Genomic DNA, 48,079 nt, shown 5'->3' on the forward strand with positions numbered 1-48,079 from the left:
GTCCAGGGCTGGGCGGCGGTGGCTGGCTTCTCGCGCGCGGCGTCGCCCCGCTCGAACTCCGAGCGCTTCACGGGGGGGGACGGGCGGTTGCCACCATCGACGCGGGACATGACGAAACTCCAGGGCGGGGGGGGCCGACGCGGTGCTCGCGTCAGGATGCGCACCTACATCTGTTATCGCGCGAGCCAGCCCTCATGTTGCGTAGCCCCGGAGTCCACACGCCCCGTCCGGCTGCCCGCCTGCCGCGTCAAAGGGCTGGATCAATCCCGGATCATTTCGTTTTGAGCGCTTTCCAAAAACGCCAACCCCCTGCTTTCACTGGCCTTCCGCTCCGGACGGAAGCCAGCCGGACCGCCGCGCCGCGTCATCCAGAAGTCGAGAACAATTCTTCCAGGCCGGCCGGCAGATCGCATTGCCAGGCTGGATAATTGTGTCCGCCATTGTAGGTCCGGTACGTGACGCGGTGGCCGGCCGCATGGAGGACGGGCAGGAGGCGCTGGTTGCCGTCCACCAGGGTCTCGAAGTGGCCGCAGTCCATCCAGACGTGGAGTGGCGGCTGGGCCTGTCGCCGCGCCAGGTCGAAGACGACCATGTCGGTGCCCTCGATGGAGAAGGCGCCGGACTGGGACAGCACGCGGCCAAAGGTGCGGGGCAGGCGTTGGGCCACGTAGAGCGCCATCAGTCCTCCCAGCGAGGAGCCCAGCACCGCGTGCACGCCCGGCGTGCGCTGCGCGTCCACCAGGGACAGCTTCTCTTGCGCCAGCGGCAGCACGCGGCGCTCCAGGAAGGCGACGGTGGCCTCGCTGCAGGCGTACTCGGCGGTGCGCGCCTCACGGCCGTTGGACACGAAGGCCATCGCCACCGGGCGCATGCGGCCCTGGGCGACGAGGTTGTCCACCAGCGTGGGCAGCTGGACGCGCTCCAGGTAGTCATCGCCGTCCAGCACCACCATCAGCGGCACGGGCCCCGGCACCGGCGGCGCGTAGAGGGCCACCGCGCGCTTCTTCCCCACGACCCACTCGTGCGTGTCCAATTGATGGCGCGTCACGCGGCCCCGGGGCACGCCGCGCACGCGCTGGTTCAGCGTCGTGGCCTGTCCCTTCGGCATCCAGAAGCAGTGGTTGAAGCCGCCGAAGCCGTTGTCGGAGCGGCGCTTGTTGAATGTGTCGCGCACGCGGCGGCCCCGCGCGTCCTGGAGCGCGTACTCCACATAGGCGTCTTCCGGCAGCGCCAGCGAACGCGCCCACAGGTTCTTGCCCACGCGCTCCAGCGGCAGGGGCGTCCCCCGCCAGTCCTGGAAGTCCCCCTGGAGGAAGACGCGGCTTGCGCCCTTCCACACGAAGGTGGCGGTGTCTCCGTCGATGAGCGGCGTGCCCTCGCGGCGCGCGCGTGCTTCCAGCGTCTGGGTGTCGTCCATGCGTGGCGCGCACTGTATGCACCGCGCCGGAGCGCGGGAGGCCGCATGGGGCCCACGGCGGATCCGCGTCCACCCGAGGACATCACACCGGGGCGCCCGCGCTCAGCTCCCCGCGGGCGGCAGCAGGTCGCGCAGGGCCTCGCCCAGGTCGGGGTGTTGGAACTGGAAGCCCGCCTCCAGCGCACGCCGGGGCATCACCCGCTGGCCCTCCAGCGCAACGCGCGCCATCTCCCCGAAGCGCGCCTTGAGGACGAAGCCCGGCACCTGCAACATCGCCGGCCGCTCCAGCACCGTGCCCAGCGTATGCGCGAAGGTCGCGTTGGTGACGGGCTCCGGCGACGTGGCGTTCATCGCGCCCTCCAGCGTGGGGTGCTCCAGCGCGAAGCGCATCAGCGCGAGCAGGTCCGCGCGGTGCACCCAGCTCACGTACTGGTGCCCGTTGCCCACCCGTCCGCCCGCGCCCATGCGGAACACCGGCAGCATCCGGTGCAGCACGCCGCCCGCCGGGTGCAGCACCACGCCGATGCGCAGGCGCACCGTGCGCATCCCGGCCTCCGCCGCGCGGAGCGCCTCCGCCTCCCAGCCCTGGCACACATGGGCGAGGAAGTCGTCGCCGGGTGCGTCCTCCTCCGTCAGCGACTGTGCCTCGCGCGCGCCGCCGTAGTAGCCCACCGCCGAGGCGCAGACGAAGTGCCGCACCGAGCCCGCCTGCTTCATCGCCTCCACCAGCACGCGCGTGCCCTCCACCCGGCTTCGGTGGATGCGCTGCTTGGCCTCGTGGGTCCACCGCTGGTCCACCGGCTCCCCCGCCAGGTGCACCACCGCCTCCGCGTGCGCCAGCGCGTCCGGTGACAGCGGCGTGCTCCCATCGAAGTAGGAGCCCGTCACCCCGGCGGGCAGCCTGCCCAGGGCGTGTTCAACGTTGCGGCTGAGCACGTGCACGGTGTGGCCGGCATCCAACAAACCCTGGACAAGCCCTGGACCGAGGAAGCCACTGGCACCCGTGCACGCCACCTTCACGGCTGGGCCTCCGTCACCGCTTCGGTCGTGAGGTCCTGGCCCACCAGCGCGCTCAGGGCGACGAAGAAGCGCGCCCGGTCCTCCGGCTTCATGCGGCCTGAGTGTCGGAAGACCAACGCCCCTTCCGCGTCCAACAGCATCACATTGGACGTCTTGGTGGGCAGCTTCCAGGGCGCCTGTCCCAGGGTGCCCTCCAGGTCGACCAGGATGGGGACGCCGGCCTTCTTCTCCTCGTCCCGCACGTACGACAGGGCAATGCCCCTCGCAGGGAAGAAGTCGTATTTCTCCAGATTGGCGACCGCGACCACCCAGGCGCTCCGCAGGAGTCCCCGCTCGCGCCCGCGAGCGAACAACTCCTCCTTCAAGGGCGCGTTGAGTGTCGTGGAGTCTTTGTCCTCGTAGAAGAGGATGACGGGTTTTCCACGCCAGCGGGACAGCCGCACGCGCTCGCCCTTGGAGGTGCTTAGGGTCGCATCCACCGGTTCCGGAGTGGGGGGAGCACTGACCGCGCTCCCCGCCGCCAGCGTCACCGTCAACGCACCTGTGATCCACGCCTTCATGGGGAGCCTCCCGTGTACAAGGTTTTCACAAACCTTAGACATAGCCTTGACAATCTCTGGACGCAAACGCTACCTCTAGGTGGAAAGGCTGTTGCCGTGCTCCCGACTTCGGAGATCCGCTGTATGGCCATCACGCTTCCCAACGTGCAGCAGACGCCCGCTGACGCGGCGCCTCCGGAGCAGGCCTGGCTGCAGCTCGTGCAGGCACAGGTGGAAGCGGCGCTCGCCCGGTTGTTCGAGCTGCCGGACGAGGCTTCGCTGGATGCCCGGTGGACGCGGGCGGTGGAGCAGGCGCGCGGCTACGCGCTGCGCCCGGCCAAGCGGCTGCGGCCGGCGCTGGTGCTCGCGGGGCACGGGCTGGCGCGGGGCAGCACCGCGGTGCCGCCGGGGCTGTGGGACTTCGCGGCGGGCCTGGAGCTGCTGCACACGTTCCTGCTCATCCATGACGACGTGGCGGATCAGGCGGAGCTGCGGCGGGGTGGGCCGGTGCTGCACCGGATGCTGGCCCCGGGGCGGCCGGGCGAGGACCTGGCCATCGTCGTGGGCGACCACCTCTTCGCACGCTCGCTGGAGGCGATGCTGGAGTCGGAGCTGCCGGGCGTTTCGCGCGTGGTGCAGTACTACCTGGGCGTGTGCCGGCATACGGCCGCGGGGCAGTACCTGGACCTGGATTTGTCGCGCATGCCGCTGTCGGAGGTGTCGCTCTTCCAGACGCTGCGCGTGGCCCACCTCAAGACGGCGCGCTACGGCTTCAGCGCTCCGCTGGTGTGCGGCGCGATGCTGGGCGGCGCGGACGAAACGCTCAAGAAGGGCCTGGAGCAGGTGGGCCGCTCGGTGGGGCTCGCCTACCAGCTGCGCGACGACCTCATCGGCCTGTTCGGCAACGCGTCGGTGGCGGGCAAGGCGTGCGACGGTGACTTCATGCAGGGCAAGCGCACCTTCCCGTTGATGGCGGCGTACGTGCGCGCCACGCCCGCGGGACGCGAGGAGCTGGAGCGGCTGTGGGCGCTGCCGGTGGAGGAGAAGGACGCGGAGGCGCTGGCCCGGGCCCGGGCGCTGGTGGAGTCGCTCGGAGGCTACGTCGCGTGTGAGCGCGCGGTGGAGCGGGCCTCGCGCTCGGCGCGTCGCGGCCTGCAATGCCTGCCCAATTCCCACGGCATGAGGGACCTGCTGGACGCCCTCATCGCCCGTCTCGCACGTCGCGCTTCCTGAGGACCCGTCCATGAGCGCACAAGGCAAGCGGGTGGTGGTGGTGGGCGCGGGGGTGGGCGGACTGGCCGCCGCGGCGAGGCTCGCGCGGCAGGGCTTCGACGTCCAGGTGTTCGAGAAGACGCGCGGCCCGGGTGGGCGGTGCAACCAGCTCCAGGTGGACGGGTTCACGTGGGACATCGGGCCCACCATCGTGCTGATGCCGGAGGTGTTCGAGGAGACCTTCCGCGCGCTCGGCCGTCGCATCGAGGACTACCTGACGCTGATGCGCTGTGACCCCAACTACCGGGTGCACTTCCGGGACGGGTCCGACGTCACCTTCACGTCCGAGCTGTGCACCATGGGCCGCGAGCTGGAGCGCGTGGAGCCCGGCAGCTTCCAGCGCTACCTGGCCTTCCTGGCCCAGGGCCGCACCCAGTACCGCATCAGCCTGGACCACTTCGTCGGCCGCAACTTCGACGGCATCTCCGACTACTTCTCCCCCAGCGTGCTGGCCAAGATCTTCAAGGCCCGTGCGCACCGCCGCATGTACGCGGACGTCAGCCGCTTCTTCGAGGACGACCGCCTGCGCGCGGCGATGACGTTCCAGACCATGTACCTGGGCGTGTCCCCCTTTGAATCCCCGGCCGTGTACGGCCTGTTGCCCTTCACCGAGCTGGGCGTGGGCATCTGGTTCCCCAAGGGCGGCCTGTACGCCATTCCCCTCGCGCTGGAGCGGCTGGCGCGCGAGGAGGGCGTGCGCCTGCACTACGGCGCGCCGGTGGAGCGCATCCTCACCGAAGGGGGCCGCACCACGGGTGTGCGGCTCGTGGGCGGGGAGGTGGTGCCCGCGGACGCGGTGCTGTGCAACGCGGACCTGCCGTACGCGTACGAGAAGCTGCTCGACCCGAAGGACGCGCCCTTCAAGCGGGACAAGAAGCTGCGCTTCACCTCCAGCGGCTACATGCTCTACCTGGGCATGAAGAAGAAGGTGCCGGAGCTCTTGCACCACAACGTGATGTTCGGCCGGGACTACGCGGGCTCCTTCGATGACATCTTCCAGCGCTTCCGCGTGCCGGAGGACCCCAGCTTCTATGTCAACGTGCCCTCGCACACCGACCCGTCGCTGGCGCCGGAGGGCAAGGACTCGCTCTACGTGCTCGTGCCGGTGCCGCACCAGCACGCGAACCTGGACTGGAAGACGGAGGGCCCCAAGGTGCGCGCGAAGGTGTTCCAGCGCCTGGGCGAGCTGGGCTTCCCCAACCTGGAGGCGGACATCGAGGTGGAGCGCGTGTTCACCCCGGACGACTGGGCGGGCACGTACAACCTGGCCCGGGGCAGCGCGTTCGGGCTGGCGCAGAACTTCTTCCAGGTGGGACCCTTCCGCCCGGCCAACGTGGATCCGAAGGTGAAGAACCTCTTCTTCGTGGGCGCCTCCACCCAGCCGGGCACGGGCCTGCCCACGGTGCTCATCTCCGCGCGGCTCGTCACCGAGCGGCTCGTCACGTGGGCCCGGAAGCAGGGCGTGACGCTGTCGCCGCGCACGGAGACGCCGGTCCCCGTGGAGGTGGCGGCATGAGCGTCACCGAATCCCCGGCCCTCATCGCGCAGGGCTACCGGCGCGCGCGCGTCGTCACGCGCCACCACGCGAAGAGCTTCTTCTTCGCCTCGTACCTGCTCTTCGGGCAGCGCAAGAAGGCGGCCTTCGCGCTGTATGCCTTCTGCCGGCGGCTGGACGACCTGGTGGACGCGGGCGAGAGCGCGCTGGAAGGCTCTCCCCTGGATCTGCCCACGCGGCTGGCCCGGGCGCGCGAGCGCGTGGCCCAGGTGTACCTGTCCCTGCCGGAGCTGGCCTCGAAGGAGCTGGGGCCTCCGTCCTCGCGCCAGCCCGCCGCCGACGCGCCGTCGCCGTGGGAGCCCAGCGAGTTCGCGGCGCTGCGCCACTCCATCCACCTCTACCGGATCCCCGAGCAGCCCTTCCAGGACCTCATCTCCGGCATGGAGATGGACCTGACGAAGCAACGCTACGAAACCTGGGAGGAGCTGGAGCTGTACTGCTACCGGGTTGCAGGTGTGGTCGGGTTGATGCTGACGCCGGTGCTGGGGTGCGAGGACGAGCGCGCGGTGGAGCCGGCGGCGGACCTGGGCCGGGCCATGCAGCTCACCAACATCCTGCGCGACGTGCGCGAGGACCTGGAGCGCGACCGGGTGTACCTGCCCGCCGAGGAGCTGCGCGCCTTCGGGCTCACCGAGGACGACCTGCGCCGGGGCCAGGTGGATGCGCGCTGGCGCGACTTCATGCGCTTTCAAATCCAGCGCGCGCGGGCGTACTACGCGCGGGCGGCGGGCGGCGTGAAGTACCTCACCGGCTTCGGCAGCCAGCGCATGGTGCGGCTGATGGGCGGCATCTACGGCGACATCCTGCGCGACATCGAGGCGCGGGACTACGACGTGTTCAGCGGCCGGGCCCACACGACGAAGGGCCGCAAGCTGGCGCTGGCGGCGGCCGCGTTCGTGCGCCCACGCGCGGTGCTGCGGGAGGCCGACACGGCCCTTCCGCTCCTGGCGCCGTCAGCGCCCCTGCTGTCCACGGGCACGGGAGGTCCGGCATGAAGACCTCGCGCGTGGCGGTGATTGGCGGCGGCATTGGCGGGCTGACCGCGGCGGGGCTCCTGGCGAAGGAGGGCCACGCGGTGACGCTGTTCGAGGGCGGCCCGTCGCTGGGCGGCAAGGCGCAGGCCGTCACGGTGGAGGGGCTCACGCTGGACACCGGGCCCACGCTGCTGACGCTGCCGGCGCTGGTGCGGGGCACCTTCGAGAAGCTGGACGCGCTGGACCTCCTGCCGCCGTTCACGGAGCTGGAGCCGCAGTGCACCTACCGCTTCACGGACGGGTGCGACTTCACCGCGTACAAGGACCTGGAGCGCATGGCGGACAGCGCCGCCGAACTGCGCCCCTCCGAGCGCAAGGGCGTGCACACGTTCTACGCGGAGGCCGCGGCCATCTGGCGCGCGGCGGGCGAGCCCTACCTGGAGGCCCCCTTCGAGGGCATGCCCGGCTTCATGGCGCGCGTGGCCCGCCGGGGCATTGGCGCGATGCTGGCCGGGATGCAGATGGACACGCTGCACGCGCTGGCGGCGAAGCACTTCCAGACGCAGCACCTGCGACAGTACGTGGGCCGCTTTGCCACCTACGCGGGCGGTTCGCCCTATGCGTCCAGCGCGGCCTTCGCGCTCATCCCGCACATCGAACACGCGTACGGCGTGCACCACGTGAAGAGCGGCATCGGCGCGCTGGTGGCGGCCCTGGGCCAGGCGGTGCGGCGGCTGGGCGTCACGGTGCACCTGGACACGCGCGCCCGATTCGAGCGCACCTCCGAGGGCTACCGCGTGGGCCCAGGCTCGGAGTTGTTCGACAGCGTGGTGGTGAACGCGGATCCGCTGGCGTCGCTGCGCCGGGAAGGCGAACCGTTGTCGCTGTCCGGCTTCGTGCTGCTCCTGGAGGTGGAGGGGCGGCCGTCCCTGCCTCACCACACGGTGCTCTTCGGCGGGGACTACCGGCGCGAGTTCGACGAACTCTTCGCGGGCCAGCTCGCAACGGACCCCACGGTGTATTTCTGCAACCCGTCCGCCACCGACCCCAGCATGGCGCCGCTGGGCCGTACGGGCCTGTTCGTGATGGTGAACGCGCCGGCCATGCCGGTGGGCGCCTCCCAGGCCGAACAGGCGGAGCGCGACTGGGAAGCGATGGCGGAGCGCGTGCGCACGCAGATGTTCGACAAGCTCTTCCATCACTACCCGGGCCTGAAGGGGAAGACGCGCGTGGTGGGACAGCGCACGCCGGTGGACCTGGCGGCGCGCGGTGCGCCGGGCGGCTCCATCTATGGCTTCCTGCCGCACGGCCGCTTCGGTCCCTTCCGTCGGCCGCGCATCCGGGGAGGCACGCCGGGCCTGTTCTTCGCGGGCGGTGGCACGCACCCGGGCGGCGGGGTGCCGCTGGTGATGCTGTCGGGCCGGTTCGCGGCGGAGATGGCCTCCGCGCACCTGAGGGGGAGCGCATGACGTCCCTGCTCGCGCAGCCCTTGATGCCGGAAGTGCCCGCGCTGCCCGCGCTGCCCGACGCGGCGGGGGCCTACCGCTGGTTCTACGCGGACGTCACCGCCGGGGAGTACAGCGCGGTGTGCATCTTCATGCTGGGCTCGCTCTTCTCGCCGCGCTACTCGGTGGCGGCGCGGCGCGGGGGCCTGCCCGTGGAGCACAGCGCGGTGAACTTCGCGCTCTACCACCGGGGTGTGCGCCGGCTGTGGGTGCTCAGCGAGTACCGGCGCGCGCAGGTGGAAGGGCCGGGACGGCTGCGCATCGGTCGCTCCACGCTCACCCATGCGCAGGACGGCACGGTGCGCATGGACGTGGACGACGGGACGGCGCCGTGGGGCCGCCCGGTGCGCGCCAGCCTGACGCTCCGGCCGCTGACGCCCCGGGGCCTGGAGATGCAGTTGATGCCCGGGCTGCCGCACTACTGGCAGGCCCTGGCGCCGCGCTCGGAGGCCCGGCTGGAGGTGGCCTCGCTGGACGTGGTGGCCGACGGCATGGGCTACCACGACACCAACCACGGCCACGAACTGCTGGGCGACCGGCTGTCCGGGTGGCACTGGGCGCGCACGCACCACCAGCACCACACGGTGGTGGACTACCACCTGCCGGATGGCGTGGCCCCGCTGCGCCTGATGGCGGGACCGTCCGGCGTGGTGTGCGAGCGCGGGCCGCACCCCGGGATCCGGCCCACGAACATCACCGGCTGGGGCCTGCGCGTCCCCTCGCATCTGCACGCGGGCAACGAGGTGGTGGGCGCGCCGCGCCTGCTGGAGTCGTCGCCCTTCTACGCGCGGCTGGAGTCGCGCCGGGGCGCGCTGGACACGATGGGCGAGGTGGCGGACTTCCGCCGCTTCCACTCGCCCTTCATCCGCTGGATGGCGCACTTCCGCACGCGCGTGGAGCGGGCGGCATGAACGCGCCTGCCCTCATCGCGCTCGGGTGGACAGGGCTGGCCGGAGGCTTCAGCGCGGTGGCGCTCGCGAGGCTGCTGCGCCGTGCGCCCGTCCCCGCGGCGCAGGCCCTGCCGTCCGTGCTGCTGCTGCGCCCGGTGGATGCGCCCACGCCGCAGGAGCTGGAGAACCTGGCGCGCCCCATCGACTACGCGGGGCCGCTGGAGCAGGTGGTGCTGTCGCCCTACCGGCCCCGGCTGGCCGAAGGCGTCCGGTGGCTGCCGAGCGACCCGCTCTCCCCCAACCGCAAGGTGGGGCACCTGCTCTACGCGCTGGACACCCTGGACACGCGCGGGCGGGTGGTGCTCGTGGTGGACGCGGACGTGGCGGTGACAGGCGCGCTGGTGGAGGGGCTGGCGTCCGCCCTGGTGGCGGGCGCCGCGCTGAGCACCGCTGCCCCCACGCCCGTGGGCGCGAGGGATGCCGCGGGACGTGCGATGGCGGGGCTCCTGCGCTACACGCACCACAGCTTTCGCGCGCTGCATGCGATGAGTGCGGGCGCGCAGGCGGTGTGTGGCAAGGCGCTCGGGTTGTCCTCGAGGGCGGTGGAGGAGTTGCGTGGCCTGTCGGACCACATCGGCGAGGACCTGGAGCTGGCAAAGCGCCTGCACGCGCGGGGGCTGGACGTGGCGCTGAGCCCCGCGCCCGCGTGGGTGCCCATGGCGCCCGAGACCTCCTGGCGCATGCCCCTGGAGCGCTTCACGCGGTGGATGCAGGTGCTGGCCAGCCACCGGCCGGGCCTGTACCCCACGGTGCCGCTGCTGTTCACGCCCACGCTTCCCCTGCTGCTGCTGGCCGCGGCCCTGGGCGAGCCTTCGGTGTGGCTGGCGGTAGGGGCCCTGGTCGCCGTGCGCACGCTGCTGTCGCTGCGGCTCTCCGCGCTGAGCCACGTGCCCGGCGAGGAGGCGCGAGGCCATGCGCTGACGGACTGGCTGGTGGGGGAGGTGCTGTTGCTCACGGCCTTCGGGGCTTCGCTGACGCGGCAGGGAACGGTGACGTGGCGCGGACACACGTACGCGCTCCACGCGGGAGGGCGCATGGTGCGGGTGGTGTCGCAGTGGAGTGGAGGACCGGGATGACCTACGCGCGCTTCCTGGGATTGTTCGTGGTGCTGCCCATCCTGTTCCTCCTCGTGCGCTACCGCCGCACGCTGTCGTGGAAGGGCCTGGCGCCCATGGGCGTGCTGCTCGTGGTCGTCTACGCGGCCACGTCGCCGTGGGACAACATGGCGGTGAAGTGGGGCCTGTGGGGCTTCGACCCGGAGCGCATCTGGGGCGTGAAGCTGGGCTACCTGCCGCTGGAGGAGTACCTCTTCTTCGGCCTCCAGACGCTGCTCGTGGGCCTGTGGGCCCGGGCCCGGCTGGAGCGCGTGCTGGCGAAGAAGCCGCAGGCCCCGAAATCCGAAGAGTATCGGTCCGTCCGCGTCGAGCGGTCCCTGGGCCCTCGCGAGGTGTCGCCATGATGGAGACCCGCTGGGCGTATCTCATCCACCTGCTGGCCTGGACGCTGCCCGTGATTGCCATCCAACTGGCGCTGCTGGTGAATCACTACAAGTCGCGCGCTGGCGAGGTGCTGCGCGCGGTGCTGCCGCCGGCGCTGGTGGTGGGCGTGTACCTGTCCATCGCGGACCACCTGGCCATCTCCACCGGCATCTGGAACTTCGGGGCGGGGCGCCACGTGGGTGTATACGTGGGCGCGGTGCCGCTGGAGGAGGTGCTCTTCTTCCTCATCACCAGCGTGCTGGTGTCGCTGGGGCTCGCGCTGTTCACGGCGCTGTTGCGTTTCAATGAGGCGCGGACGTCTTGATTCCCGCGGCCAAGGGTGGGCCCTTCGGGTGGGCGGTGGACCGGTACATCGGGTGGAAGTTCCGCTCGACGTTCCGGGGCCTGTGGGTGCGCGGCGAACTGCCCGCGGACGGCGTGGGCCGGCTCATCTACCTGAACCACTGCAACTGGTGGGACGGCTTCGTGCTGCACCAGCTCTGCCAGGTGGCGGGCTGGGATGGCTATTGCCTGATGGACGAGGAGAACCTGCGCCGCTATCCCTTCCACGCGAAGATGGGCGCGTTCAGCATCCGCAAGCAGGACGCGATGTCGTCCTTGTCCTCGCTCCGGTACGCGAAGGAGCTGCTGCGCCGGCCGAGCGCCGCCGTGTGTGTCTTTCCGGAAGGGGAGCACCGGCCCTTCGGTGCCTTCCCGCTGAAGCTGGAGCGGGGCGTGGAGCTGCTGGCGAAGGCGGCGAAGGCGGAGTGCGTGCCCATCGCCATCCGCTACGCCTTCTTCGAGCACGAGCGCCCGGACGTGTTGTTGGAGGTGGGCACGCCCCACGAGGCCGGTCCGCTGTCGCGCTTCCAGAGCGGGCTGGAGTCGGTGGTGCGCGCGGTGTCCCAGGTGACGGACCTGGAGGGCTTCACGCGCAAGCTGACGGGAGCGCGCGGCGTGGCGGAGCGCTGGGACTCGGCGCGAGGCCTGGGCCGATGAGCCTGCGCATCCGCACCATCGCCCGGCTCACCGGCATCCGTGAGGCCACGCTGCGCGCCTGGGAGCGCCGCTATGGCTTCCCGCGTCCGGAGCGCAGCGAGAACAACTACCGCGTCTATTCACGCGACGAGGTGGAGGCCGTGCGCCGGGTGGCGAAGCTGATGGAGGGGGGCCTGTCGGTGAGCGAGGCCATCGCCCAGGTGCGCGCTTCTCCCGCGCAGCCCGCCCGGCAGGACTCGCGGCTGATGGAGCGTTTCTGGGCAGCGGTGATGGTGCTGGACGCGGACGCGGCGGACGCGGTGCTGGAGGAGGCCGGGGAGGACCTGGACGCCACGGCCTTCTGCGACACGTTCCTCATCCCCGCGCTCCGGGAGATGGCGTCGCGCCTGGACGTGGCGCGCGAGCACCTGGCCTCCGCGCTGGTGCGGCAGCGGCTGCGCCTGTTGCTCGCGGGCATGGTGAGCGCGAGCGATGGACCCCGGGGGCTCCTGGCCTGTCCGGCGGGGGACCACCATGAGGGAGGCCTGCTCGCGCTGGGGGTGCATTTGAAGGCGCGGGGCTGGCGGGTGACGTTGCTGGGGGCGGACACGCCCGCGGAGGCGTTGCACGGGGCCTGCTTGCAGGTGCGGCCGGACGTGGTGGCGTTGTCCTTCGTGCGGCGTCGGGAAGCGCAGGACTTCCTCACGGTGTTGTCGGAGTCGTTGCAGGCGTGCGCTTCAGTGCCGATGGTGGTGGGCGGGCCGGGTGCGCGAGAGCACTTGAAGACCCTCTTCACCCTGGGCGCTCAGTACGCGGAGTCCGCGGAGGAGCTGATCGCCATCTGGCAGCAGGTGAGGAACGCGCAGAACCGACCGTGATTCACACACCATGGCTGAGCGCACCTATCGCATCCACATCGCCGCGGAGCTGTCGGGGGTCCGCGTGGAGCTCATCCGGGCCTGGGAGCGCCGCTACGGGGTGCTCGTTCCGGAGCGCACGCCGGCGGGCTACCGCGTCTACACGGACCGCGACGTCGCGGTGCTCAAGCGGCTCAAGGCGCTGACGGACGAAGGCGTGGCCATCAGCGAGGCGGCGAAGCTGCTGCCCCAGTTGATGGCGGAGCTGGACGTCGCGTCACCGCCGCGCCGTGAGGAGCGAGGCCCCGTCGATGGAGGAACACAGCCGGGGGCGTGGCGCGCGGCGGTGATGGCGGCGGCGGAGGCGTATGACCAGCCTTGTGTCTCCCGCATCCTGGACCAGGTGTTGTCGGCCCTGCCGCCCCTGCGCGCGTTCGAGGAGGTGCTCGTGCCGGTGCAGCGCGAGGTGGGAGAGCGCTGGCACGCGGGGACGCTGTCGGTGGCGCAGGAGCACCTGGTGACGCAGGTGGTGCGCGAGCGGCTGGTGAGCCTGCTGCACGGTGCGCCGGAGGGAGGGCGCAAGCACGCGGTGCTGGCGTGCTTCCCGGAGGAGGAGCACGAGCTGGGCCTCCTGGGGGCGGCGTTGCGGCTGCGGTACGCGGGCGTGCGGGTGACGCTCCTGGGGCAGCGCGTGCCGACGGCGGACCTGGGGGTGCTGGTGGCGAGGGCAAGGCCGGACGTGGTGGGCCTGTCGGCGGTGACCAACCGGGGCGCCATGGTGTTCGAGGACGTCCTGCGATGCCTGCGTGAGGCGTTGCCGAAGGAGCTGCCCGTCTGGGTGGGAGGCCCCGCGGCCCAGGCACACGCGGACGTGTGCGAGCGCCTGGGTGTGAGGCTGTTTCTTCATGAAGACGACTGGACGCGGCTTTCGGGCTGAAGCCCGTTCTGTGAAGATCGCTGCCGGCAGCGCAGAGGCAGTGGACTGGCCATAGCCGTCCCGGCCTAGGATTCCATGCGCCCGGCGCCTCGGGATGCAGGTGTTCTGATCCGGTGCCGACCCCCGGTCAGATGAATCGCGGGTGGCCCTCGTTCACCTGAGCCGAATAGGTTCAGGTGAAATCCGCGACGGTTTCCCTTGAATCAGAATTCAGAGAGGTTTGAAGGACAGCGGTGTCGTCGGTGTGCGTGCAAACCTATGAGCTTGGCTTAGACGGTGAGGTCAATTCCTGCCCGCCGTCAGGAACTCACACTGTCAGGAATATGCCCCAAGTGGATTGAGGGCGGGTGCCCCAGGACAGTGAGTCAACTGACTGCCCATTCGAGCTTGTTGCGATTCGCCTTGAAGCAAGGATAGCAAGATGGCTTGAGGAATGTGGCGTTGTGATCAGTGCCGCATACATGGCAGTACATTTCGGGCTCTGAGTCGTCGCCATCCCAATCGTCATGGCACTCCCGACAGTAGGGGCGGGTTGGCCGAAGGGGGATCTCGTCCTGGCAGCGGATGCAATGTCCAGCAGGTTGGGACGCAATCGCCGGCTCAGCCTTTTTCCGCTGCGGGGCCGGAGTCGGACTCGGCGGAATGGGGATTTGCGGTGGGACCTCTGGCTTGGTCCGTTCAATGGAGATCTGGACTTCATCACTCATCCGCAGCAGTCGTTGCACCTCTTCGCTGAGGTCCTGATAGACAACGGGGTCCTCGGCTTTGCTGATGTAGATGCCCATCTCTGCGTTGTTGACCTGAGAGAATTCGTAGAGATTCATCGAGGTGATGATGGCCTCAGATTCATTCAGGTAGCACTTGGCGTGAAGGTTTTTGCAGAAGCTGAGACGGATCGACTTTACGCTCTGGATCCATTCCGTTTCACTTGGCTGGAGTTCGCTCTTTCCATAGATAATACGAATATCTAATTTGAATGCATCTCGTTCAATCAAAGATTGTTTCACACGCTCGTTGATCTTCAGGTAGGGGCTGACGAGGATGAGCTTCTCCTTCGCCTTATTGATTAGTTGTTGCAGATGGTAGGAAACGCCCGTGGTGTCGAGAAACTTGGCCATGGGCGGTATTGGAAGGGGATGACCGGCGGCTCGTCAACCATGGGGTGCCTTGGACCCGTTACTGGTCTCGTGCCGCCCGGCAGTTTGCGGTTCCTTCCGGGAGGCACTCAGCCCGTCAGCGCTTCGAAGGCCTTCGCCTGGGCGTCGATGAAGCGCCCATAGTCTTCGTCCACCTGATCCGAATAGGTGCAGGCGAACTCCGCGATGGCTTCGTCGAAGTGGTCGCTGCTGCCCAGGTAACCCGCGATGAGGGCGGCATCTCCGGTGCGCGCATGGGCTCGCGCGAGCGTCGAGCCGCACGCGTCCGCGTAGTCCATGAACACGGGCGCATCCATCTTCTCCGCGTCCAGCGAGCCCTTCATGTCGCGCAGCTGGCGCACATAGAAGGCACCCATGCCCTCCACTTCCGTCCATCCCAGGAAGAGGTCGGAGAAGGCCTGCATGCGTCGCTGGCCCACCACCACGCGTTCCCCCGCGCTGCCGAACTCGCTGGGGCCCAGGTAGGGCTCCAGCACGGAGGCCTTCGCCTCCTTCAGCTGCAACACCAGCGGGTCATTGCCGCCGTTTCCTTCGCACAGCACGACGTAGGCCTGCAGGCCCACGCTGCCCACGCCCACGACCTTGAAGCCCCACTCCTTGCGCTGGTAGCGCAGACACAGGTCGCGCACGGCGCCGTCCAGCGACGCCAGGTAGCCCACCGTGAGCTCCTTGATGCGCCGCTCCAGCTCCTCGGAGGACACGTCCATCTTCACCGCCGACAGGGGGAAGAGGAGGGGAGGCTGGTAGGCCAGGTGGCGCTGACCGTTGCGCTCCACGGTGAGCTTCTCCACCGCGTGCGCGCTGGTGCGGCGCTTCGCCTTCTCCACCGCTTCGGAGGCGAGCTTCGCGGTGTCCTCGGACTCGGCGCGCCGCAGCTCCTTCGCGTCCACGTGCAGCGACCACACATCCAGCAGGCTCCGGGTCGTCAGCTCGCGCATCATCAGGCGGTAGGACTCCACCGCCTTGCGCGCGGCCTTCCTGCCGCAGCGGCCGCCCAGGCCGTTCTGTTTCGCCGCCACGACGAAGCTGGCGGCCAGACGCTTCACGTCCCACTCGAAGGGTCCGGGGAGCGTCTCATCGAAGTCGTTGAGGTCGAAGATGAGGTTGCGCTCGGGCGTGCCGAACAGGCCGAAGTTGCTCAGGTGAGCGTCGCCGCAGATCTGACTGCGCAGCCCGCTGTGGGGCGTGTGCGCCAGGTCGCGCGCCATGGCGAACGGTGTGCCGCGCAGGAAGGCGAAGGGGGATTCGGACATGCGCTCGTGCCGCACGGGCACCAGCCAGGGCAGCCGGGTGGCGTCGGATTCCTTCAACTGCGCCAGCGGATCGCGACCCCGGAACGGCTTCCACGCGGCGTGGCTGCTGCGTGGGCAGCGCTTGCGCAGGGCCCGGCCGGAGTCCATGCGTTCGTCCACGCTCCGGAAGTCCACCTCGTGCAGCCGTGAGGGCTTGAGCTTCTTGGGTGGGCGACGAACGCGCTGCTGCTTCTGGGTGGACACGAGGGGAACCTTCGCGGCTCCCAACTCAGATGTACCGTCCGCATCCATGGGGTGTGTGACTCCTCGGCGCGAAGGTGGGGGCGCCGGGGTCGGACGGGAAGCGTCCTGCGCCGGAAAATCATCCCGGCCGGAGGGCGGACGGGCGCGGAGTGTTCACCCCTGGGCGTGCGTCACTGCCTGTGTGGAGCACCAAGGTTCGCGTCGAAGCACAACGGGCGCTTCAAGCTTCTTCGTCAGGCAGGAGCGTGAGCAGAAGTTCGTCGTCGGGACCGAGCGGGCGCCATCCGGGCGGAGGTGGACGGGCGAGGAGGTCCATCATGATCTGCCGTGCTCGGGCCTGATGGGCTTCAGGGGTGTAGGCAATCCAGCCACTGAGTGCCTTGGCGACCGCGAAGCGGTTCGCGTCGTCCAGTACGGCGGGCCATCCAAGGGGGAGGTCCTGGGACAACATGCGCACAAGCACATCGCGCTCGAAGCGCGTGACCTGTTTTCGCTGTTCCGCTTCGGCGAGCAGCCCGCTCAACACCTGGATCCCTGCGATGTCGTCCTTGCCCAGCTCTTCAGCCAGCGCCACCAGGGATGCGGTGGGGCGGGCCTTGGCAAAGGCGGTGAGCGAAGCGAAACCCCGCTCGCGGACCCGTTCATGCAGGCGAACCTTCCAGTTACCCTGCCAGGAACGGCCGTCGGTCATCGTCGTCCTCCCCGAATGAAGTTCAGCGGAATGTCAGCTGCCTGCATATGCGCCGCGACGATGTTCAAGATCTCGTTTCGCGTCAACATCCGGCCGGCTGCGACTTCTGCGTCGCGAAGTTGACCCATGATCATCCGGTTCCACTCGCCGGCCCACGTGCGACCCAGGCGCCAGTTGCCCCCTCCGTGAATCGCCTCGTGGTGCGCCTCCTCCATCCGGACGCAGAACTGATCGATATCCATGGCGCCCTTGAAGCCGCGCCGCTCGAACCACTCCCGGTGTTCCCGCGGCAGGACGTGGTGCTTCGGCGCATCGGACATTCCAGCGCCTGCCCTGCCGGTCTCGTGCATGCCGCGAACCTCGGGGCTGTCGCCCAGCGCATCGCGCACGCCCTGGGGCAGGTCCCGGTTCGACTGGGCCATCATCACCTGACCTGCGTGGACGCGGATGGCGGAGCTGACGGCGGGGACGGAGATGACGCCCGCCTGCACCAGCCTGCGCATCCTCTCCACCCATTCGGCGGAGACGACCACCCGTGTGCCCGTCATCACGCCGCCAGAACCCATCACGAGTCCCACGCCAAGCGTGGCGGGCGCCGAGGGAGGAAGCCTCGGCAGTGACATCTTCAGCGTGGAGACCAGGGTGAGCATCTCCATGAACTGCGCCACCGCGATGACCTTGCCAGCGCGCTCCGTCGCCACGCGCGCTCCCTCCTGGATGGACTGGAACTCACGGGTGAGCTGCGCCATCACGCCGGGAAGCGCGCGGGCGGTGGCCTCCACCTGCCCGGGCTCCATCGAAGCGAGCGCCGTCATGGAGGGCTCAATCCATTTCTGCACGCGGTCCATGTCCACGAACAACTGCTCGGTCGCATAGAACGGACACTGCGCTCGCACCGCCTCCGCGAGCCGGAGGAAGTCGAGCCACGCCGCGAGCAGCATGGCGCCGGACATGGCGGCCTGGAGCCGTGGCCCCGTCATCCGCAGCAGGCCCACCGCCATGTCCGCATCCCTGACGGCTTCAGAGGTGTCCGCCAGCAGCGCGACGCTCCCCTGTGCGCCGCGAAGCCAGGGCAACTGACTGGAGCCGTAGTCGGTGTAACGGGTGAACACGTCCCAGTCGCCGCGCGAATCCAGCTTCGACAACGCGCGGGCGATGCTGTCCGTGGAGCCCTTCACTTCGGCGACGGCCTCAAGGATCGCCTGCCGGGTCGGCGTCGCGTCCTGCCCACCCAGGTCCTCTTCAGGGGGCTGAGCCCGCGACCGTGGCTCCGGTGCCTCCACCGGAGGACCCGAAGCCACGTGCCGCGCATGGTTCAGCCGCATCCTCCGTCCGGGACCCGGCGATGGGGAAGCACATCCCGTGGCCAGCAGCACCACGCTCAACACCAGGGCTCCTGCTCGCATGGCCCAGGATGGCCTGTTCGCCGTGGCAAAGGACAGGGCCCCAGGGAGACACCCCGGGGCCCTTGGACTCACCAGGGCTGGAAGAGCTTCTGGGGGCCGTTCGGGTTGGCGTTGTTGTCCAGGAGCACGCTGGCCCACCGTGCCAGGTCGAAGGCGAGCGCGGTGCCTTCCGCCGCCACGGAGAAGAAGAGGATCTCCTCCTTGGCGGGAGAGGGAACGAAGCCCGCCAGGCCCTCCGACGTCACGCCCGAGTACCGGATGACGTTGGCGACGAACTTCTCCGTGTCCTGGGTGGGGGAGTGGTAGGGCGCCGGCCTGTCGCCGAACAAGAACTCGCCCCACTCCATCGCGTAGCTCACGACCGAAAGGCAGATGCCCACGATGCCCATGATGCCGAGCAGCCCGGCGTCCACCTTCTCCAACATCACCGCCGTGGCCTCCCACGCGGCGTCCTTGATGGGCACCCAGCTCATGAGGGCGCTCATGCTCGTGACCACGGCCTCCACCAGGTCGATCAACCAGACGATGCGGTCCACCGCCTGCTCGGCCCGGATGTCGTCGAAGGGGAAGGTCCCCATCACGGCCACCACCGTCGCGACCGCCTGGGCGGAGGTGACGAGCCGCCGCTTGATGCTGCCCTTCAGCAGCAGGTTCACATACAGGCAGGCCGAGTAGACGATGGAGGCGATCTCCGCGGCCCCGCCACCCACGATGGAATAGTCATAGGCCCTGGCGGGCACCGGCTTGCTGTCGGTCACCGACAGCATCAGCTTCGGCGCGGCCTGCGCGCTGATGGGCGCCTCCCCCGTCAACAACTTGTAGACAACCGTCAGGGGAATGGCCGCCAGCAGGCTGATGGCCCCCAGCATCGTCAGGGTGCCCTCTCCCGTCAGCTTCTTGTAGAGCCAGGTCAGGACCGGGATGTTGAACGGACGCAGCAGCACGTCCTGGAGGATGGCCTGGGTGACATCCGCAATCACCGCGCACAGCCCCAGCAGCAGGTCCCTGACGGACCCCAGCAGCGCCTTCACGGCCTCCTTCGCGAGCACCTGCACCAGTCCATGCAGGGTGAAGGTTCCCTGCTGGAACATCGTCTGGAGGTCCTGGCAGATCTCCTGCACCGAGGCCCCGACATCCGAAAGGATGTTCCCCACCGTCTTGAGGAAGTCGGTGATGGCCTTCTCCACCGGATTGCCGGGCGCGTCCGACGTGCCGTCGGCGAAGCCTCCGTGGGCAATCTGATACGAGGAGAACGTCGCTCCGGGGCTGGTGTTGATGCAGGAGACGGCGGCTTGCTGGTCCGGCGTCGCCGTGCTCTGGGCCTGGGCGATGACTTGATCGGAAGACACATCCGGCATGCCCAGCGCCTTGGTGCAGACGGCGTCCCACTGGTCGATGAGCTTGTCGAAGAACGCGGTGATGCCCGGCTCCATGCCCACCAGCTTGCCTGCGATTCCGATCAGACCCGCCTGCGTCATCGCCTCCAGTGCCTTCTGGGTCGCGAGGATGTCATCCCACGCGAACAGGAAGCCGAGGAAGGCGATGATGTCTTCAACGAGCACCTTCAACTGCGTGAACAGCCAGCTGATGAGCTGGAGCGCTTCCTTCAGGGTCCGGATGACGAACGTCACCACCTGCTCGCCAATCTTCACGAAGAACTGGAGCAGCGTCTTCGCCCCGCTGACGATGGGCTGCAGCACGTATTCGTAGACCACGCCCGCGGCGCTCTTGAGCGCCTGGAGCACGTCGCCCGCGGCCGTCTCGATGGCGTTGCCCACGTTGCCCAGCACGGAGAAGGACGTGGTGTGCGCCACCTTCATCGAAGGTGCGGGGGCGGCGCTCGGCTCCGTGGGCGCGGTGGAGCCGTCCGCGGGCAGGCTGCCCATGTTGTCCATCAACTGCTGGAGGGAGGCCTGCGCCTGCGCGACGAGGTTCGGGTCCACGCCGGCCGGAATCACCGGGGTGCCATCCGGCTTCTTCCACTGGGACATGTCCCCGGATTGGAGCTTCTGGGCCAGGTTCGCCCGCAGCTCCACGCTGGGGTCGGCCGTCAGCACGCCCGACAGGAACGGGGCGCTGAAGCGATACACGGGGGTGCCCACGTCGGACACCTTGTTGATGATGGTCACCGTGCCGCTGAAGTCCGTCTGCACCTGCACCCGCGTGCTGGTGTCCAGGTCCATCCAGTAGCCGTTCACCATCGCGCGGGTCCACTCGGAGGCATTCACGTCCACCGTCTGTCCGACGATGGCGGCGCCCTGCGCGTCGGTGAAGCGCACCACGGTGGTGTAGCAGGGGAACTCCTGCCCGTTCTGCTGCGTGGGCAACACCATGTCGGTGTTCTGCCAGGCGGACGTGCTGGGGTCCTGGAACAGGTAGGTGATGAGGCTGTTGTCCGTGGAGGACACGAACAGCTCATTGGTGGAGCGCTTCTGGTTGCGGCGCGCGGCCAGGTGCGCCACGTGCTCGCGCTGCTGGAGCGGCACGGACCAGCCGTCCGTCGCGCCCACGGCGTTGTTCAGGCTGAACAGCCGCTGGCTTGCATCCACAGCCCAGACGCTGACGCGCGAAGCATCCTGGTGGGCCAGCACCGCCGTGACGCCCGACAGCGCGTCCTGGGACGCGATGGCCAGCGCCGCGCTCTTGGCGTTCTTCAGGCCCGTGGAGGGAAACCACGACAGCCCGTCTCCACCCACGTACAGCGCGCTCAGGCCGCTGTGGGCGCGGTCCGCCAGCGCCCACAGGCAGCGCGCTCCGGCAGGTGCCTGCACCGACAGCGTGTGGCTGGTGGAGTTATGGTCCAGCAGGCTGGTGAAGGTCAGGCACCGCTTGCCGCTGGTGTCGTCGTACAGCGTCCAGGTGCCGCGGTACGTGTCCCCGGTGATGGAGGCCCTGGCCACCACCACGTCATGCAGCGTCTGCACGTCCTTGGGCGGCGCCCAGTTGATCCACGCGCTGGCCATGGCGCTCGTGGACGCGTCCACGAAGTAGCGTCCCGTGGTGCCGGAGCCGTTCTTCACCTCGGTGACCAGCAGCGGTGCTTCGCTGGCGTTCACGAAGTCACCCAGGATGAGCCGCTGGACGGGGGCGCCCGTGGGGCCGCCCTGGCGCTGGACCCAGGCCGCGTTGAGCGTGTTCCAGGGGCTGCCGTCGGTGGTGGGCGTCAGGGCGGGGGAGACGAACACGCGGCTGCCGCCCGCGCCGTCGTCCATCGCCACGGCGATGACAATCTCTCCCGCCACCGCCTGGACGACGGCGTAGCCCTGCACGCTGCGGGTCGCGTCCGGGCTGAGCTCCACCTGGCGCCAGCCGGTGGTCACCGTGGTGTCGCGCAGCATCACCCACAGCGTCTTGCGGCTGGGGTCGGAGGTGGCCGCGCCCACGCTGAAGAGCAGCGGTGAGCCGCCCGCGTCCTCCGCGGCGGCGAGCGGGAACGCCGCGTCCACGGACGTGGCGGCCAGGTAGTTGGTCATCAAGCTGGAAGAGACAGACGCCGAACCGGTCAGGGTGTCCTGAGACATGAAAACTCCAAGAAGGGGTGGGGGATGCGCGGAGGGATGCGGGGCGGTGCTCAGCCCGGGAAGGACACGTCCACCTGGATGGCGCCATCCTTGTTGAAGACGAACTGGCTGTAGTCGTAGGCGCCGCCCATGGGCAGCACCACGCAGTCGGAGACGTCCAACTGGGTGGACGCGTTGTTCTTGAAGGTGTTGGCCAGGTTGGCCGCGAACTTCTGCGCCTTGTCCAGGATGCCGGCCTGCGGCGTGGTGGTGGTCCAGTTGAACAGCGCGTCCATCGCGTTGAACACCCAGCCGTCGATGGTCTTGTCCACCTCCGGCTCCGGCGCCTTGCCCAGCGTGATGTCCACGCTCGTCACCAGCCTGCCGTCATTGCCGGCCTTCACCGTGATGAGCCCCGTCCACGGCTGCTGGTAGCGGGCCGTGCCCAGCCGGTCCTTCGCGCCCAGGGGATACTGGCTGACCTCGATGTCCACCTGGAACATCCCGTTCAGGCTCACGGTGCAGCGGTCGGTCTGGCTGGTGTTGGGCTGGGTGGTGAACACCACGCTCTCCGTGCCCAACGCGTACTGGTCCAGGCCGTTGTTGACCTCGAACCACTCGCCGCGCCCGTTGTTCTTGTTGCCATTGGTGCGCGAGCCGGAGCACTGGTAGGTGAGCGGGGCCACGCGCAGGATGCTCCCCGGAATGCCGCTGGCCTGGAGGATGGCGGGCAGCACCGTGGGCCGCAGGTAGCCCTCGCCAAACGTGTCCTGGCTCAGGAGCATCCGCGCCTTGGCTTCGGCGGGCGTTCCATCCGGATTGGTGGTGGAGGCCAGGGGCGCGTTGAACGCGAAGCGCGAGGCCCAGGTCGGTTCGGCGCGACCCCGGCTCATCATGCACATGTTCACGGAGCTGAAGTCCCCATTGGCGCTGTACTGCGTGGTGCGCTCGCGCACGAGCGTGGGCACGATGCTGGCGGGGTTGCCCGAGGCCTGCACCGGGTACGCCACGTCCATGTGGCCGAACCCGGCCAGCCCGCCCTGGAGGGTGCTCTGCGCTGCCTGGCTGAGGGCCACGGCCGCGCCGCTGGCGGTGTTCACCACGCGCAGCGAGTGGAACAGCGAAGGCTGGGTCAGGTCGATGAACAGCCGGAACACGGAGTAGTGGGCCGACATCAGGGCCTGCACGTGGTCCTTCGCGTCCTGCTTCGCGACCAGCTGGGTCGGGTCGGTCACCTGCGCCTGGGACAGGTCCAGCGTCACGATGACCGTGGTGCCCGACAGGGGCAGCGTCTTCTGGGAGCCGCCTTCCATGTACTGCAACGTCGCGGTGGTCAGCGGCAGGTGCACCTCCAACTGGGTCGTCTGGTTGTTCGGAACCGCCACGGTCGGATCCGCCAGCGCGGACACCGCCAGCTGGGACCAGCCGTCGTTGCCGACCGCCTGGGTGAAGCCGGGCGCGGTGACCTGGTGCTTGTAATAGAGCAGGGCGTGCAGCTGCTTGTTGATGAGGCCCACCGACAGGGCCCACACCAGGTCCCACTCATTGGGCGAGCGCGGGTGGAACTGCACGGTGTAGGTGGCGGCGTGGTTGTCACCGCTCGTATCCGTCGGGTTGGCGTCCACGGTCACGCACGTCGAACCCGATGTGCCGGTGTAGTGCTCCTCATGCGCGGGGCCGCTGGCGAAGTCCCAGTAGAAGGAGAGGGGGACCTTCTCGTTCCCGGTCTCCAGCGAGTAGGTCACGGTGCCCTCGGGCCCTGGGGACAGGGAATTCTTCTGCTCGATCTTGAAGGTCGTGCTGGCGCCGTCCGCGATGCTGGCGGCGGGCGCGGAGCCGGAGAGCTGCCCGTCCTTGTAGTCAGGCGTGCCCCGGTTATCGATGGGGCAGCCGGAGCTGTTCTTGATGGTGAGGGTCGTCGAAAGGGTCACGGGCGGATCCAGGCAGGGGGGAGGGCACGCCGTGAAGCAGACCGCTGCGCTCACGGACGCGACGTCACCAACTGCAAGGCCAGGACCACGCCGTGCTCCACTGCGAACACCCGCGGCTTCCTTCGCTTCCTTCCGGTGTCCTGCGTTCTGCTGGAACGCGCCTGCGTCGAGCCACGCGCGGCCTGCTTGCGCGCTTATTCCCACGAAGCCTGCAAGCAGCTTCCCGTCCTCCACCGCACGCGCGTGGCCCCGGAGGGTTTCCACTCCGGGAGGCACCTCCCTATCGTCAGGAACACCCCACCCACGATGGAGCGGACGCATGGGCAGCTACGAGGACTTCTACCGGCACTCCCTCGACCAGCCGGAAGCGTTCTGGGCCGAGCAGGCCCGCCTCATCGACTGGGAGCGTCCGTTCGACCAGGTGCTGGACGCCTCGCGCCCTCCCTTCGCGCGCTGGTTCGTCGGGGGCCGGACCAACCTGTGTCACAACGCGGTGGACCGGCACCTGGCCACGCGTGCCTGGCAGCCCGCGCTCGTCTTCGTCTCCACCGAAACCGACCAGCGGCGCCAATACACCTACGCGCAGCTCCACGCGGAGGTGAACCGCGTGGCGGCCATGTTGCGCGAGCTGGGCGTGGGACGCGGCGACCGCGTCATCGTCTACATGCCCATGGTGCCCGAAGCGCTCTTCACGCTGCTGGCCTGCACGCGGCTGGGCGCCATCCACTCCGTGGTGTTCGGCGGCTTCGCGGCGCACAGCCTCGCGATGCGCATCGACGACGCAAGGCCCGTGCTGCTGGTGACCGCGGACGCGGGCATGCGCTCCGGCCGGGTCGTGCCCTACAAGCCCCTGGTGGATGAGGCGCTGACGCTCGCCCAGCACCCGCCCGCGCACGTGCTGGTGCTCGACCGGGGCCTCGTCCCGGGCACCGCGCTCACGCCGGGACGCGACGTGGACTTCGCCACGCTCGGACAGAAGCACGAAGGCGCCCAGGTGCCGGTGGAGTGGCTGGAGTCCTCCGAGCCCAGCTACATCCTCTACACGTCCGGCACCACCGGGAAACCCAAGGGCGTGCAGCGCGACACGGGCGGCTACGCGGTGGCCCTGGCGGCCTCCATGCGTCACATCTACACGGGCCAGCCCGGCGAGGCGATTTTCACGGCCAGCGACATCGGCTGGGTGGTGGGCCACTCGTACATCGTCTACGGCCCGCTGCTCAATGGCATGACGACGGTGCTCTACGAAGGTCTGCCCACCCGGCCGGACGCCAGCATCTGGTGGCGGCTGGTGGAGGAGCACCAGGTGAGCGTGATGTTCACGTCGCCCACCGCCATCCGCGTCCTCAAGAAGCAGGACGCCTCCTTCCTGAAGCGCCACGACACCTCCCGCCTGCGCTACCTGTTCCTCGCGGGCGAGCCGCTGGACGCGCCCACGCACGCGTGGATTTCGGACGCGCTGCCCTCCACGCAGGTGCTGGACAACTACTGGCAGACGGAGACGGGCTGGCCCATCTTGGGGCCCGTTCCCGGCGTGCAGTCGCGTCCGCGCAAGCTGGGCTCCCCCGGCGCGGCCATCTACGGCTACCGCGTGAAGCTGCTGGATGGACTGAGCGGCGCGGAGGTGACGGCCCCGAACCAGAAGGGCGTGCTGGTGATTGAGCCGCCGCTGCCGCCCGGGTGTCTGTCCACGGTGTGGGGGGATGACGAGCGCTTCGTCTCCACCTACTTCTCCAGCTTTGAAACACCTGTCTACAACACGTTCGACTGGGCCCTGCGCGACGAGGACGGCGACTACTTCATCCTGGGCCGCACCGACGACGTCATCAACGTGGCCGGCCACCGGTTGGGCACGCGTGAAATCGAGGAGGCCATCAGCGGCCACCCGGCCATCGCGGAGGTGGCGGTGGTGGGCGTGAAGGACGAACTCAAGGGCCAGGTGGTGATGGCCTTCGCCGTGCCCAAGGACCCCACGCGCCTCCAGCGTGACGAGGACCGTGCTGCCCTGGAGCGCGAGGTGATGGACACCGTGGGACGCACGCTGGGCGCCGTGGCCCGTCCGGCCCAGGTGCACCTGGTGGCCAACCTGCCCAAGACGCGCTCCGGCAAGCTGCTCCGCCGCAGCATCCAGGCCGTGGCCGAGGCGCGCGAGCCGGGCGACCTCACCACCATCGAGGATCCCACCTCGTTGGAAGGGATTCAGGCGGCCATGAAGGCACGGGGGCCCAAGGGGTAGCCGGAGGACCGGCGACGTGCCCTCAAGCCTTCCGCTTCGGCTCGCGCTTCACGCCGGGCGCGCTGGGGTCCTTGGGCAGGTGCCGCAATCCCATCCATCCGAGCGCCGCGACGTGGCGGGCCACGTTCTCCGTGGAGAACGCCTTGCCCTCCGCCGCCCACCAGTGCCCCACCTGCGTCACCATGCCCACGAGCGCGTTGGCGTAGATGGGCGCGACCTTGGAGGAGTAGCCCGCGCGCTCGAACTCGCTGCGGAAGACGTCCCCCACGCGCTGCGCCAGGTCGTCGATGACGCGCGTCAGCCCGCGCCGCGCCAACGCCGTGGGGGAGTCGCGCGTCAGCACCGCGAAGCCCGCGGGCTCCTCCTTCACGTAGCCCATGAACGCCAGCACGGCCCCCTCGAAGCGCTCGCGGGGCGTGCCCTGGGAGATGCGCGCAGACACGCGCGCCACCAGGTCCTCCATCTCCCTGTCCACGATGGCCGCGTACAGCCCCTCCTTCGCGCCGAAGTGCTCGTAGACGATGGGCTTGGAGACGCCCGCCTGCTGGGCGACCTCTTCAATCGAAGTGGCCTCGTAGCCCTTCGAGGCGAAGACCGACCGCCCGACCTCCATCAACTGCACGCGGCGCTCCGCGCCCGTCAGCCGTTGCTTCTTCTTCAAGTTGACCTCGAACCTACCCGCACGTAACTTACCTCCTCGAAACCTACCATTCCGTAGGGAAGACGAGGAGTCGTCACCATCATGAAGTGCTTCGTCTTCCAGGATATCGCGCCCTGCTGGGTGTGTTCATGACCACGGCGGTGCTGGCGTTGGAGAAGCCGAAGCTGCGGGGTGTGCTGCACCAGTGGGCGGCGGCGTTCTCGGTGGGCGCGGGGGTGGTGCTGGTGGCGCTGTCGCCCACTCAGCGCACCGCGCTGGCCACGGCGCTGTATTCGTTGAGCCTGGTGGGGCTGTTCACCATCAGCGCGACCTACCACCGCGTGAACTGGGCCCCGAGGGGCCGGGCGTGGATGCGGCGGATGGACCACGCGGCCATCTTCCTGCTCATCGCGGGCACGTACACCCCGGTGGCGATGCTGGGGCTTCCGGAGGAGCTGGGCAACCGGCTGATGCTCTACATCTACGTCGGGGCCCTCATCGGCATCCTGCAATCGCTCTTCTGGGTGGGCGCGCCGAAGTTCATCACGGCGGCGCTGGCGGTCGCGGTGGGGTGGATCATGATGCCGTACTTCGGTGACGTCTTCCGCTCGCTGGGCGCCGGTGGCGGTGGGCTCATCATCGCAGGAGGCATCGCGTACACGACGGGCGCGCTGGCGTATGCCTTCAAGCGCCCCAACCCCATCCCCGGCGTCTTCGGCTACCACGAGGTCTTCCACGCGCTGACCATCGTGGGCGCGGGCTTCCACTTCGTGCTGGTGCTCCAGATGGTGCGCGCGGCCGGGTAGGGCACCGCCATCAACGACGGGAGGGCGGGGCGTCGGAGGGGGCGCCGTGGCCTCCAGCGCATGGTGTAGCAGCGCCGACGGCAGCTCCGCGTGTCCCGAATACCGGGTCTTCTGGCAGGCGCGGACCCAGTATTGCGACCCCGTCTTGTAGCCAATGCCCAGCTCGTTCGCGATGGCCTTCGTCGCGAGCCCGCGTGCGGCGAAGTGCACCACCTGCGTTTCCCTCCGGCTGGGGTCCGTGCGCGCGAAACGCTCCACCGCGCGCGTCACCGCTTCCGGAGGCGGACCGCCTTCCCTGGCGATGGAATCCGACATGGTCCTTCCCCCTTGCCACACCGTCGCCGGACAGGTCCTGTCCTGTCTTTAATGCCAGGGATTCGCGGGTTGCTCAATGATTGTCAGAAAACGACTGACGTCGCCCGGTGGTCGCCCCGTTACCTGAAACACGCCTCAAAGTCGCGGCACGCGAAAAATAGTGCCGTTGCATGTCCAGGCAAGGAGTTATTCACCATGTCGAAACTCACAAACCCTGGCCCTGTCGAGCATCACGCTGGCGCTGCTCGGACCGGGTCCGCTTCTGGCGGCAACCTTCACCGTGACGAACACGGCGGATTCGGGGGCGGGTTCGCTCCGGGCCGCCATCACGTCGGCGAACGCGGCGGCGGGCGCGGACACCATCGCCTTCAACATCCCGGGGGCCGGCGTCCAGACCCTCGTCGTGCTCTCCGCGCTGCCCACGGTCACCGACACGTTCAACATCGACGGGACGACGCAGCCGGGCTCCGTGGGCGTTCCCCTCGTCGAACTGAATGGCGTCGTCTCCGACAGCTCTGCCTTCCGGTTCGTATCGTCGGGCAACACCCTCCAGGGCCTCACCCTCAACCGGTTCTCCGTGAACGTGCTCCTGGTGGGCTCCGGAGGCAACACCGTGCAGGGGTGCTACATCGGCACCGACACCACCGGTGTCCTCACCCAGGGCAATGGGGTAGGGATTATCGTCAGCTCATCCAATAACACCATTGGCGGTGTGACGGCCGGCGCCCGGAATGTCATTTCCGGCAACACGGGGGATGGCATCGCGGTGACTGCCGGAGCGAGCGGCAATCGCATCCTCGGCAACTTCATCGGGACGACCGCGTTGGGTACCACGCCGATGGGCAATGCGGATGCGGGCATCCACCTCGTCGGGAGTCCGCTGACCGTCATCGGCGGCGTCGTGACGGGGGCCGGCAATGTGATTGCTGGCAACGGGTCGCATGGCGTGTACCTGGAAGGCGGAGCGGGCTTCGCGACGGTGTATGGGAACAGCATCGGCACGAATCCGGCGGGGACCCTGCCGCTGGGCAACGCGGGCAGCGGGGTGTTCATCGAGGGCACATCGGACACACGGGTGGCGGCGTGGCCGCCGGGCAGGCCAACCGCATCGCCTACAACGCCGTGCCCGGGGTCGTCGTCGTCGTCGGCGGGGCGACGTCACTGCGCAATACGGTGCGAGGCAACTCCAGCAACCAGAACGTCGGTCGTGGCATCGACCTGGGCAATAACGGCACCACGGCCAACGACCTGATGGATCCGGACACGCGGCCCAACACCCTGCAGAACACGCCGGACATCAACGCCGTCGTCAATCTAGTCACGACCATGCTGATCCAGGGACGATGAGCAGCACGCCCTCGTCCACCTTCACCGTGGACTTCTACCGCAGCCCCAGTTGTCTGCCCGCCATCCTGGGCGAGGACGACAAGACGTACCTGGGACCACGACGGTGAAGACCACCTTCCTGGGGCTGGGCGCCTATTCGTTCACCGTGCCATTCGCCATACGCTCGCCAGTGCTTCAGGCGGGGACAGACCCATGACGCATCTGTCCTTGTGCGGCATGGCTGTACTCTGGGCAAGGAGGAACTTCGACATACACCTGTCGATGCACCAATCTCGCGTCTCCAGCTTTACCTCGGCCACCGAGTCCGCGCGGAGAGACGCCCGTCCAGCCTGGCGGATGCCCAGTCCTTCCGCCTATCCGCACCCGCGCGGTGGACTGTCATTCAGCATCACGACGACGCCATATGGGGCTCGCCGCGAAGGATGGGAGAGGCGCGGGTCCGGTCTTTGCAGCGGGCCTGACCGTCCATCCCGAGGACACGTACCACCCATCGGTTCTTCTGCATGCGGCGAATGGTCGATGGGTCACCCGTCTTGAGTACCTGCGCGGCAGCGGGGCACTTGCCGTGTGTCCCAAGGGGCCTGCGTCCTGGGAAGCCAAATCGGAGAAAGCAAGCGGTATTTGGCAGCGTGGTTTCTTCGGGAAGGTGTCAGGGAATTCGTACATAGGCGTATTGCACTTGCGCAACCGCACGCAGGAAAGCGGCAGTCATTGCCAACATGATGAAATTCTTAATACTTACTGGAAGTGTCCTGGGCCTTCTACTGGCCGTCTCATGCAGCCCCATTGACTCGCGGGAAGAAGCACCCCGCGTGGAGGGGGTGGTCCGGCAGCGTCTCGACGAGGTCTGCAGTCGCGACGAGCCGACGCTGCTGGCCCTGAAGACGACGGGGCCACGCTCTTGTAGCTTTGATGAAGATTGCCCATGGGGCTCCTTCTGCAGCCAGAGCACTCTGAAGTGTGACTGGCAGTGTCTGGAGAATGGGACAGGAGCCAATGCCTGTTCCACGGCTGGGACGAGCTGCGGCTGTGATGGTCGCTGCTCGGTCACGAGTGGGGAGCCGTCCACGAACGATGTCCGACCCACCCTGGCGCTCGAGCCCCTGAGTCTGATCTTCACGCCCCCGGTCGCGCCCGCGACGGTCTGGGGACACCAGGGCATTGATGTCTCCTTGTCGGTGGGGACGACCACCGAGGGCACCGCGGCGTCGAACCTCACGGTGCGTGTGATGGCGGGCCCGGAGATGGGCATTTCCTGCTCGTCCAACGCAGGCCCCTACACCAGCGAGTGCTCGCTGAGTGGGTGGACCTTCCAGGCCAAGGGAACTCGTTTCCAGGCAACGAAGCGGGTCTGGGTACGCCCGCTCTCAGGGAGCACCCAGGCGACCTGGAGCATCCTGTTCGACGGAGAGGGGCTCGCGCCACGCCGCTCGCGTGTCTCCGCCGGGCGCGACACCCTTCCGCCGCTTCCTGTCGGTAACGCCGTCCCCTTCCAGGGAAACGTCACCATCCGCACGCAATTCGCCACCCTGCCGTACTCGGCGCAGGGAGCCCCCGAGACGAAGCTGACGGTTCCCGTGCAGGCGTGGGTGAACAACGACTTCCTGCTGCTCTATGACGAGAGTCGAATCCTGTCTCCCACGGGCAAGCTGCGTGTGGAGCGGAACCAGAACTTCGTCGAGTTCAGCTGGCTGCCGTCCACCACCGCCGCGGGTGACCGGGCGACGGTCGATGCCCTTACGGCGGTGATTGGCAACAAGACCTTCTCGGGGTTGCCAGCGGGAGCGCGAAGCCTCTCGGGGCGTTTCAACATCAACTTTCTCAAGAACGGCTCTGAGTATCTTTCCCTGGAGTACGCGCTGTCGCGGACCCGTGATGCGGTTGTCGCGTGCGGCACTTCGCTGCCCGCATGCTCGGGTGGAACCGTCTGCGAAGCTGGATTGCAGGTCTGTGCTCCTGGGACCGTCTGGACCTCGCTGGGAAACAACGCCTCGCCGCGAAACACGCTCATCCACGAGCAGTTCAAGGCCTGGAATGACTCTGGCGCTCAGCAACTCGCCAGCGCGCCCGGGGACTTTGGCATGCAGGGTGACAAGCTTGCCCAGGGCGTTCTGTGCGATCCGGGCGAAGGCCAGGACCCCGTGGCCACCTTCACGTCGACCGTGCTGAACTATTCGGGCGAACTTGCCTGTTCCACGGGAAGGCCGACCTACTTCGCCAGGCTCAATACCCAGCGGGACCTGCGCGCGGTGATTCCAGGTGCACCTGTCCTGGAGAGCCGGCAGATGCTCCAGGCCTGCGCCAGTGACCTGCAGGTCCTGCCGCAGGGGACGCAGCCTGCGGGAGTTCGTTCCTTCTTCCAACAGCGACTCCAGAATCCCGCTCAGTGCTTCAGTGTGGCACGGACCTTCGACGCGCTTGCTCTGCTGGGGTCCACGAAGCAGACCTCGCGCGACCGCCTGCGCTGGTACCTGATGCAACAGTGGATCGGTGCGCACGCGTTCGTGGCCAGCCAGACGGCCCTGCAGCGAAAATCGTATGACTATCTGGGCGACAACGCCGAAGTGCAACTGCCGACGCTGGCCAACTCACTGGACCAGTTCGAGCGTGGGTGGGAGCTGTTCCTCTCCTCCTTCATGCCCTTCGTCGGAGGTGACTTTGGGATCGATGGGGCCTGCGAGTTCAAGAATCCCGACTATCGACTTCCGTCGAATCCCGTGGATGTCTGGACGCTGACGGGTGGCGACCTCCTCCAGACGCGATACTTCAATTGGTGGCTCATGCCCCAGGGTTCGGATCTGACGTTCATGTGGTACCCGGACCCCTCCAAGCAGGACTCCTGTAGCAGATACACGGCCGAGAACTGCGCGGCGAACCCCGCCTTGTGCCCCCAGCATCCTTCCCGCTGCGGGCTCGGCTATTATCCCATCCTCGGCTTTGGCGAGGGTGTGAACGGGGACCTCGCGCACAAGTTCTATGTGTACAAGTATGCCGCCGAGTACATGTCAGGTCCCGATGAGGCATTGATCGTCGAGCACACATCGGGTGGGCAGCGGCACTTCGCGTCCTACGAGCTGCCCTTCATGTTCGGCCGCCTCAGTGATGCTCCCATCGTCGCCCGGCGGAAGGCGGGGCAGTATCAATTCTTCGATGCGAACCATGCGAATGGTCCCATCGAGTCGTCGTCAAACGGCTACTATCTGCCGACGGATTATTCAGCTCCCTTCATTGAGGACGAGCCGCCACTCGTGGGGGATGTCCCGCAGTCCACGGCGGGCATCGTGTTGTTCGACCATGCTCTGAGCGACGCGGAGCTCCGCGTCGCGGCGGGCAGGAGTTTCTCGTCCTATCTCAACAGGGCGGGTGAACGGCTGCCCCCGTCTGGAAACCTGCCGCATCATGAGCAGGGAATTGGCTTGCCTACCGCCGCGCTGGAAGGCGTCACGGCCCACCTGGAACTGCTCAATGCGGAACTGGAGCGCGTGGCGCGAACCACGTCATGTGGAGTCGTCACGCCGGGATCCCCGCGTGCCCTGGTCGTGGAGCGTTTCGGGCGGACCCTGCGTCAGGCGTTGTCCATCGAATCCACCGCGGGCCTGCAGCAGCGGCAAATGGTGAGCGCGTACTGCGAGGGAAATACCCAGATGGCTTCTGGAGTCGAGGCGCGTTTCAAGCAGGCGCGCGCAGAGCTTGAGGCGACCCGGAATCGCGCCCAGCGCACGCTGCAGGCGATGCTGGCTTGTCAGTCCACGGAGATCCCGGAGAACGAGGCGCCGCTCCTCTTCAGGAGCGTCACGGGCGATTCCGAGCGGTTCTTCGCCAGCTCGGACTACATCAAGACCTACGCGGAGAGCGCACTGCTCAGTGCGGAGGCGAACGTCGCGGCCGCGCGTACGGCCTGGGAGCAGCAGCGGGTCAGTGGCATCCAGCAGACCCTTAGCACCCAGGATGCCGCGCGCCGGGTGGAGCGACTCCAGGCCGAGTACGGGCAACCCCTGGTGCAGGCATGCGGCCTGGACGTCGAGGCAAAGGACGCGCTGGCGCTGTTCGACCCGACCCAGCCGAACGCGCTCACGCCGGAGTCCTGCTACGTCGCGAAGCAGACGCCCGAGTGCGATGTGAGCATCTCGACGCTGGTGCCGGCTGTGACCCAGGAACAGGCCCGTTCGTCGATGTGCCTGTGGTACGAGCTGCAGGCGCAAGGGTTGATCACGCTCCCTTCGCCATTCTCCAATGTGATTGCGTCCTGGACGACCGCGACGGTCTCCAATGGCTTCGTCTCCGCGAACGGAAAGCAATTCGAAACGAAGTATCTCTATCAACCCCCTTTCACTCTGGACCGCGTTCCTACCACGGCGATCGCGAACAGCCAGCAGCTCTGCCGCATGGCATGGGGGGGAGACCATCCGCTGCCTTCTCCCGTGGATCTCGGAAAGGGCTTGAGCAATACCTGCTATCGCGGTGAGTTGGGGACCGCGCGCCTGGGCATCACCGCCGCGGCGCAGAGTCTCCAGGTCGCCAGGGCTGCCTGGGCGGATGCCCAGGACCGCTACGACATCGCATCGGGCAAGTGTACGACCCTCGTCGTCAGCCAGGGGCAGAGGACCGCGCTTCGGGCGGCGCGCGACGCAGAGATGATAAGACTCTCGGGTGCCAAAGAGACGGCGGACCGGATCGGCGCGGGCTTCAACAGCCTCGATCGCTCCCTTGGCCTGGCGGAACAAGGTGCGCAGTTGGGTGCTGCTGCCGGACCCGTTGGCGCCGCGATTGGTGCAGGTGTCGGGTTTGTCGTTGGATTGTTCGGGGCGGATGCGGCGGATGACTCCGTCCAGTTGCAGCAGGAGATCTTCCTCACGGACCTGGAATTCCAGGGGCGGGTGGATGTGCTGAACCTCGGCCTCGCGGTGACTCAGTGTCTGGCTGACGCGCGGTTGAGCATGGAGGGCATCAAGACCGCCGCGCTCCAGGTGGACCGGGCGGTGACGGACGTGGAGCTGTCGCTCTTGAAGCTCCGGAACATGACGGCTCAGGTTCAGCAGAGCGCGGCCACCGGCCTAGCGGTGGTGCAACGCGAGAAGGGACGGACCGTCGCGTCCGTGGCGCATCATTACTGGCTGGATGAGCACATCTCCGAAGCGAACGAGTCCTTCGAATGGGCTCGCAGGCTGACGTACCTGCTGGCCCTTTCCTTGGAGTACGAGATGCAGCGCAGCTTGGTCGAGCGTCAGGCCGCGCTGGATGCGACGAGGCCCGCGCAATTGAGGTCGACGTACAACACCCTCCTGGCGATGAAGTTCGTCGCGAAGGTAGGCAACCGGTCGCCGGGAGAAGACACCGTCTTCATCAGCTTGCGCGATGAAGTCCTGAAGCTGGCGTCTCATGAAAACGCACCTGAAGGCGAGCGGGCCTTTACCCGGGGGGAGCGGTTCGCACGGAGGATCTCCGCCCCGCAGCACGCGGTGTTCGACCGACAAGGGCACTACCTGGGGCAGGGAATCCAGTTCAGCATGCCGGTGCCAAATGGGCTGGCGCACCGCTGCGCCGAACGACTCTGGTCGGTCCGGGCCAACATGGTCGGGAACATCGTGAATTGGCCGCAGGCACAAGGCGCCCAGTTGTTGCTTTACAAGCGGAACACCTTCCAGAGTCGCTGGTGCGGCAGTCTGGGGCTTGGGGATGGTTCGAGGTACCAAGTGCGGGTTCATAGCCCCACCGTGGACCTGTCGGGGCAGCCGCCCCTGGTGACCGCCGCAGGGACGAATGCCTGGTCGGTAGCGAGCATCCAGTCCCGACTCAACGAGCCTGCGGGAAGCTGGACGTCGTTGCCGTGCAACACCCAGAGCGGTTGTTCAGATGAGCTGGCGGGGCGTGGCTTCTTTGGCGACTACATGGTCGTCCTCCCCGAAGCGGGACTGCTGGCGAATGGCTTCCCGGTGTCGGCGGTGGAGGACGTGATGCTCGCCTTCGAGGTGGAGTCCGTTTCGAACGCCCCCGAGCCGGGATCCTTGAAGGCCGGCGAAGAAGTCTCAAGGCAGGAAACCGACGCGTCGAGCTGCGAAGCCGGGCCGACGGGCATCGTGTCCTGCTCGATGTGATGGGTGTGACGGGTCGCTGAGTCACGAAGTCCATGGGGCGCCTGGGAATCATGGCAGGCGCCCCTTTCCATGTCTGAAGCCTGAATGGGTGGCCTGATGAATCGCCTCATGGTGGTTTTGCTTGCATGTGTTCTCGCGCGTCCTGCCTGGGCTGCTTCCGAGCCTGCCCCTGGGGCCGTGTCCGCGCAGACGCTCCGGTTGCCGGATGGGCCGGGCTCCGTCCGTGGCCTTGGCGACGACGTCTCCGTCGATGGCTTCAGTGCCCAGGTCCTGTACAGCGTTCCTTTGGAGTTGCCCCAGGGCATCGGGGGCTTCGCGCCCGCGCTGGCCCTCACCTATTCGGGTGAGCTGGGGAATGGTTCCGTGGGCGTGGGTTGGACGTTGCCGGTCATGTCCATCCGGCGCTCCCTGCGTCCGGGTGTTCCGTCCTACATGGCCGCAGACGAGTTGGAGCTCGTGGGCATCTCCGGAGGCGGACGGCTGGTGCCTTTGGCCGATGGAACCTGGCGGCTGGAGGGGAGCGGCCAGCAGGTGAAGGTCGAGCAGAGCGGTTCGGGATTCCTCGTGACCGAAAATGGCGGCGTCCGCTATCGCCTGGGGACGACGGCGGATGCGCGGATGGAGGTTGCGGGAACGGGGGCCATCGCGGCTTGGTTCGCGGAAGAGGTGCTGCATCCGGCGGGACATCGGATCGCGCTGACCTATCTGAATGACGGTGGGCAGGTCTATCCCATGACGATGCGCTGGGGCCCTGCGGACGCCTTCCAGGTTCAGTTCCTGTATGAAACGCGGCCGGACACCGTCACCAGCTACCGGACGGGTTTCCTGGTCAGCACCGCGAAGCGGCTGAAGGAGGTCCGGGTCCACGCTTTCGCCGAGAATCTTCGAAGCTACCTCCTATCCTACGACAACGCCTTCGCGCTCAGCCGACTGTCTCAAGTCCAGATGACCGGTCGAGGAGGCGTCGGGGCCTTTCCAGCCCTGGGCTTCACCTATGCCCAGCCGCTGGCGGAGCGGGTCGTGAAGCAGACCGGGGTGGATGGCTGGATCCTCAACACCCGGGGCGTCAGCCTCATGGATGTGGATGGGGACGGCATGAGCGACCTGGTTCGCACGGAGTCAGGAAGCCATGCCTACAAGAAGGGGCTGGGAGGTTCCTTCGGGGCCTCCGTCACGATGACGGGACCCGCGGCATCGCTCTCCGCCGTCAGGGTGATGGATGTGGACGGCGACGCGCGGCCCGAACTCGTCCGCTACCTGAGCAGCGCCTGGCGTCCCTACCGGCTGAATGGCAATGCCTGGGTCGACATAGGAAGCGCGTGGCCCGGGAGCAACACCCTTCCAGTGCTGGACTCGAACTACTTCTACGCGGACCTCAACGGAGACGGCCGGACCGATGTCATCCGGAGCGTGACGAATGGCATCTGGGTCAAGCTCAACAGCGCTTCAGGCTTTGGAGCGTGGCTCACGCGTCCCTTCATTGGTGGGGGGACTTCGACGCTGGTTCCCGGGCCCAACGAGCGCTTCCATGATGTGAATGGTGACGGGCTCGCCGACGTGGTGCAGCTCACCGACGCGTTGATACGGGTGTACCTGGGCAAGGGGGATGGGACCTTCGTCCTGGCCGGAAGCTTCAACCACCCCTGGGGAACGGGCGCCTTCCCCCTGGCGGACATCCGGCTGTGCGACCTCAACCGGGACGGCCTCATGGATGTGGTGCGGCTGTCGGCCAGTCATGTGTACTGGTACGTTGGCAAGGCTGGAGGAGGCGTCCAGCCCACGCCGCGCTACGTCCCGAGGCCTGGCAGCGCCAGCTACGACTCGGTGGTCGCCATCTCGGATGTCAATGGCAACGGCAGCGAGGACGTCGTGTGGTCGTCGCAGGAGGGGCTCTGGGTCCTGGACCTGGCGGGCCCGACCTCGGCGGGCATGTTGGTGGGCGTGGACAATGGCCTGGGCAAGACGCTGTCGCTGTCGTACTCGGCGTCGGCGGTCCTGTCGGTCGCGGCGGACGCTGCGGGTCAGCCCTGGACGAGCAAGCTGCCCGTGTCGGTGCCGGTGCCGGTGTCGCTGACGGTGCAGCCGGGGATGGACGAGCCCGCGCGGAGCACCGAGTACCTGGTGCGAGATGGCTTCTGGGATGCGGTGGAGCACCGCTTCGGAGGATTTCTCACGAGCATTCGTCGAAGCCTCGGGGCGACGGCGGCGGAGACGCTCGTCGAGACGACTCGCCACCATGCGGGCCTGGGCAACGACCGGGTCCTGCGCGGGGTGCCCCTGGAGGTGCGCACCGAGAATGGGGTGGGGACGCTCTTCACCCGCGTCGCCTCCGTCCATGAGGCCAGGGCCGTGGAAGGGCTGCCGGACGTTCCCCTGCTGCGGCGTAATGCCACGCTGGCGGTCCGAACGTGGAATCACGAAGGGGTCTCCACGCCCATCGAGACCCTCACGGCGTATACCTACGACACGCGGGTGCGGCCCGTGGAGGAGGTCCACTCCGGGCGGCTTGATCTCCTCGGAGACGAAAAGCGTGTGCAGCGGGCGTACGCGAGCGACGCGATGCTGTGGGTGCAGGATGCAGTGTGCGAAGAGAAGGTTCGGGAGTTGGATGGCACCCTGCTTTCCCATGCGCGCACCTTCTATGGTGATGCCACCCAGGTCTTCTCCTGGACGGACGTGGCGGACTGCCGCGTGGGACGCTTGGTGCGGGAAGCCCAGGGCTGGCTGGAGGATGCGCACTCGCCACGCTGGGTGCTTCAGGAGGCCCGGGAGTACGACGCCTGGGACAATCCGACCCACATTTTCACCAAGGGCGTCTGGCGGACGCTTGGCTACGACGCGAACCACCTGCGGCCGGTATTGGAGTCGCTCTCTCCTTCCACGGGATACACCTTGTCCTGGACGAGTGAGTGGGACGATGTGCTGGGCAAGGCCACGAGCGTGACGGCGCCAGAAGGTGTGAAAACCGAGCTGGGCTACGACAGCCTGGGGCGACTCACGTCGATGGCCGTGGCGGGCGCACCGCCGCATGTCCGCTATGCCTATGACTGGACGCCGCCCCGGCCACGCACGTTCACATATGTCTTTGATGGGGACCTTGAAGCACTCCCTGGGAGCTGGATGGGAGGGTGGGTCGCGGGAGGCGCCTGGCGCGAAACGGTTGCTATAGCGAACGGAGCGGGTGAGGCGCTGTACTCCGCGACCCGCCTTTCGCCGCTGCGCTGGACGGTGTCCGGTTGGCAGGAGCGTGACGCCCGAGGGCAGGTTTCGTTCGTGGGGGATGCCTTCTACGCGGATGGTTCCTTGCCCGGCACGCGTCCGGTGGGCCTCCTGGGACAGATGATGGCCCACGATGCACTGGGACGGCTGGTGAGTCAGCAGATGCCGAATGGGGGCCTCCGGACGCTGGCCTACAAGGCATTCGAAGCGACCCAGAGCGACTCGGAGCTGGCGCCCGTCATCACCCGGATGGACGGCCTGTCGCGCATCCTCCGCACGCAGCGCCAGGTGGGGACGGTGCTGGAGTCGGTCGACGCGGTCCATGATGCTGCGGGACGCCTCCGGACGCTGGGCCTCCAGGGCGGAGCCGTCACGCACTCCTTCACCTATGACACCCTGGGCCGCATGGTGGCGGCCACTGACCCGGACGTGGGCGTGCGCGCCTTGCGTTACGACGACCATGACCGGCCCACGCACCACACGAACGGAGCGAACCAGACGCGTCAGTATTTTTATGACGAAGCGGGACGGCTCACCCGTACGCAGGCGGAGGATGGCACCGCCTTTGTCTATCACTACGACGTGAACCAGGATGGCTCGGCGCTGGGCGGTGTGGCTGGCCGACTGGCCTGGGTGGAGGAGCCTTACGGCGCGGCGCACCTGCGCTACGATGCCTTCGGGCGCACGGTGTTCCAGCAGCGTGTCATCGACGGTGAGACGTCCATGGAGGAGGCGACCTACAGCCCCTCGGGACTCCTGCTGGAGTCGAAGGTGGATGGTATGGTCATCCCCAGGTCTTACGACGCAGCCGGGCGTGCCATGGGGATTGGGACGTATTGGCAGGCGCTCCAGATGGACGCCGCGGGCCGGGTGCTCGAAGAGCAATACGGAAACGGTGTACGCCAGCTCTACGAGCGGGATGTCCTGGGCTTCGCCTCCCGGATGCAGACGGTGAATGCGCTGGGAATCTCGCTGTATGACGTGACGCTGACGCGCAACGCGTATGCCGCACCGCTGACGGTGACGGACACGGATGGGCGGGGACTGAACCACTCGGCGGTCTTCAGCTACGACACGGCGGCGCGTCTGACGGATGCCATCCTGGGGGCGGTGCCCGATCCGGGCGGTACGCTGGGGCAGGGGGCCGGTTCGTACCTGTTCGGGTACGAATACGACGGATTGCAGAACATGGTGGGTCGCAACGCCAGTGGGCCCGCTGCGCTGGGCATCCTCACGGGGACGTTCCACTTCGGGGAACGTGGCTTCGGACCCCGGCAGCTCACCCGCGTCGTCGCGGCCTCGGGCGACACCCTGATGGACTACGACGCTGCGGGCCGGCAGGTACGTCAGGGGGGACGCTTGATGACGTACAACGGCCTGGATCAGCTCGCGACGGTGACGCTCCCCGGGACCGGGGGGGGCGCCTCCCAGGTCGTGGAGCATGCGTATGGGTATACCGGCCTGCGCGTGCGGACGGAGAGCCCGACGGGGGAGACGCAGTACTGGTTCTCACCCCAGGTCACGCAGCGACCCAATGGTATCCGGGAGCGATACCTTTCTTCGGGAGAGCGCACCGTTGTGCGGATCGCCTACGAGGCGACGGCGGGGGGACAGCTCGCGGGGTTGCCTGGCGTGGGATGGCCGAGGGAGGCGGAACTGGATCAGGTCGTGGGACGTGGGCTTGGAGGACTGCTGCTGGGGACGCTGGTGCTGATGGCCTCGGTGGCCCTGTCGCGGTCTTCCTCCCGTTCACGCTGGCAGCGACTGACGGCGGGCGTGCTGGCCGTGGCGGTGTTGGGCCTGGGGTGTGAGTCGGGCGTTCGAGCGTCGAGCCTCGCCATTCGGCGGCAAGCGGTGTGGACCGCGACAGGAACGCTCTACTTCCAGGGAGGCGTGAGTCCGGGGCCGGTGCTCATCACCCGGGCGGATGGCAGCGTGCAGGAAGAGCGACGCTATGAGTCCTTCGGAGCGCCTGTCGATGCGTACCGGGAGTTCGTGGGAGGCGGTAGCGCGGTGGGGACGGTGGACCATGGGGAGGAGCCGCTCAACGCACTCAACAATCTGACGGACCCCCACACGGGCTGGAGTGACCACGGTGCGCGGTGGATGGCCCCGGAGCTGGCGCTCTGGCTGACCCCGGATCCTCCGATGAAGAGTCCGGATCCAAAGTTCCTCGCGCAGCCCTGGGATCTCCACCCTTATCAGTACGTCCGTCAGAATCCGACGATCTACTGGGACCCGGATGGTCGCGAACCGGTCCGGAACCAAGCGGGAACTGCTGCGGGCTTTCGAGCGGAGTTCGAGACAAATAAAGGACGTGAGGTTGGAGAGGCCGCTGAGGCTCGTCTGGTGAATTTGTCGATGATAAGAGTTACATCCATGGGAAATGTCAGCCCCAGGAATACGGGGTTCACCCAGGACTTCGTGAATCGATATGTTTATACGGAGCACGGGGGTTGGATTGATATGAATCATTTCGTTTTTTATGCAGGATTGGCTTATGAGCATAAGGAGGAGAGGAAGAGCGCGCCGAATGCGGTTCCGCGTGCGATTCAGAGAACGATTGACCTAGGAAAGCTGCAGGAGGAGACGGATAATTACAGAAGGAATGGAATTCCGTCTCGGTATTCGTACGAAGATCTTCCCAGTGACCTGTATGGTGCCCAGTTCGGGGCGGCATACTTCGATCCAACGTCGGAGAAGTCGCTGGCGGAGCAGATGGAGATGTTTCTTGGCAACCTTGGAGCGACCTCGTCTGAGCGGGCTCCCAACTACCAATTCATTCCGGCCGACGAAGTCGAGGCAGATGCCTTGTCCAAGGTAAACAAGGGCCCCACTGGCACCAATATGACGGCGGAGCCACAATGGACCATGCCAGTGGAGTCATGGACAGGGCAGTGAAGCCGTGCGGTCTCGATGAAAGGAAATGCTGGTGCGCTGGTTCGGATGGCGCGCAGTACCGGTTGTGACGCTGCTCATGATTCTGGCGGGGGGAGGGCTGCTCATCCCCTTGCCAGGAGGCTTCCGGCATCTATTGAATCTCGACTGCTATGCAGTAGCCATCGCCGTGGTGTTGGCTGTTGTTGCCATGTATTTTCAGATGCGCGGCTGGTCACGCGTCGTCGCCAGTGTCTCGCTGGTGTTCGCGTTGTTCTTCTTGATGAGGATGAGATTGGAAAATCACGAGATCCGGTGGCTGTATCGGGTGCATGCGGTCGCACCCATGGCTTGTCAGGAGGCATTCGTCAACGGTGCGGATGCTGAAAAAACTCTTGTGCGTGCACTCGAACTGGCGGGCCTGCCCCCCAATGAAGGAGGGTTCCTGCTGATCGCATGCAAGAAAAATGGTGCGGAGACGTCAATCACCAATGGTTTCGAAAAATCCTGGACACTTTTGCCAGATGGAAGCCTTTGGCCGTGACGCAGCGATGAATGGCTTCGCACCTGCCCAGGATTTGCTTGCTGCGGGAAGGGGTGTTGCATGGTCCGTGAGGCGAGCGTCAGCGGGCCACGGCGGTCAGCGTCCGCTTGCGGTTCTTCTGCCCCAGATACGCCTCACCCCAGTGCTTCAGGGTGAGGATGACCTCGCGCAGCGTCTGACCCTGCGCGGTGAGGCTGTACTCCACGCGCGGCGGGACTTCCGCGTACACCTGCCGGTGCACGAGCCCGCTCGCCTCCAACTCGCGCAGGTGCTGGGTCAGCATCCGCTGCGTCACGTCCGGGATGTGCTTGCGCAGCTCCCCGAAGCGCAGCGTGCCGTCCAGCAGGTGGTAGAGGATGAGCCCCTTCCACTTGCCGCCAATCAAATCGAGCGTCGCTGACACGGGGCATCCCGCGGAGCACTCGTAGGTCTTGTGCCGGGCCATGGTTCCCTTTTCGTGCCTATTGGCCGAAATAGTGCGTACTTGTCCGCATCCACCTTCAGGACGATGTTGGCACGCAAGGAGAATCCCATGCGAGCCGTTGCCCTCTACAAGTACCTCCCCAGCGACCATCCCGAGGCCCTCGTCGACGTGGCGCTGCCCACGCCCACGCCCGGCCCCGGCGACCTGCTCGTGCGCGTGCACGCGGTGTCCGTCAACCCCGTGGACACCAAGGTACGTGCCCCCAAGGCGAAGGTGGAGACCGAGCCGCGCGTGCTCGGCTGGGACGCCGCCGGCGTCGTCGAGGCCGTGGGCGCCGACGTGAAGCGCTTCCGTCCCGGGGACGAGGTCTACTACGCAGGCTCCATCGCCCGGCCGGGCACCAACTCCGAGCTGCACGTCGTCGATGCGCGCATCGTCGGACGCAAGCCCAGGAGCCTGTCGTTCGCGCAGGCCGCCGCGCTGCCCCTCACCTCCATCACCGCCTGGGAGCTGCTGTTCGAGCGGCTGGGCGTGTCCCGGGACAAGGGTGCCCCGAAGGATGCGCTGCTCATCGTGGGCGGCGCGGGCGGCGTGGGCTCCCTGGCCACCCAGCTTGCCCGTCAGTTGACGAACCTCACCGTCATCGCCACTGCGTCGCGTCCGGAGACCGTGGCGTGGTGCACCGGGCAGGGCGCGCACCATGTGGTGGACCACCGGCAGCCCCTGGCGAAGCAGGTCCTGGCGCTGGCGCCGGAGGGCGTCCGCTACGTCCTGGCCCTGACCGCGACGGAGCAGCACTTCGCGCAGCTCGTGGAGGCGATGGCGCCCTTCGGACAACTGGGCATCATCGACGACCCCCAGTCGCCGCTCGACGTGTCCGCGATGAAGCGCAAGAGCCTGGCGCTCCACTGGGAGCTCATGTTCACCCGCGCGCTCTTCAACGCGGATCCGCTCGCCCAGCAGCGGCTGCTCGACAGCGTGGCGGACCTGGTGGACGCGGGCACGCTCAAGACCACCATGGTGCAGGACTTCGGCCCCATCACCGCCGCCAACCTGCGGCGCGCGCACGCGGCCGTGGAGACCGGCCGCACCGTGGGAAAGATTGTCCTCAGCGGCTTCCCCTGAGCCGCGCGGCCTGAGCGGACCGGGCGGGCAGCCAGCCTTGCGTTGGCAACGCCCGCCAGCCCGGTCGCCGGGTATGGGAAGGGTGCACATCTTCTTCGCCGTGCGGTGACCGGGCCCTGGCGAGGTGTGGACCATGAAGAAGACGGTGGCGGACCAGTTCGCGGAAGTGCTGGCGCTCGCGGGGGTGAAGCGCATCTACGGGGTGGTGGGCGACAGCCTGAACGCCCTCACCGAAGCCCTGCGCAAGCGCGGTGACATCGAATGGGTCTCCATGCGCAACGAGGAGGCCGCGGCCTTCGCGGCGGGCGCGGAGGCGCACCTGACCGGGCAGCTCGCCGTGTGCGCCGGAAGCTGTGGCCCCGGCAACCTGCACCTCATCAACGGCCTCTATGACTGTCACCGCAGCCGGGTGCCGGTGCTGGCCATCGCGGCGCAGATTCCGTCCTCGGAGCTGGGCACCGGCTACTTCCAGGAGACGCATCCGGAGTCGCTCTTCCGCGAGTGCAGCCACTACTGCGAGCTCGTCTCCGCGGCCAACCAGATGCAACGCACGTCGGAGATCGCCATCCGCAACGCCGTGGGCAAGCGGGGCGTGTCCGTGGTGGTGCTGCCCGGGGACGTCGCGCTCCAGAAGGCGGAGGACGCTCGGGCGCCCACGCCGGAATCCCTGTCGATGTCCCCGTCCCAGGTGACCCCTTCCGCGGAGCAGGTGCAGCAGATGGCCTCGCTGCTCAACAGCGGCGCGCGCGTGACGCTGCTGTGTGGCGCGGGCTGCGAGGGCGCGGGAGCGCAGGTGGTGGAGCTGGCGCGCAAGCTCCAGGCGCCGGTGGTCTCCGCGCTCCGGGGCAAGGAGCACGTGGAGAAGGACAACCCGCACTTCGTGGGCCTCACGGGCCTCATCGGCTACGCGTCCGGTTACTGGGCGATGATCGACTGCGACGTGCTCCTGATGCTGGGCACGGACTTCCCCTACCGGCAGTTCTATCCGGACACGGCGGACACCCACATCATCCAGGTGGACCTGCGCGCGGAGAACATCGGCAAGCGCACGCGGGTGGACCTGGGCGTGGTGGGCAGCGTGGCCGCCACGGTCCAGGCGCTGCTGCCCCGCATCGAAACGAAGAAGGACACGAAGCACCTGGAGCGCGCGCTGGCGCACTACCGCAAGACGCGCGAGGAATTGGACGGGCTGGGCCGGGGCACGGTGGGCAAGAAGCCCCTCCACCCGCCGCAGGTGGCCCGCGCGTTCGACCTCCAGGCGTCCGACAGCGCCATCTTCACCTGTGACGTGGGCCTGCCCACGGTGTGGGCCGCGCGCTACGCGACGATGAAGGGCCAGCGACGGCTGGTGGGCTCGTTCAACCACGGCTCCATGGCCAGCGCGCTGGCGCAGGCCATTGGCGTGCAGAAGGCCTTCCCGGACCGGCAGGTCATCTCCTTCTCCGGAGACGGCGGCTTCACGATGTTGATGGGGGACTTCATCAGCCTCGTGCAACTGGGGCTGCCCATCAAGGTCGTGGTCTTCAACAACAGCTCCCTGGGCTTCGTGGCGATGGAGCAGCAGGTGGGCGGCATGCTCGACGTGGGCACCGCCCTGCGCAATCCCAACTTCGCGCAGCTGGCGGAGGCCGTGGGCATCAAGGGCCTGCGCGTGGAGGACCCGGGGGACGTGGACGCGGCGGTGCAGCAGGCGCTCGCGACGCCCGGGCCGGTGCTGGTGGACGCCGTCGTCAGCAAGGCGGAGCTGGTGATGCCCCCGAAGATCACCGCCTCCATGGCCGCGGGTTTCACGCTGTTCGGCGTGAAGGCGCTGCTCAACGGCCGCACCAATGAGGTGCTGGAGCTGGCGCGCACCAACCTCTGGCGCTGAAGACGCCGGGGCCAGGGTGGGGAAAACCCCTGGGGTTCCCAGGGGTTGGGTGTCCTGGCGCCCAGGGGCCGGAAAAAAGAATCAGGGCCGCGAATCCATTCGCCCGCTGGCTGCCTCTTATCCTGCGAAGGGGATTTTCCCCACCGCACGAGGTTCGAAGGCGCGCCATGGATTCGCCCACACCCCCCAACGCGATGCTGGTCGCGGCCCATGCCGGGGACCTGGACGCGCTGGCCCGGCTGCTCCAGGTCTATCAACCGAACCTCCGGCGGTACGCGCAGCAGCGCTGCCTCATCAGCGACGTGGACGACGCGGTCCAGGAAGCGCTGCTCGTGATGGCGCGTCACCTGGGCGCGGTCCGGAAGCTGGCCTCGTTCTCCGGGTGGATGTTCAAGGTGGTGCAGCGCGAGTGCCGCCGGCTGGGCCGCGTGGCCTTCAAGCAGGACCCGTACGAAGAGGCGCTCGTCGACCAGTGGATGGCCGCGCACACGCCGGACTCGCTGCGGATGGACCTGGCGGCGGCGCTGGAGTCGCTGCCTCCGCACTACGTGCAGGTCGTGTTGCTGCGTGACTTCGAAGAGCTGTCCATCCGCGAGATTGGCGAGCGCCTGGAGCTGGACGTGCCCGCGGTGAAGAGCCGCCTGCACCGCGCCCGCGTGATGATTCGCGAATACCTGCTGGCCTGATTTCCAATCCCATTGCTGTCCGGAGTCCTCCCATGGCGAACCCCATGTCCCTGCTTGGCATCCTCCACACCGTGGTCAGCCTGCCCCCCATCGTCTTCGGCGTCTGGGCCTTCCTGCGCGACGGGCGCATCGATCCCGCGAACCGCCTGGGCAAGGCCTACGTCGTCAGCATGGTGACGTCGGTGGTGACGTCCTTCGGGCTCTCCAGCACGGGCGGCTTCAACCCGGGCCATGGGCTGGGCCTGCTCGCGCTGCTGTTGATGGCGGTGGGGGCGTTCGCTCCCAAGCCGGGGGACGGACGCGCCACGACCTACGTGCGGATGCTGACCTACTCCGCCAGCTTCATGGTGCTGCTGGTGCCGGGCATCAATGAGACGCTGACCCGCCTGCCCGCGAGCCAGCCCCTCGCGGACAGCCCGCAGTCCCCGCTGGTGCAGTCGGCGCTGGCGGCCCTGCTGGTGGCGTTTCTCTCAGGCGCCACGTACCAGGTGGTGAAGCTGCGTGGACAGGCCCGGCCCCAGGTGCACCCGCAGGCGTGAGGTGGGGCTGACGAGCCCGCGCTACGTCAGGCTCTTCATGTCGATGACGAAGCGGTACTTCACGTCGCCCCGGTGCAGTCGCTCGAAGGCGTCGTTGATGTCCTGGATGGGAATCAGCTCAATGTCGGAGACGATGCCGTGCTCGCCGCAGAAGTCGAGCATCGCCTGCGTCTCCGGCAGTCCGCCCGAACCGGAGCCGGAGAAGCTCGCGCGCCGGGACAGGAGCGAGACGGCGGTGACCTCCAGGGGCCTGGCCGGGAAACCCACCAGCACCAGGTGTCCGTCGCGCCTCAACAGCTCCAGGTAGGCGTTGACGTCATGGTTCGCGGAGACGGTGTCCAGGATGAAGTCCAGCTTGCCCACCTGGGCGGCCATCTCCTCTGGCTTCGAGGACACCACCACCTCGTGCGCGCCCAGCCGGAACGCATCCTGCTTCTTGCGGTCGGTGTGGCTGAACACCACGACGTGCGCGCCCAGGGCCCGCGCGAACTTCACCCCCATGTGGCCCAGTCCGCCCAGCCCCACCACGCCCACGCGCATCCCGGGGCCCACCTTCCAGTGGCGCAGCGGTGAGTACGTGGTGATGCCCGCGCACAAGAGCGGCGCGACGGCCGCCGGGTCCAGGTTCGCGGGGACCTTCAGGACGAAGTGCTCGTCCACCACGACGGTCTCCGAATAGCCGCCCTGGGTGACCGTCTTCCCGTCCTTCTCCCGGCCGCCGTACGTCAGGACGCCGCTGACCTTGCAGTACTGCTCCAGGCCGTCCTTGCAGTCCTCACAGGTGCGGCAGGAGTCCACCATGGTGCCGACCCCTGCCAGGTCCCCTGTCTTGAGCTTCGTCACGTCGCGGCCCACGCGAACCACGCGGCCCACGATTTCGTGTCCCGGCACCAGGGGGTAGGGTGAGACGCCCCAGTCGTTGTGGGCCATGTGCAGGTCCGTGTGGCAGACGCCGCAGTAGAGGATTTCAAGCTGCACGTCGCGCGGGCCGGGCTCGCGGCGCTCGAACTGGAATGGGGTGAGGGGCGAGCGGGCGTCCTGTGCTGCGTAACCTCGAACGGGAATCATGGGGCGTGGCTCCTGGAAGTGGTTCCCTGCGTGATGCCAGCAAGGATGGGCGCCGCCGCGTTCGCGCGAAACAGACGGAATCAGGATGCAGTATGTAGGAAAGCTTCCGAATTGATTCCGCGCGCCTGGAGCCTGCCCGCGCTACCGGAGGCTCTTCAGGTCGATGACGAAGCGGTACTTCACGTCGCCCCGGCGCAATCGCTCGAAGGCATGGTTGATGTCCTGGATGGGAATCAACTCGATGTCGGAGACGATGCCGTGCTCGCCGCAGAAGTCGAGCATCTCCTGCGTCTCCGGCAGCCCCCCGATGGAGGAGCCGGAGAAGCCCAGGCGCTTGATGAGGAGCGGGAGGACGGAGACCTCCAGCGGCCGCTCAGGCACGCCCACGACGGACAGGTGCCCGTCGCGCTTCAACAGTCCCAGGTAGGCATTGACGTCATGGACCGCGGAGACGGTGTCCAGGATGAGGTCGAACCTGCCTGCCTGCGCGGCCATCTCCTCCGGGTTCGACGACACCACCAGCTCATGCGCCCCCAGCCGGAGCGCGTCCTTCCGCTTCCTGTCGGACTGGCTGAACACGACGACGTGCGCGCCCAGCGCCCGCGCGATCTTCACCCCCATGTGGCCC

Annotated in this window: 34 protein-coding genes; 21 read left to right on the forward strand and 13 right to left on the reverse strand. The window is 67.8% G+C overall.

What is annotated here, in order from left to right:
• Positions 1 to 364 precede the first annotated feature (364 nt).
• The 3 genes from D7Y13_RS05370 to D7Y13_RS05380 all read right to left on the reverse strand — a co-directional run bounded on the left by D7Y13_RS05370 (position 365) and on the right by D7Y13_RS05380 (position 2,997).
• The gene (locus D7Y13_RS05370) at positions 365 to 1,417 is read right to left on the reverse strand and encodes an alpha/beta hydrolase-fold protein (RefSeq protein ID WP_120583114.1); all 1,053 of its coding nucleotides are present in this window, start codon (positions 1,415 to 1,417) and stop codon (positions 365 to 367) included.
• Between the two features lie 102 nt (positions 1,418 to 1,519).
• Positions 1,520 to 2,437, reverse strand: a complete 918-nt coding sequence (locus tag D7Y13_RS05375) for a TIGR01777 family oxidoreductase (protein WP_120583113.1) — start codon at positions 2,435 to 2,437, stop codon at positions 1,520 to 1,522.
• Positions 2,434 to 2,997, reverse strand: coding sequence for a peroxiredoxin family protein (locus tag D7Y13_RS05380; RefSeq protein WP_199732728.1), 564 nt, complete (start codon positions 2,995 to 2,997; stop codon positions 2,434 to 2,436). The genes D7Y13_RS05375 and D7Y13_RS05380 overlap by 4 nt, the downstream gene beginning before the upstream one ends.
• 123 nt (positions 2,998 to 3,120) lie before the next feature.
• Here D7Y13_RS05380 and D7Y13_RS05385 point away from each other — a divergent pair, with 123 nt between their 5' ends.
• The 11 genes from D7Y13_RS05385 to D7Y13_RS05435 are packed head-to-tail and all read left to right on the forward strand — an operon-like array spanning position 3,121 to position 13,482.
• The gene (locus tag D7Y13_RS05385; RefSeq protein WP_120538216.1) at positions 3,121 to 4,209 is read left to right on the forward strand and encodes a polyprenyl synthetase family protein; all 1,089 of its coding nucleotides are present in this window, start codon (positions 3,121 to 3,123) and stop codon (positions 4,207 to 4,209) included.
• A 10-nt stretch (positions 4,210 to 4,219) separates the two neighbouring features.
• Positions 4,220 to 5,764: a phytoene desaturase family protein gene (locus D7Y13_RS05390; protein ID WP_120583112.1), complete on the forward strand. Its 1,545-nt coding sequence runs from the start codon at positions 4,220 to 4,222 to the stop codon at positions 5,762 to 5,764.
• The gene (locus D7Y13_RS05395; RefSeq protein WP_120534128.1) at positions 5,761 to 6,798 is read left to right on the forward strand and encodes a phytoene/squalene synthase family protein; all 1,038 of its coding nucleotides are present in this window, start codon (positions 5,761 to 5,763) and stop codon (positions 6,796 to 6,798) included. Before D7Y13_RS05390 ends, D7Y13_RS05395 begins: the two co-directional genes overlap by 4 nt.
• Positions 6,795 to 8,246 (forward strand): phytoene desaturase family protein, encoded by a 1,452-nt coding sequence (locus tag D7Y13_RS05400; protein ID WP_120583111.1) that lies wholly within the window; start codon positions 6,795 to 6,797, stop codon positions 8,244 to 8,246. Before D7Y13_RS05395 ends, D7Y13_RS05400 begins: the two co-directional genes overlap by 4 nt.
• Entirely contained in the window at positions 8,243 to 9,193 is a 951-nt protein-coding gene (locus D7Y13_RS05405; protein ID WP_233595433.1) for a carotenoid 1,2-hydratase family protein, read from the forward strand. The genes D7Y13_RS05400 and D7Y13_RS05405 overlap by 4 nt, the downstream gene beginning before the upstream one ends.
• The gene (locus D7Y13_RS05410) at positions 9,190 to 10,308 is read left to right on the forward strand and encodes a glycosyltransferase (RefSeq protein ID WP_120583110.1); all 1,119 of its coding nucleotides are present in this window, start codon (positions 9,190 to 9,192) and stop codon (positions 10,306 to 10,308) included. Before D7Y13_RS05405 ends, D7Y13_RS05410 begins: the two co-directional genes overlap by 4 nt.
• Positions 10,305 to 10,691: a lycopene cyclase domain-containing protein gene (locus D7Y13_RS05415; RefSeq protein WP_120583109.1), complete on the forward strand. Its 387-nt coding sequence runs from the start codon at positions 10,305 to 10,307 to the stop codon at positions 10,689 to 10,691. Before D7Y13_RS05410 ends, D7Y13_RS05415 begins: the two co-directional genes overlap by 4 nt.
• Positions 10,688 to 11,035: a lycopene cyclase domain-containing protein gene (locus D7Y13_RS05420; RefSeq protein WP_120583108.1), complete on the forward strand. Its 348-nt coding sequence runs from the start codon at positions 10,688 to 10,690 to the stop codon at positions 11,033 to 11,035. The genes D7Y13_RS05415 and D7Y13_RS05420 overlap by 4 nt, the downstream gene beginning before the upstream one ends.
• On the forward strand, positions 11,032 to 11,709 hold the full coding sequence (locus D7Y13_RS05425) for a lysophospholipid acyltransferase family protein (protein ID WP_120534133.1): 678 nt from the start codon (positions 11,032 to 11,034) through the stop codon (positions 11,707 to 11,709). The genes D7Y13_RS05420 and D7Y13_RS05425 overlap by 4 nt, the downstream gene beginning before the upstream one ends.
• On the forward strand, positions 11,706 to 12,566 hold the full coding sequence (locus D7Y13_RS05430) for a MerR family transcriptional regulator (protein WP_120534134.1): 861 nt from the start codon (positions 11,706 to 11,708) through the stop codon (positions 12,564 to 12,566). The genes D7Y13_RS05425 and D7Y13_RS05430 overlap by 4 nt, the downstream gene beginning before the upstream one ends.
• A 10-nt stretch (positions 12,567 to 12,576) precedes the next feature.
• The gene (locus D7Y13_RS05435) at positions 12,577 to 13,482 is read left to right on the forward strand and encodes a MerR family transcriptional regulator (protein ID WP_120583107.1); all 906 of its coding nucleotides are present in this window, start codon (positions 12,577 to 12,579) and stop codon (positions 13,480 to 13,482) included.
• Positions 13,483 to 13,847: 365 nt separating this feature from the next.
• Here D7Y13_RS05435 and D7Y13_RS05440 read toward each other — a convergent pair whose 3' ends face one another.
• The 6 genes from D7Y13_RS05440 to D7Y13_RS05465 form a co-directional block, all read right to left on the reverse strand.
• Positions 13,848 to 14,600 (reverse strand): phospholipase D family protein, encoded by a 753-nt coding sequence (locus tag D7Y13_RS05440; protein WP_120583106.1) that lies wholly within the window; start codon positions 14,598 to 14,600, stop codon positions 13,848 to 13,850.
• A gap of 107 nt (positions 14,601 to 14,707) precedes the next feature.
• Positions 14,708 to 16,135: a DUF2252 domain-containing protein gene (locus D7Y13_RS05445; protein ID WP_233595431.1), complete on the reverse strand. Its 1,428-nt coding sequence runs from the start codon at positions 16,133 to 16,135 to the stop codon at positions 14,708 to 14,710.
• A gap of 220 nt (positions 16,136 to 16,355) precedes the next feature.
• A complete protein-coding gene (locus D7Y13_RS05450) occupies positions 16,356 to 16,826 on the reverse strand; it encodes an NUDIX hydrolase (protein ID WP_120534136.1) in 471 nt (156 codons plus the stop codon).
• On the reverse strand, positions 16,823 to 18,151 hold the full coding sequence (locus D7Y13_RS05455; RefSeq protein ID WP_341870398.1) for a DUF2380 domain-containing protein: 1,329 nt from the start codon (positions 18,149 to 18,151) through the stop codon (positions 16,823 to 16,825). Before D7Y13_RS05455 ends, D7Y13_RS05450 begins: the two co-directional genes overlap by 4 nt.
• A gap of 149 nt (positions 18,152 to 18,300) precedes the next feature.
• A complete protein-coding gene (locus tag D7Y13_RS05460) occupies positions 18,301 to 21,753 on the reverse strand; it encodes a hypothetical protein (RefSeq protein WP_120583104.1) in 3,453 nt (1,150 codons plus the stop codon).
• Between the two features lie 50 nt (positions 21,754 to 21,803).
• Positions 21,804 to 23,663 (reverse strand): hypothetical protein, encoded by a 1,860-nt coding sequence (locus D7Y13_RS05465; RefSeq protein ID WP_120583103.1) that lies wholly within the window; start codon positions 23,661 to 23,663, stop codon positions 21,804 to 21,806.
• Positions 23,664 to 23,982: 319 nt separating this feature from the next.
• On the opposite strand from D7Y13_RS05465, the gene D7Y13_RS05470 reads away from it, so the two are divergent.
• On the forward strand, positions 23,983 to 25,896 hold the full coding sequence (locus D7Y13_RS05470) for a propionate--CoA ligase (protein ID WP_120583102.1): 1,914 nt from the start codon (positions 23,983 to 23,985) through the stop codon (positions 25,894 to 25,896).
• Between the two features lie 22 nt (positions 25,897 to 25,918).
• Here the strand turns inward: D7Y13_RS05470 and D7Y13_RS05475 are convergent, their stop codons facing one another.
• The gene (locus D7Y13_RS05475) at positions 25,919 to 26,557 is read right to left on the reverse strand and encodes a TetR/AcrR family transcriptional regulator (protein WP_233595430.1); all 639 of its coding nucleotides are present in this window, start codon (positions 26,555 to 26,557) and stop codon (positions 25,919 to 25,921) included.
• Positions 26,558 to 26,685: 128 nt separating this feature from the next.
• On the opposite strand from D7Y13_RS05475, the gene trhA reads away from it, so the two are divergent.
• The 5 genes from trhA to D7Y13_RS45115 all read left to right on the forward strand — a co-directional run bounded on the left by trhA (position 26,686) and on the right by D7Y13_RS45115 (position 41,739).
• Positions 26,686 to 27,342 (forward strand): PAQR family membrane homeostasis protein TrhA, encoded by a 657-nt coding sequence (gene trhA, locus D7Y13_RS05480; protein WP_120583115.1) that lies wholly within the window; start codon positions 26,686 to 26,688, stop codon positions 27,340 to 27,342.
• Between the two features lie 475 nt (positions 27,343 to 27,817).
• The gene (locus D7Y13_RS05485) at positions 27,818 to 28,909 is read left to right on the forward strand and encodes a NosD domain-containing protein (protein ID WP_120583101.1); all 1,092 of its coding nucleotides are present in this window, start codon (positions 27,818 to 27,820) and stop codon (positions 28,907 to 28,909) included.
• Between the two features lie 907 nt (positions 28,910 to 29,816).
• A complete protein-coding gene (locus D7Y13_RS05490) occupies positions 29,817 to 35,099 on the forward strand; it encodes a hypothetical protein (RefSeq protein ID WP_147444262.1) in 5,283 nt (1,760 codons plus the stop codon).
• Positions 35,100 to 35,276: 177 nt separating this feature from the next.
• The gene (locus tag D7Y13_RS05495) at positions 35,277 to 41,219 is read left to right on the forward strand and encodes an FG-GAP-like repeat-containing protein (protein ID WP_158620331.1); all 5,943 of its coding nucleotides are present in this window, start codon (positions 35,277 to 35,279) and stop codon (positions 41,217 to 41,219) included.
• Positions 41,220 to 41,244: 25 nt separating this feature from the next.
• Positions 41,245 to 41,739: a hypothetical protein gene (locus tag D7Y13_RS45115; RefSeq protein ID WP_147444261.1), complete on the forward strand. Its 495-nt coding sequence runs from the start codon at positions 41,245 to 41,247 to the stop codon at positions 41,737 to 41,739.
• 79 nt (positions 41,740 to 41,818) lie between these two features.
• On the opposite strand, the gene D7Y13_RS05500 is transcribed toward D7Y13_RS45115, so the two are convergent.
• Positions 41,819 to 42,184 carry a winged helix-turn-helix transcriptional regulator gene (locus D7Y13_RS05500; protein WP_120583098.1) on the reverse strand — a complete coding sequence of 122 codons (366 nt, stop codon included), beginning with the start codon at positions 42,182 to 42,184 and terminating at the stop codon, positions 41,819 to 41,821.
• Positions 42,185 to 42,271: 87 nt separating this feature from the next.
• Here D7Y13_RS05500 and D7Y13_RS05505 point away from each other — a divergent pair, with 87 nt between their 5' ends.
• The 4 genes from D7Y13_RS05505 (at position 42,272) to D7Y13_RS05520 (ending at position 46,383) form a co-directional block, all read left to right on the forward strand.
• The gene (locus tag D7Y13_RS05505; protein WP_120583097.1) at positions 42,272 to 43,288 is read left to right on the forward strand and encodes a zinc-binding alcohol dehydrogenase family protein; all 1,017 of its coding nucleotides are present in this window, start codon (positions 42,272 to 42,274) and stop codon (positions 43,286 to 43,288) included.
• A 133-nt stretch (positions 43,289 to 43,421) separates the two neighbouring features.
• Complete coding sequence (poxB, locus tag D7Y13_RS05510; protein WP_120583096.1) at positions 43,422 to 45,158, forward strand: ubiquinone-dependent pyruvate dehydrogenase; 1,737 nt, start codon at positions 43,422 to 43,424, stop codon at positions 45,156 to 45,158.
• A 167-nt stretch (positions 45,159 to 45,325) separates the two neighbouring features.
• Positions 45,326 to 45,844: an RNA polymerase sigma factor gene (locus D7Y13_RS05515; protein WP_199732726.1), complete on the forward strand. Its 519-nt coding sequence runs from the start codon at positions 45,326 to 45,328 to the stop codon at positions 45,842 to 45,844.
• Positions 45,845 to 45,876: 32 nt separating this feature from the next.
• Positions 45,877 to 46,383 carry a hypothetical protein gene (locus D7Y13_RS05520; RefSeq protein WP_120534145.1) on the forward strand — a complete coding sequence of 169 codons (507 nt, stop codon included), beginning with the start codon at positions 45,877 to 45,879 and terminating at the stop codon, positions 46,381 to 46,383.
• Positions 46,384 to 46,404: 21 nt separating this feature from the next.
• Here the strand turns inward: D7Y13_RS05520 and D7Y13_RS05525 are convergent, their stop codons facing one another.
• Together D7Y13_RS05525 and D7Y13_RS05530 are read right to left on the reverse strand one after the other, a co-directional pair.
• A complete protein-coding gene (locus D7Y13_RS05525) occupies positions 46,405 to 47,451 on the reverse strand; it encodes an NAD(P)-dependent alcohol dehydrogenase (RefSeq protein ID WP_120534146.1) in 1,047 nt (348 codons plus the stop codon).
• Positions 47,452 to 47,592: 141 nt separating this feature from the next.
• Positions 47,593 to 48,079, reverse strand: a 487-nt coding sequence (locus D7Y13_RS05530) for a zinc-binding dehydrogenase (protein WP_147452423.1), incomplete at its 5' end; no start/stop codon positions are given.

This window comes from Corallococcus praedator, from assembly GCF_003612125.1.
Lineage (GTDB): Bacteria > Myxococcota > Myxococcia > Myxococcales > Myxococcaceae > Corallococcus > Corallococcus praedator.

Excerpts from the sequence above, each read along its gene's own strand:
- D7Y13_RS05525 (WP_120534146.1), bottom strand. The coding sequence starts at position 47,451 with ATGATTCCCGTTCGAGGTTACGCAGCACAGGACGCCCGCTCGCCCCTC.
- D7Y13_RS05505 (WP_120583097.1), top strand. The coding sequence starts at position 42,272 with ATGCGAGCCGTTGCCCTCTACAAGTACCTCCCCAGCGACCATCCCGAG.
- D7Y13_RS05500 (WP_120583098.1), bottom strand. The coding sequence starts at position 42,184 with ATGGCCCGGCACAAGACCTACGAGTGCTCCGCGGGATGCCCCGTGTCA.
- D7Y13_RS05460 (WP_120583104.1), bottom strand. The coding sequence starts at position 21,753 with ATGTCTCAGGACACCCTGACCGGTTCGGCGTCTGTCTCTTCCAGCTTG.
- trhA (WP_120583115.1), top strand. The coding sequence starts at position 26,686 with ATGACCACGGCGGTGCTGGCGTTGGAGAAGCCGAAGCTGCGGGGTGTG.
- D7Y13_RS05515 (WP_199732726.1), top strand. The coding sequence starts at position 45,326 with ATGGATTCGCCCACACCCCCCAACGCGATGCTGGTCGCGGCCCATGCC.
- D7Y13_RS05405 (WP_233595433.1), top strand. The coding sequence starts at position 8,243 with ATGACGTCCCTGCTCGCGCAGCCCTTGATGCCGGAAGTGCCCGCGCTG.
- D7Y13_RS05450 (WP_120534136.1), bottom strand. The coding sequence starts at position 16,826 with ATGACCGACGGCCGTTCCTGGCAGGGTAACTGGAAGGTTCGCCTGCAT.
- D7Y13_RS45115 (WP_147444261.1), top strand. The coding sequence starts at position 41,245 with ATGCTGGTGCGCTGGTTCGGATGGCGCGCAGTACCGGTTGTGACGCTG.
- D7Y13_RS05395 (WP_120534128.1), top strand. The coding sequence starts at position 5,761 with ATGAGCGTCACCGAATCCCCGGCCCTCATCGCGCAGGGCTACCGGCGC.
- D7Y13_RS05370 (WP_120583114.1), bottom strand. The coding sequence starts at position 1,417 with ATGGACGACACCCAGACGCTGGAAGCACGCGCGCGCCGCGAGGGCACG.
- D7Y13_RS05520 (WP_120534145.1), top strand. The coding sequence starts at position 45,877 with ATGGCGAACCCCATGTCCCTGCTTGGCATCCTCCACACCGTGGTCAGC.
- D7Y13_RS05415 (WP_120583109.1), top strand. The coding sequence starts at position 10,305 with ATGACCTACGCGCGCTTCCTGGGATTGTTCGTGGTGCTGCCCATCCTG.
- poxB (WP_120583096.1), top strand. The coding sequence starts at position 43,422 with ATGAAGAAGACGGTGGCGGACCAGTTCGCGGAAGTGCTGGCGCTCGCG.
- D7Y13_RS05410 (WP_120583110.1), top strand. The coding sequence starts at position 9,190 with ATGAACGCGCCTGCCCTCATCGCGCTCGGGTGGACAGGGCTGGCCGGA.
- D7Y13_RS05385 (WP_120538216.1), top strand. The coding sequence starts at position 3,121 with ATGGCCATCACGCTTCCCAACGTGCAGCAGACGCCCGCTGACGCGGCG.
- D7Y13_RS05430 (WP_120534134.1), top strand. The coding sequence starts at position 11,706 with ATGAGCCTGCGCATCCGCACCATCGCCCGGCTCACCGGCATCCGTGAG.
- D7Y13_RS05440 (WP_120583106.1), bottom strand. The coding sequence starts at position 14,600 with ATGGCCAAGTTTCTCGACACCACGGGCGTTTCCTACCATCTGCAACAA.
- D7Y13_RS05435 (WP_120583107.1), top strand. The coding sequence starts at position 12,577 with ATGGCTGAGCGCACCTATCGCATCCACATCGCCGCGGAGCTGTCGGGG.
- D7Y13_RS05420 (WP_120583108.1), top strand. The coding sequence starts at position 10,688 with ATGATGGAGACCCGCTGGGCGTATCTCATCCACCTGCTGGCCTGGACG.
- D7Y13_RS05470 (WP_120583102.1), top strand. The coding sequence starts at position 23,983 with ATGGGCAGCTACGAGGACTTCTACCGGCACTCCCTCGACCAGCCGGAA.
- D7Y13_RS05455 (WP_341870398.1), bottom strand. The coding sequence starts at position 18,151 with ATGCGGCTGAACCATGCGCGGCACGTGGCTTCGGGTCCTCCGGTGGAG.
- D7Y13_RS05380 (WP_199732728.1), bottom strand. The coding sequence starts at position 2,997 with ATGAAGGCGTGGATCACAGGTGCGTTGACGGTGACGCTGGCGGCGGGG.
- D7Y13_RS05390 (WP_120583112.1), top strand. The coding sequence starts at position 4,220 with ATGAGCGCACAAGGCAAGCGGGTGGTGGTGGTGGGCGCGGGGGTGGGC.
- D7Y13_RS05400 (WP_120583111.1), top strand. The coding sequence starts at position 6,795 with ATGAAGACCTCGCGCGTGGCGGTGATTGGCGGCGGCATTGGCGGGCTG.